The following is a 54551-nucleotide window of genomic DNA, read 5'->3' as shown; positions in this document are numbered from 1 at the left end:
TTTGTCGTAGCCGTGTGGATCGATGATGTCGTTGCTGGCGCAACCGGCCAACAGAGAGAGCAGGGCGCAAAGGCCGAGTAGACGCTTCATTCAAGGTTTCCCGAAAACAAATGTGGGAGCCAGCCTGCTGGCGATTGCGGAGTGTCAGACACGGATAGGGTGAATGTCAGACCGCTATCGCCAGCAGGCGGGCTCCCACAAGGAGTCGAGCCAGATTTGAAGGCTGGCTCCATTCTCATCAGCCTTCGAGCTTGCTTTTCAGCAGTTCGTTGACCTGTTGCGGGTTGGCCTTGCCTTTGGAGGCTTTCATGGCCTGGCCGACGAAGAAGCCGAACATCTTGCCGCGTTTGGCTTCGTCTGCCGCGCGGTATTGTTCGACCTGCTCGGCGTTGGCCGCGAGCATCTCGTCCAGCACCGCCGCGATCGCACCGGTGTCGGTCACTTGCTTGAGGCCGCGCTTGTCGATGATCTCGTCAGCGCTGCCTTCACCGTTGGCCATGGCTTCAAAGACCACCTTGGCGATCTTGCCGGAGATGGTGTTGTCCTTGATGCGCAGCAGCATCCCGCCCAGTTGCTCGGCCGAGACCGGCGACTGGTCAATGTCCACGCCCTGCTTGTTCAACAGGCTGCCCAGCTCAACCATCACCCAGTTGGCCGCCAGCTTGGCGTCGCCGCTGATGCTCACGACTTTCTCGAAGTAATCGGCTTGTTCGCGACTGGTGGCCAGGACGCTGGCGTCGTAGACCGACAGACCGAACTGCTCCTGGAAACGCTCGCGCTTCTGCGGCGGCAATTCCGGCAGGGTCGTGCGCACGTCGTCGAGGAACGAGTCCTCGATGACCACTGGCAGCAGGTCCGGATCCGGGAAGTAACGGTAGTCGTTGGCTTCCTCCTTGCTGCGCATCGGACGGGTTTCGTCCTTGTTAGGATCGTACAGGCGGGTCTGCTGGATCACTTTGCCGCCGTCTTCGATCAGCTCGATCTGACGCTGCACTTCGGTGTTGATCGCCTTCTCGATGAAACGGAACGAGTTGACGTTCTTGATTTCGCAGCGCGTGCCGAACTCGGCCTGGCCCTTCGGACGGATCGACACGTTGCAGTCGCAACGCAGCGAACCTTCGGCCATGTTGCCATCGCAGATGCCCAGGTAACGCACCAGTGCGTGGACAGCCTTGACGTAAGCCACGGCTTCCTTGGCACTGCGCATGTCCGGCTCGGAAACGATTTCCAGCAGCGGCGTGCCGGCGCGGTTCAGGTCGATACCGGTGGCGCCATTGAACTCTTCGTGCAGGCTTTTACCGGCGTCTTCTTCCAGGTGCGCCCGGGTGATGCCGACGCGCTTGACCGTGCCGTCTTCCAGGGCGATGTCCAGGTGGCCCTTGCCGACAATCGGCAGTTCCATCTGGCTGATCTGGTAGCCCTTGGGCAGGTCCGGATAGAAGTAGTTTTTACGGGCGAACACGTTGTGCTGGCCGATTTCGGCATCGATGGCCAGGCCAAACATCACCGCCATGCGCACCGCTTCCTGGTTCAGTACCGGCAGGACGCCAGGCATGCCGAGGTCAACCAGGCTGGCCTGGGTGTTCGGCTCGGAACCGAAAGTGGTGGAGCTACCGGAAAAAATTTTCGACCGGGTGGTGAGCTGGGTATGAATCTCCAGCCCGATCACGACTTCCCATTGCATGTGTTTCTCCTCAGAAGCCGGTTGGGGTGCGGGTGTGCCAGTCAGTGTTCAGCTGATACTGGTGCGCAACGTTGAGCAAGCGGCCTTCCTGGAAATACGGGGCAAGCAGTTGCACGCCCACCGGCAGGCCATCGACGAAACCGGCCGGCATGGACAAGCCCGGCAAGCCGGCGAGGTTGGCGGTGATGGTGTAGACGTCTTCCAGGTAGGCAGCGACCGGGTCACTGTTCTTGGCGCCGAGCTTCCAGGCCGGGTTCGGGGTGGTTGGACCGAGGATGATGTCGACCTCGTTGAAGGCGGCCATGAAGTCGTTTTTCACCAGGCGGCGGATCTTCTGCGCCTTCAGGTAATAGGCGTCGTAGTAGCCGGCCGACAGCGCGTAGGCGCCGACCATGATGCGGCGCTGCACTTCCGGGCCGAAACCTTCACCGCGGGAACGCTTGTACAGGTCGATCAGGTTTTTCGGTTCTTCGCAGCGATAGCCGAAACGTACCCCGTCGAAACGCGACAGGTTGGAGGAGGCTTCTGCCGGGGCGATCACGTAGTACGCAGGAATCGCGTGCTGCATGTTCGGCAGGCTGATTTCCTTGATCACGGCACCGAGCTTTTCCAGCGCCTTGATGCTGTTGTGGATCAGCTCGGCGATCCGCGGGTCCAGACCGGCGCTGAAGTATTCCTTCGGCACGCCGATGCGCAGCCCTTGCAGCGAGCTGTTGAGGCTGGCGCTGTAATCCGGCACGGGCTCGTCGATGCTGGTGGAGTCATTGGCATCGAAACCGGCCATGCCTTGCAGCAGGATCGCGCAGTCTTCGGCGGTGCGCGCCAGCGGACCGCCCTGATCGAGACTGGAGGCGTAAGCGATCATGCCCCAGCGCGAAACACGACCGTACGTCGGTTTAAGGCCTGTGAGGTTGGTAAACGCGGCCGGCTGACGAATGGAGCCGCCGGTGTCGGTCGCGGTGGCGGCCGGCAGCAGGCGTGCGGCAACAGCCGCAGCTGAACCACCGGACGAACCGCCCGGTACGTGTTCCAGGTTCCACGGGTTTTTCACCGCGCCGTAGTAGCTCGACTCGTTGGCCGACCCCATGGCGAATTCGTCCATGTTGGTCTTGCCCAGGGTCACGGCCCCGGCAGCGGCCAGCTTGGCAACCACGGTGGCATCGTACGGCGCCTTGAAGTTGTCGAGCATCTTCGAGCCGCAGCTGGTGCGGATGCCCTGGGTGCAGAACAGGTCCTTGTGGGCGATCGGCGCGCCGAGCAGGGCGCCGCTCTCACCATTGGCCCGGCGGGCGTCAGCGGCTTTGGCCTGCTGCAGCGCGAGGTCCTCGGTGAGGCTGATGAAGCTGTTGAGCTGTGGATCGAGCTGGGCGATACGCGCCAGCAGGACCTTGGTCAGCTCTTCGGAAGAAAACTTTTTGTCGGCGAGTCCGCGGGCGATCTCGGCCAGAGTCATTTGATGCATTGCAGGCTCTTTCCCTTTAGTCGATGACTTTCGGAACCAGGTACAGGCCGTTTTCGACCGCTGGTGCGATGGACTGGTAGGCCTCGCGATGATCGGTCTCGGTCACGACGTCCGCGCGCAGGCGCTGGCTGGCTTCCAGTGGGTGGGCGAGCGGCTCGATACCGTCGGTATTGACCGCCTGCATTTCGTCGACCAGCCCGAGAATGCTGTTCAGGGCCGAAGTGATGTGTGGAAGATCGGCATCATTGAGGCCAAGGCAGGCCAGATGAGCGATTTTTTCCACGTCGGAGCGTTCAAGCGCCATGGGAATCTCCAGTGGAAAACAGAACGGACGGCGTCCGTGTGTTAGATTGTCGGAACACTACCGCATTTCTACGGTCATAAGGCCGCGATTGTGGGGGTTGGTGCACAGAAAAGCGGCCAATTTAACATATTGGCGCCTTGCCCAAAATCCCTGTCGTTGTTAGAGTTTGCCGCACTTTTTTACCCACGCGTTGCCTAGGGTCCTTTCCCCATGTTCAAGAAACTGCGTGGCATGTTTTCCAGCGATCTTTCCATTGACCTGGGCACTGCCAACACCCTTATTTACGTGCGCGAGCGCGGAATCGTTCTGAATGAGCCATCGGTTGTGGCCATTCGGACACACGGTAACCAGAAAAGTGTCGTGGCCGTCGGCACCGAGGCCAAGCGTATGCTCGGCCGTACTCCAGGAAATATTGCTGCCATTCGTCCGATGAAAGACGGCGTAATCGCCGACTTCAGCGTCTGCGAAAAGATGCTGCAGTACTTCATCAACAAGGTTCATGAAAACAGCTTTCTGCAGCCTAGCCCGCGAGTGCTGATCTGCGTTCCATGCAAATCCACCCAGGTTGAGCGTCGTGCCATCCGTGAATCGGCCCTGGGTGCCGGTGCCCGTGAAGTGTTCCTGATCGAAGAGCCGATGGCTGCTGCGATCGGCGCCGGCCTGCCGGTAGAGGAAGCTCGCGGTTCGATGGTGGTCGACATCGGTGGCGGTACCACTGAAATCGCGCTGATCTCCCTGAACGGTGTGGTCTATGCCGAATCCGTACGGGTTGGCGGCGACCGCTTCGACGAAGCGATCATCACCTACGTGCGTCGCAACTACGGCAGCCTGATCGGCGAATCCACCGCCGAGCGCATCAAGCAGGAAATCGGTACGGCCTACCCGGGCGGCGAAGTTCGCGAAGTCGATGTTCGCGGTCGCAACCTGGCTGAAGGCGTGCCACGTGCTTTCACCCTGAACTCCAACGAAGTGCTGGAAGCTCTGCAAGAGTCCTTGGCTACCATCGTTCAGGCAGTGAAAAGCGCACTGGAGCAATCGCCTCCGGAACTGGCTTCCGACATCGCCGAGCGTGGCCTGGTGCTGACCGGTGGTGGCGCCCTGCTGCGTGACCTCGACAAGTTGCTGGCTCAGGAAACCGGCCTGCCGGTGATCGTTGCCGAAGACCCGTTGACCTGCGTTGCTCGCGGCGGTGGCCGTGCATTGGAAATGATGGATAAACACACCATGGACCTGCTCTCCAGCGAATAAGTCGCGGGGTTGCATCTATGCTGTTGAGCGCACAGGCAGCACTTTGCAGTGCTGCCTGTTGGCGTTTATCTTCTGTCAGTCTGCATCCAGGCCGGTCTGCCGTATGAATAAACAAAACATTTGCCTGGGAGGAGCGGCTTATTAAACCGCTTTTCACCAAAGGGCCTTCACTGGGCGTGCGCTTGTTGGTGCTGGTCGTGCTATCGGTCGCACTGATGGTGGTCGATGCCCGCTTCACACTGCTCAAGCCAGTGCGTAGCCAAATGTCGCTGGTGCTGATGCAGTCCTACTGGATCACCGACCTGCCGCAGCGGTTATGGCAGGGTGTGGCCAGTCAGTTTGGCAGCCGCACCGAACTGGTCGCCGAAAACGAAAAACTCAAGACCGAAAACCTGCTGCTGCAGGGGCGCATGCAAAAGCTTGCCGCCCTGACCGAGCAGAACGTTCGGCTGCGCGAGTTGCTTAACTCCTCGGCCCTGGTCAACGAAAAAGTCGAAGTGGCCGAGTTGATCGGCATGGACCCCAATCCCTTCACCCATCGCATCATCATCAACAAGGGTGAGCGCGATGGCGTGGTCCTCGGCCAGCCGGTACTTGATGCCCGTGGCCTGATGGGGCAGGTCGTCGAGTTGATGCCCTATACCTCCCGCGTGTTGCTGCTGACCGATACCACCCACAGCATTCCGGTGCAGGTCAATCGCAACGGCCTGCGCGCAATCGCCAGCGGCACCGGTAACCCGGAACGCCTGGAACTGCGCCATGTAGCCGATACGGCCGACATCAAGGAAGGCGACCTGCTGGTCAGTTCCGGCTTGGGTCAGCGGTTCCCGGCCGGTTACCCGGTGGCGACGGTCAAGGAAGTAATCCATGACTCCGGCCAGCCATTTGCCATCGTTCGCGCCGTGCCCACCGCCGCATTGAACCGCAGCCGTTACCTGCTGCTGGTGTTCAGCGACGGGCGCACGGCCGAAGAGCGTGCCAATGAAGCGGCCCAGGCCCAGGAAACCCTGGACCAGTACGGTGGCGGCCCGATGATTCCTGCCACGGTGCCCAAACCCGCCATAGTCCCGGCAGCAGCAGCAGCAGCAGCAGCAGCAGCTGCGCCTGCGGCTCCCGCTGTGCCGGCGGTCGTCGCGCCGGTGGCGCCTGCCGCCACGACCCCGGTCAAGCCTGTGGTGACAAAGCCGCCGGTCACCAGGCCTGCTGCCAAACCGCCTGTCTCTGCACCGGCTAACACTGGGGGACGAGAATAATGGTCGGTACGACTGCATCCCGAAACGGCTGGATCGTCTGGCTGACCTTCGCCATCGGCATGCTGCTCAGCGTCTCACCGCTGCCGCAGTTCATGGAAATCCTGCGCCCATTGTGGCTGGCATTGCTGCTGGCCTTCTGGGCACTGGCGATGCCGCAGAAAGTCGGCATGGTCACCGCATGGTGCCTGGGTCTGGCCGAGGACGTGCTCTATGGCACGCTGCTGGGCCAGAACGCCTTGATTCTCACGCTCATCACCTTCCTGGTGCTGTCGCTGCAACAACGCCTGCGGATGTTCCCTATGTGGCAGCAGAGCCTGGTGATCCTGGTGATCTTCGGCCTGGCCCAACTGGTTCAGCTATGGCTCAGCGCCCTCACCGGTAATCGCCAGCCGACACTGGCGCTGGTATTGCCCGCTCTGGTCAGTGCCCTGCTGTGGCCGTGGATCAGCTACGGTTTGCGCGGGCTGCGTCGACGCTACAAGATCAACTAAATCGGTCAGGCATTTGCCCGCACGGGTGTACTGGACAGGGAGATGTCGTGATGAAACAGCTATTTCTCGCCTCAGGCTCGCCACGTCGGCGTGAGTTGCTCACGCAGATTGGCGTGCCGTTTTCCGCCATCAGTGCGGACATCGATGAAACCCCCTTGAATGACGAATCCCCTTCGGCCTACGTCGAGCGCCTGGCGCGAGGCAAGGCCGAGGCCGGGCGTGATGCTGTCGTGTGCGCCGCAGATTATTGCGTGCTGGGTGCCGACACCGCCGTAGTGCTGGACGGGAAAATTCTTGGCAAGCCGGTGGACGAAGCTGACGCATGCGCCATGCTTATGATGTTGTCCGGTCGCGAGCATGAAGTTCTGACAGGTATCGCCGTGCTGGATGGCGCGCGTTGCGAATCCCGGGTGATCCGTAGCCTGGTACGTTTTCGCCGCATTGAAGCGCCAGAAGCGGCGGCCTACTGGGCCAGCGGCGAACCCCGTGACAAGGCCGGCGGTTATGGCATCCAGGGGCTCGGCGCGGTGTTCGTGGCGGGGCTGGATGGCAGCTACTCGGCGGTGGTTGGCTTGCCACTGTGCGAAACCGCAGAACTGCTGGGCCATTTCGGCATACCCTGTTGGCAAACCCTTAACGCGCTCTGAGCGTCGTACTGACAAGATGCGGCCATTATCGTGAAAATGCCTGAACGAGACCCTGCCATGAGTGAAGAGATCCTGATCAACATCACGCCGATGGAATCGCGCGTGGCGGTGGTTGAAAACGGTGTTCTGCAAGAGGTTCACGTCGAGCGCACGCAGAAGCGCGGGATTGTCGGCAACATCTACAAGGGCAAGGTCGTTCGGGTATTGCCGGGGATGCAGGCGGCTTTTGTCGACATCGGCCTTGATCGGGCAGCGTTCATCCATGCCTCGGAGATTTCCCTGCGCGAAGGGCCTGCGGTTGAGAGCATCAGCGCACTGGTTCACGAAGGCCAAAGCCTGGTGGTGCAGGTCACCAAGGACCCGATCGGCTCCAAAGGCGCACGCCTGACCACCCAGCTGTCGATTCCGTCGCGATACCTGGTGTACATGCCGCGTACGGCACATGTCGGCATCTCCCTGAAAATCGAAGACGAAGGCGAGCGTGAACGGCTCAAGCAGGTAGTCACCGACTGCGTGGCCAGGGAAGGGATCAAGGAAGCGGGCGGCTTCATTCTGCGCACGGCTGCAGAAGGTGCCGGTGCCGATGAAATCCTCATGGACATCCGTTACCTGCGCAGGCTCTGGGATCAGATCAACGAGCAGATCAAGACCATCGGCGCGCCGAGCGTGATCTACGAAGACCTCGGCCTGGCGCTGCGCACCTTGCGCGACCTGGTCAGCCCGAAGATCGAAAAAATCCGCATCGACTCTCGGGAAACTTTCCAGAAAACCACGCAGTTCGTCGCTGAATTGATGCCGGAAATTGCTGATCGCCTGGAGCACTACCCGGGTGAACGGCCGATTTTCGACCTGTACGGCGTCGAAGATGAAATCCAGAAGGCCCTCGAGCGCAAGGTCCCGCTAAAATCCGGTGGTTACCTGGTGGTCGATCCGGCGGAAGCCATGAGCACCATCGACGTCAACACCGGGGCTTTTGTCGGGCATCGCAACCTCGAAGAAACCATCTTCAAGACCAACCTGGAAGCGGCCACCGCTATCGCTCGTCAACTGCGCCTGCGCAACCTGGGCGGGATTATCATCATCGACTTCATCGACATGGAAGACGAAGAGCACCAGCGCCAGGTCCTGCGTACCCTCGAAAAACAGCTGGAGCGCGACCACGCCAAGACCAACATCATCGGCATCACCGAGCTGGGCCTGGTGCAGATGACCCGCAAGCGTACCCGTGAAAGTCTCGAACAGGTGCTGTGCGAACCTTGCAGCAGCTGCCAGGGCCGGGGCAAGCTGAAGACGCCGGAAACCGTCTGCTATGAAATTTTCCGGGAAATCCTGCGGGAGGCTCGCGCCTATCAGGCCGAAGGCTATCGTGTATTGGCGAACCAGAAAGTTGTCGACCGCCTGCTGGATGAGGAGTCCGGCAATGTCGCCGAACTCGAAGGATTTATCGGCCGCACCATCCGGTTTCAGGTGGAAACCATGTATTCACAGGAACAATACGACGTGGTGCTGCTCTGAACCCTTACGTCGTCAATCACCTGGAACAGCTGGCCTCAGCTTTCTGCAGTTTTAACGCCATGGGAGCCAACTGACATGGACCGTCTGACACGCATTTTGGCCGCACTGACCCGCTGGGGTCTGGGCCTGTGCGCGTTGGCTTTGGTGCTGATGGCGCTCTACGTCAGCCTTGGGCGGGAACTGACGCCGCTGGTGGCCGAATACCGGGCCGAGGTCGAGGCCAAGGCCAGCACTGCGTTGGGTATGCCGCTGCACATCGGTGAACTGGAAGGTAACTGGAGCGGTTTTGCGCCGATCCTGCTGGCCCATGACGTGATGCTCGGCGAAGGGGCAAACGCTCTGCGCCTGGACCAGGTGCGCGCGGTGCCGGATATCTGGGCCAGCCTGCTGGCCCGCGAAGTACGCCTGGCCCATCTCGAACTCAACGGCCTGAAGATCAGCCTCAAGGAAGGCGAGGATGGCCATTGGGCTCTGGAAGGATTGCCCGTCCAGCAGGATCAGCCGCTGGACCCTGAACAACTGCTCAACCGCATGCAGATGGTCCAGCAGCTTTCGGTCCTTGATAGCCAGGTGACCTTGCAGCCGCTGGATCATGTGCCGCTCACCCTGACGTATGTCGGCATGAGCCTCAAGACCGGCAGCACCCGACAGCGGCTCGATGCCCGGCTGACATTGCCGGATGGCCAGCCATTGGCCCTGAGTCTGCGCACTCGGCTGCAGGCCAGCGACTGGAAGAACGGTGCAGCGGACGCCTATCTCAGCCTGCCGCAAAGTGACTGGTCGAAGTGGCTGCCGGAGCGTCTGACCCAGCACTGGAATTTCACCGAGATCAAGGCCGGCGGCGAGCTGTGGGTAAACTGGAGCAAGGGCGCGCTGCAGAGCGCGGCCGTGCGTCTGAATGCGCCGCAAATCAAAGGTGCCTACGCCGAGCGCAAGCCGATCCAGATCAGCAACCTGGCACTCAACGCCTATTTCCAGCGTGACGCCGCGGGTGCGCTGGTCACACTCGACTCCTTGGCCATGAACTTCGGCGAAACCCGTTGGGAATCGCGCCTGCAACTCAAGCAGAGCGGGGCCAGTGATAACACCCCGGAACTGTGGCACCTGCAGGCCGATCGCCTCGACCTTACGCCGCTCACGCCGCTGTTGAATGCGCTGGGCCCCTTGCCTGAAGGGGTCGCCACGGCGGTCGAGCGACTTAAAGTGACGGGTAGCCTGCGTAATGTACTGCTCGACTTCCGGCCAGCGGCCACGGACGACAGCAAAATCAGCTTTGCCGCCAACCTCGACCGGGTAGGCTTCAATGCCTATCACGGTGCACCGGCGGCGCGAAATGTCAGTGGCAGTATCAGTGGCGACCTGGGGCAGGGCGAGTTGCGCATGGACAGCAAGGACTTTTCCCTGCACCTGGACCCGATCTTCGCCAAGCCCTGGCAGTACCTCCAGGCCAACGCCAAGCTGACCTGGAAAATTGATAAAGAAGCCTTCACCCTGACCGCGCCCTACCTGAAGGTGTTGGGCGAGGAGGGCAAGATTGCCGGCGACTTCCTGATCCGCCTGCATTTCGATCATTCCCAGGAAGACTACATGGACCTGCGGGTCGGCCTGGTGGACGGTGATGGTAAATACACTGCCAAGTACCTGCCGACGGTATTGAGCCCGGCGCTGGACGAATGGCTGCGCACCGCGATTCTCAGGGGCGCGGTAGACGAAGGTTTCTTCCAGTACCAGGGCTCGCTGGCCCACGGCGCTGCAGAAGCCGATCGCAGCATCAGCCTGTTCTTCAAGGTTCATGACGCAGAACTGGCCTTCCAGCCAGGCTGGCCGCATGTCAGCAAGGTCAGTGGCGATGTGTTCATCGAGGACAGCGGGGTGCGGATTCTTGCCAGCAAAGGGCAGTTGCTCGACACCCAGGTTCGCGATATCTACGTCGAAATTCCCCATGCGGCTGCCGGCAAAAGCAGTCACTTGCTGCTCGACGGCGCTTTTGCCGGGGGGCTGGGCGATGGCCTGAAAATTCTCCAGACCGCGCCGATCGGTACCGCGCAGACCTTTGCCGGCTGGGAAGGCGAGGGCGACCTGCAGGGCAAGCTGAAGCTGGATATTCCGCTGGCCAAGGGCGAGCTGCCGAAAATCCTGGTCGACTTCAAGACCGCCAAGGCGCGCCTGAAATTGAGCGAGCCGGCGCTGGAATTGACCCAGCTCAAGGGTGATTTCCGTTTCGACAGCACCAAGGGCCTTAGCGGTCAGAATATCACGGCACGGGCCTTTGATAAGCCGGTCTCCGCGCAGATCTTTGCCGATGGCAGTGCCGGCAATCTCAAAACCCGGGTGATGGCGGCGGGCCAGGTCGAGGTGAAAAAACTCACTGACTGGTTGAGCGTGACCCAGCCGTTGCCGGTCACCGGTGTGATTCCCTATCAACTGCAACTCAACCTTGGCGGAGCCGACAGCCAGTTACTGGTCAGCTCCAACCTCAAGGGCGTTGCCATCGATCTGCCTGCGCCGTTTGGCATGGCGGCGAATGTGGGGCGCGACACCACGTTCCGCATGACCCTGCAGGGTGAGGATCGGCGTTACTGGGTCAATTACGGCGAGCTGGCGAACTTCACCTATGAAGCGCCCGTCAGCAATTTCGCCGAAGGTCGTGGCGAACTGCTGCTGGGTGGCGGTCAGGCCGTCGTGCCGGGTGCCAAGGGCCTGCGAGTGCGCGGTTCGCTATCGGAACTGGACGTCGGGCCCTGGAAGGACCTGGCAGACAAATATGCCGGCAAGGATCCTGGCGGCAGTGCCAAGCAGTTGCTCAGCAGCGCCGACCTGAAGATCGGCAAACTCACCGCCATGGGCACGACGCTGGATCAGGCATCGGTGCAGTTGAACCGCAGGCCGGCCTCGTGGGCTTTGCAGCTCGACAGCCAGCAGGTCAAGGGCACGGTCGCGATCCCTGACGCCAAAGGTGCGCCGATTGCCATCAACCTGCAGTACGTGAAGTTGCCAGCGCCCGATCCGACGGTCCTCGCCGATGAGAACTCGCCGGACCCGCTGGCCACCGTGGACCCGACAAAGATTCCGGCGCTGGATGTCACGATCAACCAGCTGTTCCAGGGCAAGGACCTGGTTGGCGCCTGGTCGCTGAAGGTCCGCCCCACAGCCAAAGGCATTGCCCTCAACACCCTGGACCTGGGCCTCAAGGGCATCCTGCTGCAGGGCAGCGGTGGCTGGGAAGGCACACCGGGCGCATCGAGCAGCTGGTACAAGGGTCGGATCAGCGGCAAGAATCTCGCCGACGTACTGAAGGGTTGGGGATTCGCGCCGAGTGTCACCAGTGAAAACTTTCACATGGACGTCGACGGTCGCTGGCCTGGTTCGCCAGCCTGGCTGGCCACCAAGCGCTTCTCCGGCACCCTCGATGCGTCGCTGAACAAAGGCCAGTTCGTCGAAGTTGATGGCGGCGCCCAGGCGTTGCGGGTATTTGGCCTGCTGAACTTCAACTCCATCGGCCGTCGCCTGCGCCTGGACTTTTCCGACCTGTTCGGCAAAGGCTTGAGCTACGATCGGGTCAAGGGACTGCTGGTCGCAAGTGACGGGGTCTTCGTCACCCGCGAGCCGATCCTGATGACTGGCCCATCGAGCAACATCGAGTTGAACGGCACCCTGGACCTGGTGGGCGACAAGGTTGATGCCAAGTTGCTGGTGACCTTGCCGGTGACCAATAACCTGCCAATTGCCGCGCTGATTGTCGGCGCACCGGCCATCGGCGGCGCGCTGTTCCTGATTGACAAGTTGATCGGCGACCGCGTGGCGCGTTTCGCCAGCGTCAAGTACACCGTCAAGGGGCCGTGGAAAGAACCGAAAATCACTTTCGACAAGCCTTTTTGAAATCATCAGCCAGGCTCGATGGAGTAGCATGGCCCCTGTAGGAGCTGCCGCAGGCAGCGATCTTTTGACCTTGGCGATTTTAAAATCAACATCAAAAGATCGCAGCCTGCGGCAGCTCCTACGGGGTATGTTTCGATTTCACGATAGGAATACGTCATGTCATTTGCGGTGATTCAAATGGTCAGCCAAAGCGATGTGCTGGCCAATCTGGCCCAGGCCCGCCGCTTGCTCGAAGAGGCCGCCGCAGCTGGCGCGCGCCTCGCCGTGCTGCCAGAAAACTTCGCCGCCATGGGCCGCCGTGATATCGCTGACATCGGGCGCGCCGAGGCGTTGGGCGAAGGTCCGATCCTGCCATGGTTGAAACAGACCGCCCTCGACCTCAAGTTATGGATAGTGGCCGGCACATTGCCGCTGCCGCCGGTGGATCAGCCAACGGCCAAAGTGCACGCCTGCTCGTTGCTGGTCAATGACCAGGGCGAGACGGTGGCGCGCTACGACAAGCTGCACCTGTTCGATGTGGATGTGGCAGACAACCGCGGGCGTTATCGCGAATCCGATGACTATGCTTATGGCAGTGGTGTCGTGGTAGCGGATACGCCAGTCGGCCGGGTCGGCCTGACGGTGTGTTATGACCTGCGTTTTCCAGAGCTGTACAGCGAATTGCGGGCTGCCGGCGCGGAGTTGATTACCGCACCTTCAGCCTTCACTGCGGTGACGGGCGCGGCGCACTGGGAGGTGCTGATTCGCGCACGGGCCATCGAGACACAGTGTTACGTGCTCGCGGCAGCCCAGGGTGGAACTCATCCGGGACCGCGCGAAACCTGGGGGCACGCCGCCATCATCGATCCTTGGGGGCGTGTGCTGGCCCAGCAGGATCAAGGCGAGGCCGTGCTGCTGGCCGAGCGCGATAGTAGCGAACAGGCGTCCATCAGGGCGCGGATGCCGGTGTCCAGCCACCGGCGCTTTTTCTCGCAGGGCGCACAGCGACCTGCCTCGCAATGAACGAATTTAAGGCGTAAAGCATATGAGCGAGTTGTTGTCCTCAGTCAGTGAACACCTCCTGGCACCTGGCGGCGTAACCATCGAGAGCCTGCAAGGTGTGCTCGGCGATCTCGCCGGCCCGGGCATCGATGCCGCCGACCTGTACTTCCAGGGACAGATCTCCGAGTCCTGGGCGCTGGAAGACGGCATCGTCAAGGAAGGCAGCTTCAACCTCGACCAGGGCGTCGGCGTGCGCGCGCAGTCCGGTGAAAAAACCGGCTTTGCCTACAGCAACGCCATCACCCTCGAAGCCCTGGGCGCAGCGGCCCGTGCCGCGCGTTCGATCTCCCGTGCCGGCCAGAATGGCAGCGTGCAGGCTTTTACTACCCAGGACGTCGCCCAGTTGTACGGGCCGGATAACCCGCTGGAAGTGATGAGCCGTGCCGAGAAAGTCGAGTTGCTCAAGCGCATCGACGTCGCAACCCGTGCTCTCGATCCGCGCATCCAGCAAGTCACTGTGAGCATGGCCGGTGTGTGGGAGCGCATTCTGGTGGCTTCCACCGACGGCGGCCTGGCAGCGGATGTACGTCCACTGGTGCGCTTCAACGTCAGCGTGATCGTCGAGCAGAACGGTCGCCGCGAGCGCGGTGGCCATGGCGGCGGCGGTCGTACCGACTACCGTTATTTCCTCAGTGATGACCGCGCCATGGGCTACGCCCGCGAAGCGCTGCGTCAGGCGCTGGTGAACCTGGAAGCCATTCCGGCACCGGCCGGCACCTTGCCGGTCGTACTGGGCTCGGGCTGGTCCGGTGTGTTGCTGCACGAGGCGGTTGGTCACGGCCTGGAAGGCGACTTCAATCGCAAGGGCAGCTCCGCCTATAGCGGACGCATGGGCGAGATGGTTGCCTCCAAGCTGTGCACCATCGTCGATGATGGCACCCTGGCCGGTCGTCGCGGCTCGCTGAGCGTCGACGATGAAGGCACTCCGACCGAGTGCACCACGTTGATTGAAAACGGCGTGCTCAAGGGCTACATGCAGGACAAGCTCAACGCGCGCCTGATGGGCGTGGCCCGCACTGGCAACGGTCGACGTGAATCCTACGCGCACCTGCCGATGCCGCGCATGACCAATACCTACATGCTGGCAGGCGAGAGTGATCCGCAGGAGATCATTGCCTCGGTGAAACGCGGCATCTACTGCGCCAACCTCGGCGGTGGCCAGGTCGACATCACCAGTGGCAAGTTTGTGTTCTCCACCAGCGAGGCGTACCTGATCGAGGACGGCAAGATTACCGCGCCGGTCAAAGGCGCAACCCTGATCGGTAACGGGCCGGAGGCGATGAGCAAGGTGTCGATGGTCGGCAACGACCTGTCGCTGGACAGCGGCGTCGGAACCTGTGGCAAGGATGGGCAGTCGGTGCCGGTCGGTGTCGGCCAGCCAACGCTGAAGATTGATGCAATCACTGTGGGTGGCACAGGATCGTAAGGAACACGTGTTCCGTGCAGGAGCTGCCGCAGGCTGCGATCTTTTGCTTTTACAAGATCAAAAGATCGCCGCCTTTGGCAGCTCCTACCTCGGATGGGTTGTGCGCTACTTAACGCAAACCGCGTTGAGTCTCGTCCAGCTCACGGATGTACTTGAAGATTTTACGGCTCGATGCCGGCGGCTTGTTGGTCGCCAGTTCGTGCTGGGCCTGACGGATCAGGGAGCGCAACTGCTGGCGATCAGCCTCCGGGTAGTCGAGCACGAACTTCTCCAGGACCGCATCGTCGCCCGCGATCAAGCGATCGCGCCAGCGTTCCAGGCCATGGAAACGTTCGTTGTACTGCCGGGTGGAGGCATCGAGTTGATCGAGCAGAACAAGAATGGCGTCAGTGTCCTGGTCGCGCATCAGTTTGCCGATGAACATCAGGTGCCGTTTACGCGCGATATTCGCGGTGTGCTTGGGCGCATCGGCCAATGCCCGGCGCATGGCGTCGGTCAACGGCAGTTTTGCCAGCAAGTCAGGCTTGAGTGTTGTAAGGCGCTCGCCAAGGTCAACCAGAGCATGCAGCTCGCGTTTAACCTGGGATTTGCTTTTTTCTCCCGTATCGAGGGAGTCGTCGTAAGAATCAACCATGGTGGCCGTCCGCAAAGAAACGCCGCCATGATAACCAGTCGGGGGCCGCTTGTCCGGCCCGGTCGCTCGATGACCCTCGCCGAAAGCAGAATTTGAGTGGAGAACAGCATGAGTGCAGTTGAAAGCGTCGGCCCGCAAGCGTTGCCGGCACTGCAGGAACAAGTCGAGCAGATCATTGCTGAAGCCAAGCGCCAGGGCGCCAGTGCCTGTGAAGTAGCAGTATCCCTGGAGCAGGGCCTGTCGACTTCGGTGCGCCAGCGTGAGGTCGAGACTGTTGAGTTCAACCGCGACCAGGGCTTTGGCATCACTTTGTACGTCGGTCAGCGCAAAGGCTCGGCCAGCACATCGGCCAGTGGGCCAGAGGCGATCCGGGAAACCGTGGCCGCCGCACTGGCAATTGCCAAGCACACCTCCGAAGACGAAGCCTCGGGCCTGGCAGATGCTGCGCTGATGGCCAAGGACCTGAAGGATTTCGACCTGTTCCACCAGTGGGACATTACCCCGGAGCAGGCCATCGAGATGGCCCTTAGCTGTGAAGCGGCGGCGTTTGCAACCGACAGCCGGATCAAGAACGCCGACGGTACCACCCTCAGCACGCATCAGGGCTGCCGAGTCTATGGCAACAGCCACGGGTTCATTGGCGGTTATGCATCGACCCGCCACAGCCTGAGCTGCGTGATGATCGCCGAGGCCGATGGCCAGATGCAGCGCGATTACTGGTATGACGTCAGCCGCCAGGGCAATTTGCTGGCCGATCCGGTGAGCATTGGCCAGCGTGCCGCGCAGCGGGCTGCCAGCCGGTTGGGCGCGCGCCCGGTGCCAACCTGTGAAGTGCCGGTACTGTTCTCCGCCGAACTTGCCGGTGGCTTGTTCGGCAGTTTCCTTTCGGCGATCTCCGGCGGCAGCCTGTATCGCAAATCTTCATTTTTGGAAGGCACCTTGGGGCAGCAACTGTTCCCGCAATGGCTGACCATCGACGAGCGTCCACACCTGATGCGCGCCATGGGCAGTTCGGCGTTCGACGGCGATGGCCTCGCGACCTATGCCAAGCCGTTCGTCGAGAAGGGCGAGCTGGTGTCGTACATCCTTGGCACCTATTCCGGTCGCAAGCTGGGGATGCCGAGCACCGCCAACGCCGGCGGCGTGCACAACCTGTTCGTCACCCATGGCGACGAAGACCAGGCAGCCTTGTTGCGCCGCATGGGCCGCGGCCTGCTGGTAACCGAGTTGATGGGGCAGGGCCTGAACATGGTCACTGGCGACTATTCCCGCGGTGCTGCCGGCTACTGGGTTGAAAACGGCGAAATCCAGTTTGCGGTCCAGGAAGTGACCATCGCCGGCAACATGCGCGACATGTTCAAGCAGATCGTTGCCGTGGGTAATGACCTGGAACTGCGCAGCAATATTCGCACGGGGTCGGTGCTGATCGAGCGGATGACCGTCGCAGGCAGCTGATATTTTTGCTGCAACACTAAAGGCACGCCACCCAACCGGATGGCGTGCTTTTTTTTCGCCTGCATATCACGGCAGGTAAAGCACGCCTGTTGGAGCAAGCTTTGCTCCCCAGAGGGATATCCGGGATCTCGGGGTTGTTTTGGTTATCATTATCATATAATAATAAATCTCATTACCGAATGAGCCCGGATCATGAGTTCTGCCTTGCACGAGCAGCCCTATCAAGAAAGCTGGCGCTGGATGAGTCGCCAGATCCGTTGCGCAATGGACCCTGACGAGCCGCGCCTGATTGAGCACTACCTGGCCGAAGGCCGGTACCTGGCGTGTTGCACGGCCACTTCTCCCTGGACCATAGCCGAAACCTCTTTCCGTTTGCTGCTTGATACCGCCGCCGACGTCGCACTGCCCTGGCACTGGCGCAGCTTGTGCCTTGACCAGGCCTGGCGTCCTCTGCGCGACCTGGAACGCCTCTCCTTGTGTAAATGCCGCCTCAAGCGCTGGCAACGCTACACCTGGCAACTGGCCACCTGCGAGTTGCAGCCCTCCATTCCTCTAGACGAACTGGTGCAAGGATTTTCTGATGAACAAGACACGTATTGAGCGCGACAGCATGGGCGAATTGAACGTCCCGGTAGACGCCCTGTACGGCGCGCAAACCCAGCGCGCAGTGGATAACTTCCCCATCAGCGGCAAGCCGATGCCGGTGCAGTTCATCCGTGCATTGATCCTCGCTAAAGCTGCAGCGGCCCGCGCCAATGTCGAGCTCAAGCAGATCAGCGAGTCCCAGGGCAAAGCCATTGTCGATGCGGCGCAAGGCTTGCTCGAGGGCGACTTCATGCAGCACTTCCCGGTGGATATCTTCCAGACCGGCTCGGGCACCAGTTCCAACATGAACGCGAACGAGGTGCTCGCCACCCTGGCCAGCCGTCTGCTCGGTGAGCCGGTCAATCCCAACGACCATGTCAACTGCGGCCAGAGCAGCAATGACATCATCCCGACTACCATCCATGTCAGCGCTGCCCTGGCCCTGCATGAGCAACTGTTGCCGGCATTGACCCGCCTGGTGCAGGTGATCGAGCGCAAGGCCGAAGAGGTGCATCACCACGTCAAGACCGGTCGCACGCACCTGATGGATGCCATGCCGGTGCGCATGAGCCAGGTGCTCAACGGTTGGGCCCAGCAACTCAAGGCCAACGTCGGGCACCTGCAGGATTTGCTGCCGAGCCTGCAATCCGTGGCTCAAGGCGGCACGGCGGTGGGCACCGGGGTCAACGCCCATCCCGAATTCGCGGTACGTTTCAGCGAACAGTTGAGCAAGTTGACCCTGGTGGAGTTCACCCCGGGCCAGGATCTGTTTGCGCTTATTGGCTCGCAAGATACGGCCGTCAGTGTTTCCGGCCAGTTGAAAGCCACCGCCGTGACCTTGATGAAGATCGCCAACGACCTGCGCTGGATGAACTCCGGCCCTTTGGCCGGTCTCGGTGAAATCGAACTCGAGGCGCTGCAGCCGGGCTCCTCGATCATGCCTGGCAAGGTCAATCCGGTCATACCGGAAGCCACCGCCATGGTTGCCGCCCAAGTGATCGGCAACGACACGGTCATCACCATCGCCGGTCAGTCGGGCAATTTCGAGCTCAACGTGATGTTGCCGATCATCGCCCAGAACCTGCTGAGCAGCATCGAATTGCTGGCCAATTCCAGCCATCTGCTGGGTGAAAAAGCCATTGCCAGCTTCAAGGTCAACGAAGCCAGGCTCAAGGAAGCGCTGTCGCGCAACCCGATCCTGGTCACGGCCCTGAACCCGATCATTGGCTACCAGAAGGCCGCTGAAATCGCCAAGAAGGCCTATCAGCAAGGCCGCCCGGTGATTGATGTCGCCCTTGAACACACTGACCTGACGCGCAGCCAGCTCGAGCTTTTGCTTGACCCGGTAAAGCTCACTGCAGGCGGCGTGTAACCACCGCTACCGTTTTGGAGGCTCACCATGGAGCACTGGAAACGCACGATCGAAAGAGCAAATCGCTGTTTCATGCAGGGCGAACTGGTCGATGCGCGCGAGGCTTACTTGCAGGCATTGGCACTGGCCCAGGTGTTGTTCGAGCGCTGGGCGGATGCCGACGAAGCGGTGGCAGCCTGCGTCATCTCCCATCACAACCTGGCAGACCTGCACCTGCGGCTCAATCAGCCGGAGGAGAGCGCCGAATACCTGTGTGCCATCCACCAGCGGTTGCTGCAGGCCATGCAGGACACGCGACTGGCGCCAGCGTTGCGCGAAGCGGCGCTGCGCCAGAGCAGCAAGACCTATGTCGAGCTGCTGAATTTCATCAGCGAACACGGTGAATACCCACGGACCCACCGCCTGCTGCACATCGACGTTCCAACTGCCTACCGTCCTGCGCCTCTTCATCATGGAGTTCACTGAACATGGCTTTTACCCTGCCTGACTTGCCCTACGCCTACGATGCCCTGGAACCGCACATTGATGCCAAGACCATGGAGATCCACTACACCAAGCACCACCAGACCTACATCAATAATCTGAACGCGGCCGTCGAAGGCACCGAATTCGCCGAATGGACCGTGGAAAAGCTGGTGGCGGCCGTCCAGCAGCTGCCGGAAAAACTGCGTGCCGCCGTTATCAACCAGGGCGGTGGTCATGCCAACCATTCGCTGTTTTGGGAAGTCATGGCCCCGCACGGTGGCGGCGCCCCTGACGGCGCGCTGGCCCAGGCAATCGACGAGCAACTGGGCGGGCTCGACAGTTTCAAGGAGGCGTTCACCAAGGCTGCGCTGACCCGTTTTGGCAGTGGCTGGGCATGGCTGAGTGTGACCCCGCAGAAAAAACTGGTGGTGGAAAGCAGCGGCAATCAGGACAGTCCGCTCATGAATGGCAACACGCCTATCCTTGGCCTGGACGTGTGGGAGCACGCCTACTACCTGCAGTACCAGAACCGTCGCCCGGAATACATCAACGCGTTCTACAACGTGATCAATTGGCCTGAAGTGGCGGCGCGCTACAAGGCGGCCCAGGGTTGAATCTCCAATGAAAAACCACCAAGGCTGATTATGGGCACTGAAACGCTGGCGATCGGAAGTGGGCGGATGTTTCGTTACGCATTCGGATCGCTGTTATTGCTGGCGGGTATGTCCTTGCTGGTCGCCCAAGGGCTGGCGTGGCTGGATCTTGAACCGAAACTGCTGCGTGCATTGCAGGGTGGGGCGATCTGCGCACTGGGTACGGCGCTGGGCGCGGTGCCGGTGCTGGTGATTCGCCGCATGCCGCAAGCCGTCAGCGATACGCTGTTAGGTTTCGGCGCGGGGGTCATGTTGGCGGCGACGGCGTTTTCGCTGATCGTGCCTGGGATCTCCGCCGCGCAGAGCCTCGGGCTTAAGCCTTGGGCCGCCAGTGGCCTGATCAGCCTTGGTATCATGCTTGGCGCTTTGGGTTTGTATCTGGTGGACCGCAAGGTCTCCGGGGCCTGCCCGGAAATGCTGGCAGGCGCGCAGGAGGGGCCGGCGATTGCGCCGAGGATCTGGCTGTTCGTGTTTGCCATCATTGCCCATAACATTCCCGAAGGCATGGCGGTCGGGGTGTCAGCCGGGGGCGGCATGCCTGATGCCGATAGCCTGGCGATGGGTATTGCGCTGCAGGATGTGCCGGAAGGGCTGGTGATTGCGCTGGTGTTGGCGGGGGCGGGGATGTCGAGGGTCAGGGCATTCCTGATCGGTGCCGCTTCAGGGTTGGTTGAGCCGGTTTTTGCGCTGCTGTGTGCGTGGCTGGTGAGCCTGGCCGAACTGCTATTGCCGCTTGGGCTGGCACTGGCGGCCGGGGCCATGTTGCTGGTGGTTACGCACGAAGTGATCCCCGAGTCGCGACGTCATGGTCACGACAAGCTGGCGAGCCTGGGGTTGCTGATTGGGTTTTGCTTGATGATGGTGATGGATACGGCGCTGGCTTGAAAATCAAAAGATCGCACAGGGTTCGTGTACCCGTGCAGGCTGCGATCTTTTAATCTTGACCTTGTTCTTTACTCGCCTTCGTCGAAGTAGTTGTTGATCAACGCTACCAGCGCATCCAGCGCTTCGTCCGCCTCTTCGCCTTCGGTACTCAAATGGATCCTGGTGCCCTTGCCAGCCGCCAGCATCATCATTGCCATGATGCTCTTGCCGTCCACCGTGGTTTCCGGCGTGCGTCCTACCCTGATGGTGCAATCCTTGAACTTTCCTGCGACCCCGACAAATTTCGCCGACGCGCGGGCATGCAGGCCCAGCTTGTTGATGATTTCAATTTCCAGAGCAGGCATTGCGATGTGAATCCTTTAGCTGAGGTCGCGGTGGCGGACCTGGACGTTCTTCAGGGATTGTTGCAGAACCTGGCCCAGACGTTCGGTCAGGTAGACGGAGCGGTGATGCCCGCCGGTGCAGCCAATGGCTATGGTGACATACGCGCGGTTGCTGGCAGCAAAGCGTGGAAGCCATTTGAGCAGGTAGGTGGAGATGTCCTGGAACATTTCCTCGACGTCCGGTTGCGCGGCCAGGTAGTCGGCTACCGGTTGATCGAGCCCAGATTGCTCGCGCAACTCTGGTTTCCAATAAGGGTTGGGCAGGCAGCGCACGTCGAACACCAGGTCGGCATCCACAGGCATGCCACGCTTGAAGCCGAAAGACTCCACCAGGAACGCGGTGCCAGGCTCAGGCTGGTTCAACAGCCGCAGCTTGATGGTATCGCGCAACTGGTACAGGTTCAGGTTGGTGGTGTTGACCTTGAGGTCAGCCAGGTCGGCAATCGGACCCAGCAGATTGGACTCGTCCTGAATTGCCTCGGCGAGCGAGCGATTGGCATTGCTCAGCGGATGGCGGCGACGGGTTTCGGAAAACCGCTTGAGCAGGGTTTCTTCGTCGGCGTCCAGGTACAGCACGTCACACTTGATGTGACGGCTGCGCACTTCCTCCAGCAATTCCGGAAAACGGGACAGGTGGCTTGGCAGGTTGCGCGCGTCAATCGACACGGCCACCAGCGGTTGCGCGAGCTCGGTGTGGATCAGTGCTCGTTCGGCCAGCTCGGGCAACAGCCCGGCGGGCAAGTTGTCGATGCAGTAGTACCCGCTGTCTTCAAGGACATCGAGCGCGGTACTTTTACCTGAGCCGGAGCGGCCGCTGACAATGATCAAGCGCATGATTAATGACCGTTCTGCTCGTCCAGGACAACCTGGTACAAGGCTTCATTGCTCGGGGCGCTGCGCAATTTTTCGCGCACTTCCTTGCGATCAAGCATGCTGGCAATCTGGCGCAAAAGCTCCAGGTGCGCATCGGTGGCGGCTTCCGGGACCAGCAACACGAACAGCAGGTCAACCGGAGCACCGTCGATGGCGTCGAAATCAATAGGGGCGTCGAGGTGCATCAGGGCGCTGACCGGGGAGGTACAGCCCTTGAGGCGACAGTGGGGGATGGCGATGCCGTTGCCAAAACCGGTCGAGCCGAGTTTTTCACGGGCGATCAGGGCCTCAAAGACATCTTGCATCTCCATATCCGGCACTTCGCGATGGATTAGGTTGGCAATTTGTTCGAGGGCTTTCTTTTTACTGCCGCCCGGCACGTTCACGAGGGAACGGCCGGGGGTCAGGATGCTTTCAAGTCGGATCATGGATTGGGAGTGTTAACGACCGGTTGCGCCCTGGAGGAGGCTCTGGGTCTTTTCCTTATGCTTTTTGAGTTGGCGATCCAGCTTGTCGGTCAGCAGGTCGATGGCGGCATACATGTCCGTATGCTCGGCATTGGCGACCACTTCTCCGCCGGGTATATGCAGCGTGGCTTCGATTTTCTGCAGCAGCTTCTCGACGGTCATCGTGACTTGCACGTTGGTTATCTTGTCGAAATGCCTTTCCAATCGGGCGAGTTTTTCGCCGATGTAGGTGCGCAGGGGTTCGGTCACTTCCAGTTGGTGTCCACTGATGTTGACTTGCATACAGCTTCTCCTTCGTTGCCAGTGCATAAAGCGGTAGACCCGATGATCTACCACTGGAACGCTGTGGCGTGGCTTTACATCAACCGCTTGCGTTCGCTCGAAGGCGCGATCCCAAGGGATTCGCGGTACTTGGCGACGGTGCGGCGAGCCACCTGAATGCCTTGTGCCTCCAGTAAACCAGCGATCTTGCTGTCACTCAACGGCTTTTTCTGATTTTCCGCTGCAACCAGTTTTTTGATGATCGCGCGGATCGCCGTGGACGAGCATTCACCGCCTTCCGAGGTGCTGACGTGACTGGAGAAAAAGTATTTCAGTTCATAAATACCCCGTGGGGTATGCATGAATTTTTGCGTGGTCACCCGGGAAATCGTCGATTCGTGCATGCCGACGGCTTCGGCGATGTCATGCAGTACCAGCGGCTTCATGGCTTCGTCGCCGTACTCCAGAAAACCCCGTTGATGCTCGACGATCTGGGTGGCAACTTTCATCAGGGTTTCGTTGCGGCTCTGCAGGCTCTTGATGAACCAGCGGGCTTCCTGCAACTGATTGCGCATGAAGGTGTTGTCCGCGCTGGTGTCAGCGCGACGCACAAACCCGGCGTACTGGGCGTTGACCCGCAATTTGGGCACCGACTCCTGGTTGAGTTCCACCAGCCAGCGCTCGTTGTCCTTGCGCACGATCACGTCCGGGACCACGTATTCGGCCTCGCTGGACTCGATCTGCGAGCCGGGTCGCGGGTTGAGGCTCTGCACCAGTTCGATCACCTGGCGCAGTTCATCTTCCTTGAGCTTCATGCGGCGCATCAGCTGGCTGTAGTCGCGGCTGCCCAGCAGGTCGATGTAGTCCGTGACCAGGCGCTTGGCTTCTGCGAGCCAGAGGGTCTTGGCGGGCAACTGGCGCAATTGCAGCAGCAGGCATTCGCCGAGGTTTCGGGCAGCGATACCGGCCGGTTCGAATTGCTGGATGCGGTGCAGGACGGCTTCGATTTCGTCCAGCTCGATGTCCAGCTCCGGGTCGAAGGCTTCGAGGATTTCCTCGAGGGTTTCGTCCAGGTAGCCCTGATTGTTGATGCAGTCGATCAGGGTGACGGCGATCAGGCGGTCCGTGTCGGACATCGGGGCGAGGTTGAGCTGCCACAGCAGGTGGCTTTGCAGGCTTTCACCGGCCGACGTGCGGGTGGTGAAGTCCCACTCGTCATCATCGTTGCTGGGCAGGCTGCTGGCGCTGGTCTGGTAGACGTCTTCCCATGCAGTATCGACCGGCAGCTCGTTGGGAATGCGCTCGTTCCAGTCGCCTTCCTCAAGGTTGTCGACCGTTGGCGCGGTCTCCTGATAGGAGGGCTCCGAAACATCGGCGTTGGGTTGCTGCTCGGCTTTGTCGGCCAAGGGATCGGCATTGTCGAAGTCGTCGCCGTCTTCCTGGCGTTCGAGCATCGGGTTGGACTCCAGCGCCTCCTGGATTTCCTGCTGCAGGTCCAGGGTCGACAATTGGAGCAGGCGGATGGCCTGTTGCAGCTGAGGTGTCATCGTCAGCTGCTGGCCCATTCTCAAGACTAGCGATGGTTTCATGGCAGGGGCTTAAACCTTATTCGCCGGCGCGCATGCGCCATCCACTACAGGGCGCCGAAGCGCCAAACTTAAGCAAATTATATGCCCGATTTTGCAGTGTTTGCCTAGAGCGCTGTAACAATAAAAAAGTATTGATTTTTCAAAGTGACAAGCGCTCGCGCGACTGGGCAGGCACCTCAGCGCTTACAGGCGGAACTCATGGCCCAGATACACTTCCTTGACCAGGTCGTTGGCCAGGATGGTCGCGGAGTCGCCCTCGGCAATCAGCTGGCCATCGTTGACGATGTAGGCTGTTTCGCAGATATCCAGGGTTTCGCGGACGTTGTGGTCGGTGATGAGTACACCAATGCCCTTGGCCTTCAGGTGATGGATAATCTGCTTGATATCGCCAACCGAGATCGGGTCCACGCCGGCGAAAGGTTCATCGAGGAGGATGAACTTCGGGTTGGTGGCCAGCGCCCGGGCAATTTCCACACGGCGTCGCTCGCCGCCCGACAGGCTCATGCCGAGGTTGTCGCGGATGTGGCTGATGTGGAATTCCTGCAGCAGGCTCTCCAGCTCCTTGCGGCGCCCGGCCTTGTCGAGTTCCTTGCGGGTCTCGAGGATGGCCATGATGTTATCGGCCACCGACAGTTTGCGGAAGATCGACGCTTCTTGCGGAAGATAGCCAATACCTGCCTTGGCGCGGCCGTGCATGGGCTGGTGACTGACATCCAGGTCGTCGATCAGCACGCGGCCCTGATCAGCCTGCACCAGGCCGACGATCATGTAGAAGCAAGTGGTCTTGCCGGCGCCGTTGGGGCCAAGAAGCCCGACGATCTGACCGCTGTCGATGGACAGGCTTACGTCACGCACGACCTGGCGGCTCTTGTAACTCTTGGCCAGATGCTGAGCTTTCAGAGTTGCCATTACTGGGCCTTCTGCTCGTCGGTTTTCTTTTTAGGCTGGATAACCATGTCGATTCGCGGGCGCGACTCGGTCACCTTGTTGCCCGTGGCGCGACCGGCGCTTGCCAGCTTCTTCACGGTGTCGTAGACGATTTTCTCGCCCTGGGTGACGTTGTTGTCCTTGTCGATGACCTTGGCTCGATCGATCAGCACGACGCGGTTCTGCGAGGCGTGATACTGGATCGTGACGCCGTAGCCCTGGACAGGCTTGGCGTCGCCCTGGGTCTGCAATTGCTCGAAGTAAGCCAGGTTGCCCACGGAAGTCACCACGTCGATGTCGCCTGCCGGGGTGCGAGTGATGGTCACGGTGTTACCGGTCACCTTCATGGAGCCCTGGGTGATGATGACGTCGCCTTTGTAGGTGGCGATGCCGTTCTTGTCGTCCAGTTGGGCGTCGTCGGCCTGAATGCGGATAGGCTGCTCTTGATCGTTCGGCAGAGCCCAGGCGCTCACGCTTCCCAGTGCTGCGCCCAGGCTGAGCAAAATAGGGAGGGTTTTAACGAGCCTCATACTGTCCTCTTACGTTCGATAGCAGGTGTATCCTGCTTTCTTTCAAATACGCTTTCATTCCCGTGCCAGTCGACACGCCACCGGCGCCGTCGATTCTAACGGGTTGCTCCGTCTGCGCATATTGCTGCTTCGGGAACACGGTCATACGGGTGGTGGTAATCAGCGTCTTGCGGTTTTTCTCGTCGAAACGTGTGATACGCACCGAGTCGATCAGTTCCACTTCCGTACCATCCGGATTCACTTCACCGCGTTCGCTCTGTACATGCCAGGGAAACTCGGTGCCGCGGAACATGTTCAGGTCCGGGTTGGTCAGCAGCGTCACTTCAGTGGCTTTAAGGTGTTCGACCTTGTCCGACGTCATCTCGTACTGCAGCTTGCCATCGGGCAGGAACTGCACGCTGTGGGCGTTCAGGGCGTAATAGTCGATCGCCGTCTCATCGACGGCCACGGTCGGCTTGTCGAGAAAGCGTTCAGGGCTGATGTTCCAGTAGCCGACCGCAGCAAAAATCGCGGCGATGCAACCGAACAGCAGTATGTTGCGAAACTTTTTGCTCAGCATAGTTGGCTCACAGGTACGCGGCGTTTGCCGCATCGAGGCGGCCCTGGGCGCGCAGGATCAATTCGCAGAACTCGCGGGCAGCACCTTCGCCTCCGCGGGCCTGGGTGATGCCGTCGGCATGTTCACGCACGAAGCTGGCCGCATTGGCCACCGCCATGCCCAGGCCAACGCGGCGTATCACCGGCAGGTCAGGCAAGTCGTCGCCGAGGTAGGCGACTTGCTCATAGCTTAGGCCTAGTTCGCCAAGAAGTTCGTCCAGCACCACCAGTTTGTCTTCGCGCCCCTGGTACAGATGGGGAATGCCGAGGTTTTTTGCCCGACGCTCAACCACCGGGGTCTTGCGACCGCTGATGATAGCGGTCTGAACGCCGGCTGCCATCAACATCTTGATGCCCTGGCCGTCGAGGGTGTTAAAAGTCTTGAATTCACTGCCGTCTTCGAGAAAGTACAGGCGCCCATCAGTGAGCACTCCGTCGACATCAAAGATTGCCAGCTTGATATTCTTGCCACGTTGCAGCAGATCGTTGCTCATTACATGACTCCTGCGCGCAGCAGGTCGGAGAGGTTGAAGGCGCCGATCGGGCGATCCTCATCGTCCACCACTACGAGAGCGTTAATTCGGTTGTCTTCCATGATCTTCAAGGCTTCGGCGGCGAGCATCTCGGCCCGCGCGGTCTTGCCGTGAAGGGTCATGACCTGGTCGATGGTGGCGTGATGAATGTCGATGGCGCGGTCCAGGGTGCGGCGCAAGTCACCGTCGGTGAAGATCCCGGCGAGTTTGCCGTCGGCCTCCAGTATCGCGGTCATGCCCAGGCCCTTGCGAGTCATTTCCATCAGCGCGTCCTTGAGCAGGGTGCCACGCTGGACCCGGGGCAGGGCGTCGCCGGCATGCATGACGTTCTCGACCTTGAGCAGCAGGCGACGACCAAGTGCACCACCCGGGTGGGAAAAAGCGAAATCTTCCGCCGTGAAGCCACGCGCTTCCAGCAGCGCGACGGCCAGTGCGTCGCCCATGACCAGTGCCGCAGTGGTGGACGAGGTGGGCGCCAGGTTCAGCGGGCAGGCTTCATGCTCGACTTGCACGTCGAGATTGACTTCGGCGGCCTTGGCCAGGGTCGAGTCAGGGTTGCCGGTCATGCTGATCAACTGGATGCCCAGGCGCTTGATCAGCGGCAGCAGGGTTACGATTTCAGTGGTCGAGCCGGAGTTGGACAGGGCCAGGATGATGTCGTCCCGGGTAATCATGCCCATGTCGCCGTGGCTGGCTTCGGCCGGGTGGACGAAAAACGCCGTGGTCCCGGTGCTGGCCAGGGTGGCGGCGATCTTGGTGCCGATATGCCCCGATTTTCCCATGCCGACCACGACCACGCGGCCCTTGCTTGCCAGAATCATCTCGCACGCGCGTACGAAATCTGCGTCGATGCGTGGAAGCAAGCCTTGTACGGCTTCCAGTTCGAGACGGATGGTGCGTTGTGCCGATTGAATCAGGTCGCTGGATTGGCTCATGTCGGAAATCGTATAGCCTGATGAAAAGGCGGCGATTATAGCGGTTATGATCGAAACCCTCACGCTAGTTCGTCGTGCTTTGTCATTCCCTGTTACGTAATCCTCTCGCTGGGAGTCTTTTGACCTGTCGTGCAGCTGAACATCGCCCGGCTTTAGCCTTGGGCGCCAAGCCCTTGCAGTGATATAGTTCGCCGCCAGTTCGGCCTGCCCACGGTGAATGTGCTTTCGTCAGAAAGACAGGCGTCCGAGTGTGAGGCTGCATCGCAAGGAGTTTAGATGAGTGCCGATAACGCCTACGCGGTCGAGCTGAAGGGACTGACCTTCAAGCGCGGTGCGCGCAGCATTTTCAATAACGTCGATATCCGTATTCCACGGGGCAAGGTCACCGGCATCATGGGGCCTTCAGGGTGCGGCAAGACCACGCTGTTGCGCCTGATGGGCGCACAGTTGCGGCCGACTGCCGGCGAAGTCTGGGTTAACGGCCAGAACCTGCCGAAGCTGTCTCGAAGCGATCTGTTCGACGCTCGCAAGCATATGGGCGTGCTGTTCCAGAGCGGTGCGCTGTTCACCGACCTCGACGTGTTCGAGAACGTGGCTTTCCCATTGCGTGTGCACACCCAGCTTCCGGAGGAAATGATCCGGGATATCGTCCTGCTCAAGTTGCAGGCCGTAGGCTTGCGCGGCGCGATCGACCTGATGCCCGACGAACTGTCCGGTGGCATGAAGCGGCGTGTCGCGCTCGCGCGGGCCATTGCCCTCGATCCGCAGATCCTCATGTACGACGAGCCCTTTGTCGGGCAGGACCCGATCGCCATGGGCGTGCTGGTGCGCCTGATCCGCCTGCTCAACGATGCGCTGGGTATCACCAGTATTGTGGTTTCCCACGACCTGGCAGAGACCGCGAGCATCGCCGACTACATCTATGTAGTGGGTGAGGCGCAGGTTTTGGGGCAGGGCACGCCGGACGAGCTGATGAACTCGGACGATCCGCGGATCCGCCAGTTCATGACGGGCGAACCTGATGGCCCGGTCGCGTACCACTTTCCAGCGACGGATTACCGCGCAGATCTTCTGGGGAAGCCTTGATGCGCAAGATTTCACTGATAGAACGTGTACGCCGGTTCGGCGCGGCGGCAATCGATGCCGTCGCGGTGTTCGGGCGGGCGACCTTGTTCCTGTTTCATGCCTTGCTCGGCCGTGGCGGCATCGGTGGTGGCTTCGGCCTGCTGATCCGGCAATTGCATTCGGTGGGCGTCATGTCCCTGGTGATCATCGTCGTCTCCGGGGTGTTCATCGGCATGGTGCTGGCGCTGCAGGGTTTCAACATCCTGTCCAGCTACGGCTCGGAGCAGGCGGTCGGGCAGATGGTTGCGCTGACCCTGCTGCGTGAACTGGGGCCGGTAGTCACCGCCTTGCTGTTCGCCGGGCGCGCAGGCTCTGCCCTGACGGCCGAGATTGGCAACATGAAATCCACCGAGCAGTTGTCCAGCCTGGAAATGATTGGTGTCGACCCGCTCAAGTACATCATTGCCCCGCGCCTGTGGGCCGGCTTCATATCCCTGCCAGTGCTGGCGATGATTTTCAGCGTGGTGGGTATCTGGGGCGGTTCATGGGTGGCCGTCGACTGGCTGGGAGTCTATGAAGGTTCCTACTGGTCGAACATGCAGAACAGCGTGACGTTCTCTGAAGATGTGCTCAATGGCATCATCAAGAGTGTCGTCTTCGCTTTCGTCGTGACCTGGATTGCCGTATTCCAAGGCTATGACTGCGAGCCCACTTCCGAGGGTATCAGTCGTGCCACTACCAAGACCGTCGTATACGCCTCGTTGGCGGTGCTCGGCCTGGACTTTATTCTGACCGCCTTGATGTTTGGAGATTTCTGATGCAAAACCGCACCCTGGAAATCGGTGTCGGCCTTTTCTTGCTGGCTGGCATCCTGGCTTTGCTGTTGCTTGCGTTGCGGGTCAGTGGCCTGTCCCCGAGCGCAACAACCGATTCTTATAAACTTTACGCATATTTTGACAATATCGCCGGTTTGACGGTCAGAGCTAAAGTGACCATGGCCGGTGTGACTATCGGCAAGGTCACTGCGATCGATCTGGACCGCGACAGTTTCACCGGCCGGGTGACCATGCAGCTGGACAAGAGCGTCGATAACCTGCCGACGGACTCCACTGCATCTATCCTGACCGCTGGGCTGTTGGGCGAGAAGTACATCGGCGTCAGCGTTGGTGGTGAAGAAACGCTGCTCAAGGATGGCGGGACCATCCACGATACGCAGTCGTCGCTGGTGCTCGAAGACCTGATCGGTAAATTCCTGCTCAACACCGTTAGCAAAGAAGCCAAATGAGGAGTTTTTGAATGATCTCTACCTTGCGACGTGGCCTGTTGGTATTACTCGCGGCTGTGCCGCTGATGGCTAACGCCGTGGCGGCGCCGTCGGCGCACGATCTGGTGCAGGACACCACTACCCGGTTGCTGGCCGATCTGGCTGCCAACAAGGCAAAGTACAAGCAGGACCCTAACGAGTTCTACAACGCCCTGAACGGCATTGTCGGACCGGTGGTCGATGCCGAAGGCATCTCCCGCAGCATCATGACCGTGAAGTATTCGCGCAAGGCCTCGCCTGAGCAGATGCAGCGCTTCCAGGAAAACTTCAAGCGCAGCCTGATGCAGTTTTATGGCAATGCGTTGCTCGAATATAATAACCAGGGCATCACCGTTTCCCCTGCCAAGGATGAAAGCGGTAACCGGACCAGCGTTGACATGCAGGTCAAGGGCAGCAGTGGCTCCATCTATCCTGTGTCCTACACGCTGGAGAAAATCAACGGCGAGTGGAAAGTCCGCAACGTCATCATCAACGGCATCAACATCGGCAAGCTGTTCCGCGATCAGTTCCAGGACTCGATGCAGCGCAATGGCAACGATCTCGACAAGGTGATCAACAACTGGGCCGGCGAAGTTGCCAAGGCCAAGGAAACCACCGAGCAAGCTGCCGAGAAGCAAACCCAATGAGTGAGTCGGCCGTCCAGATGAATGAATCCGGCGAACTGCACCTCAGTGGTACGCTGGATTACCGCAGCGGCCCGGTTCTGCGCAAGCAGGGCCAGGCGCTGATCAAGGCCAGCAAGGCTGCGGCGCTGGTGGTTGACTGTTCGCAGGTGGTTAAGTCCAGCAGTGTCGGCTTGTCGTTGCTGCTGTGCTTCATGCGAGATGCCCAGGCCGCCGGCAAGGCCCTGAGCATCCGCGCGATGCCCGAAGATATGCGCGAAATCGCTCAGGTCAGTGAATTGACCGAGTTATTGGCGCATCCCTAACCGCATCTACAGGGAAGCCCCCCGTCAGAGTCCTGCTTAGCGGGGTTCGCAGGCGCGGGGCTTTTTTGTATGATGTCCGACCCGCGCGCACAAGGCGCCGATTGAGGTTGAGCATGCAGGCCGTAGAAGTGAAGAGCTTCCTTGAAGGAAAGCTGCCAGACACGAAGGTGGAAGTTGAAGGCGAAGGCTGCAATTTCCAGCTGAACCTGATTAGCGATGAACTGGCGGCGTTGAGCCCGGTGAAGCGTCAGCAGCAGGTCTATGCCCATTTGAACCCATGGATCACCGATGGCAGCATCCATGCGGTCACTATGAAATTTTTCAGCAGCGCGGCCTGGGCCGAGCGCACCTGAGCCCAAGGGCGTCGAGATTCTTATGGATAAACTGATTATTACTGGTGGCGTTCGTCTTGATGGCGAAATCCGCATCTCCGGGGCAAAGAACTCCGCCCTGCCGATCCTGGCCGCAACCTTGCTGTGCGATGGCCCGGTTACCGTTGCCAACCTGCCGCACCTGCACGACATCACCACCATGATCGAGCTGTTCGGCCGCATGGGCATCGAGCCGGTGATCGACGAGAAGCTCAGCGTCGAAATCGACCCGCGCACCATCAAGACCCTGATCGCCCCGTACGAACTGGTGAAAACCATGCGTGCGTCGATCCTGGTACTGGGCCCGATGGTTGCCCGTTTCGGCGAAGCCGAAGTTGCGCTGCCTGGCGGTTGCGCCATCGGCTCGCGTCCGGTTGACCTGCACATCCGCGGTCTCGAAGCCATGGGCGCGGTGATCGACGTGGAAGGTGGCTACATCAAGGCCAAGGCGCCTGAAGGTGGCCTGCGCGGCGCGCACTTCTTCTTCGACACCGTCAGTGTGACCGGTACCGAGAACATCATGATGGCCGCTGCGCTGGCCAAGGGTCGCAGCGTCCTGCAGAACGCCGCTCGCGAACCTGAAGTCATCGACCTGGCGAACTTCCTGATCGCCATGGGCGCCAAGATTACCGGCGCCGGCACCGACACCATCACCATTGATGGCGTCGACCGCCTGCACCCGGCTACTTACAAGGTAATGCCGGACCGTATCGAAACCGGTACCTACCTGGTTGCTGCTGCTGTTACCGGCGGTCGCGTGAAGGTCAAGGATACCGATCCGACCATCCTTGAAGCGGTGCTTGAGAAACTCAAGGAAGCGGGCGCGGAAATTACCTGCGGCGAAGACTGGATCGAGCTGAACATGCACGGCAAGCGGCCTAAAGCCGTCAACGTGCGTACGGCTCCGTACCCGGCATTCCCGACTGACATGCAGGCGCAGTTCATTTCGCTCAACGCCATTGCCGAAGGCACCGGTGCCGTGATCGAGACGATCTTCGAGAACCGTTTCATGCACGTCTACGAGCTGCACCGCATGGGCGCCAAGATCCAGGTCGAAGGCAACACTGCCATCGTTACTGGCACCGAGAAGCTCAAGGGCGCGCCAGTCATGGCCACCGACCTGCGTGCTTCGGCCAGCCTGGTGATCTCCGCGCTGATTGCTGAAGGCGACACCCTGATCGATCGCATCTACCACATAGACCGTGGTTACGAGTGCATCGAAGAGAAACTGCAGATGCTCGGCGCCAAGATCCGCCGCGTACCGGGCTAGTCCCTGCTGCAGCTGTGGTGAGGGAGCAAACTCCCTCGCCACGGTTTGCTGTTAACTGATTTGTTTCAAATCGAGGCTGATTCTTCGTTATCGGGAATGCCTCGATGTGTGTCCGGCGCCGATTGCGACCGGGCATGAGTACCTTTATTAAGGACTGACGTTTCCCATGTTGACCATTGCATTGTCCAAGGGCCGCATTCTTGATGACACCCTGCCGCTTCTGGCTGAAGCGGGCATCGTGCCGACCGAGAATCCGGACAAGAGCCGCAAGCTGATCATCCCCACGACCCAGCCCGACGTACGTTTGCTGATCGTGCGTGCTACCGATGTGCCGACTTACGTCGAGCATGGTGCCGCTGACCTGGGCGTTGCCGGTAAAGATGTGTTGATGGAATACGGCGGCCAGGGCTTGTACGAGCCACTGGACCTGCGGATTGCACTGTGCAAGCTGATGACTGCTGGCCGTGTTGGTGATGTCGAGCCCAAGGGCCGTCTGCGCGTGGCAACCAAGTTCGTCAACGTTGCCAAGCGTTATTACGCCGAGCAGGGCCGTCAGGTCGATATCATCAAGCTCTACGGCTCGATGGAACTGGCCCCGCTGATCGGTCTGGCGGACAAGATCATCGACGTGGTCGACACCGGCAATACGCTGCGCGCCAATGGCCTGGAACCTCAGGATTTCATTGCCGACATCAGCTCCCGGCTGATCGTCAACAAAGCTTCGATGAAAATGCAGCACGCCCGTATCCAGGCGTTGATCGACACCCTGCGCAAGGCAGTGGAGTCTCGACACCGCGGCTGATTCACCTGCGCGACCTTGAGTCGCGCCCGTCTATCCGCCTCATAGCCAGAATCTCAGGTGCCCAAGCGGAAACGGCTGCTAAGTTAGGGCGCCTGAGTTTTTGCCATTCCTATGAGGCTCTCGCTATGACCGCACCGACTGCAATTCGCCGACTCAACGCTGCTGACCCGGATTTTGCGCATCATCTGGATCATCTGCTGAGCTGGGAAAGTGTGTCTGACGACTCGGTCAATCAGCGGGTGCTGGACATCATCAAAGCCGTGCGCGAGCGTGGCGACGCCGCCCTGGTGGAGTTCACCCAGAAGTTCGACGGCCTGGAAGTGGCCTCGATGGACGACTTGATCCTGCCGCGCGAGCGCCTGGAACTGGCGCTCACGCGTATCACCATCGCTCAGCGCGAAGCCCTGGAAAAAGCAGCCACCCGGGTGCGCAGCTACCACGAGAAACAGAAGCAGGACTCCTGGAGCTATACCGAGGCCGATGGCACCGTGTTGGGCCAGAAGGTTACTCCGCTGGACCGCGCTGGCCTGTACGTGCCGGGCGGCAAGGCGTCGTATCCGTCTTCGGTACTGATGAATGCCATTCCCGCCAAGGTGGCTGGCGTGACCGAAGTGGTCATGGTAGTACCCACCCCGCGTGGCGAGCTCAATGAGCTGGTGCTGGCGGCGGCGTGCATCGCCGGCGTGGACCGGGTGTTCACCATTGGCGGCGCCCAGGCCGTCGCCGCCCTGGCTTACGGCACCGAGAGCGTGCCGAAGGTCGACAAGGTCGTCGGCCCTGGCAACATCTATGTCGCCACCGCCAAGCGCCACGTGTTCGGCCAGGTCGGTATCGACATGATTGCCGGCCCTTCGGAGATCCTCGTGGTGTGCGACGGCCAGACCGATCCGGACTGGATCGCCATGGACCTGTTTTCCCAGGCCGAGCACGACGAAGACGCCCAGGCGATTCTGGTCAGCCCTGACGCCGAATTCCTCGACAAGGTGGCCGCGAGCATTAACAAACTGATGCCGACCATGGAGCGTGCCGAGATCATCGAAACCTCGATCAATGGCCGTGGCGCCCTGATTCTGGTCGAGGACATGAACCAGGCCATCGAAGTGGCCAACCGCATCGCCCCGGAACACCTGGAGCTATCGGTGGCTGATCCACAGGCCTGGCTGCCATTGATTCGTCACGCGGGTGCGATCTTCATGGGTCGTCACACCTCCGAGGCCCTGGGCGATTACTGCGCAGGCCCCAACCACGTGTTGCCGACTTCCGGCACCGCGCGGTTCTCCTCGCCGTTGGGTGTGTACGATTTCCAGAAACGCTCCTCGATCATCTTCTGCTCCGAGCAGGGTGCTTCCGAACTGGGCAAAACGGCCTCCGTGCTGGCCCGTGGCGAGTCGCTGACCGCCCACGCGCGCAGTGCCGAATACCGCATCGTCGACGATCAGAAGGGGAAATGAACATGAGTAAATTCTGGAGCCCCTTCGTCAAGGACCTGGTGCCTTACGTGCCGGGCGAGCAGCCCAAGCTGACCAAGCTGGTGAAACTCAACACCAATGAAAACCCGTACGGTCCTTCGCCCAAGGCCCTGGCGGCGATGCAAACCGAATTGAATGACAACCTGCGTCTGTACCCGGACCCGAACAGCGATGTGCTCAAGCAAGCCGTTGCCCGTTACTACGCAGTGCAGGCTAACCAGGTGTTCCTGGGCAACGGTTCCGATGAAGTCCTGGCGCACATTTTCCATGGCTTGCTGCAGCACGATAAGCCGCTGCTGTTCCCGGACATCAGCTACAGCTTCTATCCGGTGTATTGCGGGCTATACGGCATCAAGTTCGATGCGGTGCCGCTGGATGAACAGTTTCAGATCAATCCGGCGGACTATGCCAGGCCGAACGGCGGGGTCATCTTTCCGAACCCGAACGCGCCCACCGGTTGCCTGCTGGCACTGGATGCAGTGGAGCAAATTCTCAAGGCCAGTCCGGATTCGGTGGTGGTGGTGGATGAGGCGTACATCGACTTCGGCGGTGAGACCGCGATCACTTTGGTGGATCGTTATCCGAACCTGCTGGTGACCCAGACCCTGTCCAAATCCCGGTCGCTGGCAGGCTTGCGGGTAGGTTTGGCGGTAGGCCATCCGGACCTGATCGAGGCACTGGAGCGAATCAAAAACAGCTTCAACTCCTATCCGCTGGATCGCCTGGCGAATGTCGGGGGGGCGGCGGCGTTCGAGGATCGCGATTACTTCGACAAGACTTGCCGGTTGGTCATCGAGCACCGTGAGTGGGTCGTCGCGCAATTGGAAGGCAAGGGGTTTGAAGTGTTGCCGTCGGCAGCCAACTTCATTTTCGCCCGTCATCCGCAGCACGACGCAGCGGGCCTGGCAGCCAAGTTACGCGAACAAGGCGTGATCGTCCGGCACTTCAAGCAGGAGCGCATTGCGCAGTTCCTGCGGATCTCCATCGGTACGCCGGAGCAGAACCAGGCGCTGATCGACGGCCTCGGCAACCTTTAAGCCATCCCCCGATCCTGTGGGAGCGAGCCTGCTCGCGATAGCGGCTTGACAGTCAACGATGATGTTGAACGTTATGCCCTCATCGCGAGCAGGCTCGCTCCCACAGTGTTGTGTGCTGCTGCTTACTCTTCTTCTTTCTCTTTGACCGGGGCCGGTGCCGGTGGTGGACGCAGACCGATTTCGGCGGTGAGCTTGATCTCTTTGCCGTTGCGCATCACCTGAATGGTCACCTTGTCCGTCGGCTTGATCCGCGCCACCTGGTTCATGGAGCGACGGCCGTCGCCGGCTGGTTCGCCGTCGATCGCGAGAATTACGTCGCCCAGTTGCAGGCCGGCTTTCTGCGCCGGGCCATCGCGGAAAATCCCTGCTACCACGATACCCGGGCGCCCCGACAGGCCAAATGACTCGGCCAGTTCCTGGGTCAGGGGCTGTACTTCGATGCCGAGCCAGCCGCGAATTACCTGGCCGTGTTCGATGATCGACTTCATCACTTCCATCGCCAGTTTGACCGGGATGGCGAAGCCGATGCCCTGGGAGCCGCCGGACTTGGAGAAGATCGCCGTGTTGATTCCGGTCAGGTTGCCGTTGGCATCGACCAGCGCGCCGCCGGAGTTGCCGGGGTTGATCGCGGCGTCGGTCTGAATGAAATCTTCGTAGTTGTTCAGGCCCAGCTGGTTACGGCCAGTGGCGCTGATGATGCCCATGGTCACGGTCTGGCCGACACCGAATGGGTTGCCGATGGCCAGGGCGACGTCGCCGATGCGGATATTGTCAGAGCGCCCGACGGTGATCGACGGGAGGTTCTTGAGGTCGATCTTCAATACCGCGAGATCGGTTTCCGGATCGCTGCCAATCACCCGGGCCAGGGTTTCCCGGCCATCCTTCAGGGCCACGACAATCTGGTCGGCACCGCTGGTGACGTGGTTGTTGGTCAGCAGATAGCCTTCGGGACTCATGATCACGCCCGAACCCAGGCTCGATTCCATGCGTTTCTGCTTGGGCGAGTTGTCGCCGAAGAACCGGCGGAACTGCGGGTCCTCGAACAGTGGGTGGTTCGGTTTGTTGATGACTTTGGTGGTGTAGAGGTTGACCACCGATGGCGCGGCCGTGGTCACCGCGTCGGCATAGGACACCGGACCTTGCTGCACGCTGGTGGTTTGCGGGGCTTGCTGCAGATTCACATCGAGGCTTGGAAGCCCGACCCATTGCGGGTAGCGCTGGATGATCAACAGAGCGATAAGCACGCCGGCCAACAGCGGCCAGCCGGAAAAACGCAGCGCCTTGAGCATTAAGCACGTCCTGAAAGGTTGCAGGCGGTATGAGACCGCCCATAATGACGCGCATTATACGAGGCCGCGCGCGCCTCTGAACGGGATATTTAGGAGTCTTTTATGGCCGTCGCCCTGAGCACCCTGGTCGAAGAAGCTGACCGTTACCTGAACAGCGCCAGGATTGCCGATTATTGCCCCAATGGGTTGCAGGTCGAAGGTCGACCGCAGGTGATGCGTATCGTCAGTGGCGTCACCGCGAGCCAGGCGCTGCTGGACGCGGCGGTCGAAGCCCAGGCCGACCTGGTGCTGGTGCATCACGGTTATTTCTGGAAGGGCGAGAACCCCTGCGTCACCGGCATGAAGCAGCGTCGGCTGAAAACCCTGCTCAAGCACGACATCAGCCTGTTGGCGTATCACCTGCCACTGGACCTGCACCCGGATGTTGGCAACAACGTCCAGCTTGCCCGTCAGCTGGACATCACCGTGGAAGGCCCGCTGGATCCGGACAACCTGAAGATCGTCGGCCTGGTCGGCTCCCTCAGCGAGCCGATGACACCCCGGGATTTCGCCCGTCGAGTGCAGGAAGTCATGGGGCGCGAGCCGTTGCTGATCGAAGGCAGCGAGATGATCCGCCGTGTCGGCTGGTGCACCGGCGGCGGCCAGGGCTACATCGACCAGGCGGTGCTGGCCGGCGTTGACCTGTACCTCAGTGGCGAAGCGTCCGAGCAGACCTTCCACAGCGCCCGGGAAAACGACATCAGCTTTATCGCCGCCGGCCACCATGCCACCGAGCGTTACGGCGTGCAGGCCCTGGGCGACTACCTGGCGCGACGCTTTGCGCTGGAACACATCTTCATCGATTGCCCCAACCCGATCTGATTGAATCGCAATTCCTTGCGTAGGAGCTGCCGAAGGCTGCGATCTTTTGATCTTAAAAAAACAACGTCAAAAGATCGCAGCCTTGGGCAGCTCCTACAGGGGTGGTGTGCCAATCAGCCAGGCGTGGTGGTGGCCAAACGCGGGGGTATATTCATATACCCTTTCGATCTAGCCAGCGTCCTGATTAGAAGAGGTCGCTGTGCTAGGATTCCCCGCTCGAACACGGCCCGCTGGCCGTCCATAAGATCGTTTTCGTGAGTAGCCATGGTCGACAAACTGACGCATCTGAAACAGCTGGAGGCCGAAAGCATCCACATCATCCGCGAGGTCGCCGCCGAGTTCGATAACCCGGTGATGCTGTACTCCGTCGGTAAAGACTCCGCCGTGATGCTGCACCTTGCGCGCAAGGCATTCTTCCCGGGCAAGCTGCCGTTCCCGGTCATGCACGTGGACACCCGGTGGAAGTTCAAGGAGATGTACGCGTTCCGCGACCGCATGGTCGAAGAACTCGGCCTCGACCTGCTGGTGCACGTGAACCCCGATGGCGTCGCGCAGGGCATCAACCCGCTGACCCACGGCAGCGCCAAGCACACCGACATCATGAAGACCGAAGGCCTCAAGCAGGCCCTCGACAAATACGGCTTCGACGCCGCCTTCGGTGGTGCCCGTCGCGATGAAGAAAAATCCCGCGCCAAAGAGCGCGTGTATTCCTTCCGCGATACCAAGCACCGTTGGGACCCGAAAAACCAGCGCCCGGAGCTGTGGAACGTCTATAACGGCAACGTCAACAAAGGCGAATCCATTCGTGTGTTCCCGTTGTCGAACTGGACCGAACTGGACATCTGGCAGTACATCTACCTCGAAGGCATCCCGATTGTGCCGCTGTATTTCGCCGCCGAGCGCGACGTCATCGAGATGAATGGCACCTGGATCATGATCGACGACGAACGCCTGCTCAATCACCTGAGCGACGAAGACAAGGCGCGCATCGTCAAGAAGAAAGTCCGTTTCCGCACACTGGGTGACTACCCGCTGACCGGCGCGGTCGAGTCCGAGGCCACCAGCCTGACCGACATCATTCAGGAAATGCTCCTGACGCGAACTTCCGAACGCCAGGGCCGGGTCATCGACCACGATGGCGCAGGCTCGATGGAAGAAAAGAAACGTCAGGGTTATTTCTAAGGGGTTGTCATGTCGCACGTATCTGATTTGATCAGCGAGGACATCCTCGCCTACCTGGGCCAGCACGAACGCAAGGAAATGCTGCGCTTCCTGACCTGTGGCAACGTCGACGACGGCAAGAGCACCCTGATCGGGCGCCTGCTGCACGACTCCAAGATGATCTACGAAGATCACCTGGAAGCCATCACCCGCGACTCGAAAAAAGTTGGCACCACCGGCGAAGACATCGACCTGGCGTTGCTGGTCGACGGCCTGCAGGCCGAGCGTGAGCAAGGCATCACCATCGATGTCGCCTACCGCTATTTCTCTACCGCCAAGCGCAAATTCATCATCGCCGATACCCCGGGCCATGAGCAGTACACGCGCAACATGGCCACCGGTGCGTCCACCTGTGACCTGGCGATCATCCTGGTTGATGCCCGTTACGGCGTGCAGACCCAGACCCGTCGCCACAGCTTCATCGCCTCGTTACTGGGCATCAAGCACATCGTGGTTGCCATCAACAAGATGGACCTCAATGGCTTCGACGAAAGCGTGTTCGAGTCGATCAAGGCCGATTACCTGAAGTTTGCCGAAGGTATCGCCTTCAAACCGACCACCATGGCCTTCGTGCCGATGTCCGCTCTCAAGGGCGACAACGTGGTGAACAAATCCGAGCGCTCGCCGTGGTACACCGGCCAGTCGCTGATGGAAATTCTTGAAACCGTCGAAATCGCCAACGACCGCAACTACACCGACCTGCGTTTCCCGGTGCAGTACGTCAACCGTCCGAACCTGAACTTCCGTGGTTTCGCCGGCACCCTGGCCAGCGGCGTCGTGCACAAGGGCGATGAAGTCGTTGTGCTGCCGTCGGGCAAGAGCAGCCGTGTGAAATCCATCGTCACCTTCGAGGGTGAACTGGAGCACGCCGGTCCTGGTCAGGCGGTAACGCTGACCATGGAAGACGAGATCGACATCTCCCGCGGCGACCTGCTGGTGCACGCCGACAACCTGCCGCAAGTCACTGACGCGTTCGACGCCATGCTGGTGTGGATGGCGGAAGAGCCGATGCTGCCGGGCAAGAAATACGACATCAAGCGCGCCACCACTTACGTGCCGGGTTCGATCACCAGCATCGTTAACCGTGTTGACGTGAACACCCTGGAAGAAGGACCTGCCAGCTCGTTGCAACTGAACGAGATCGGTCGGGTCAAGGTGAGCCTCGACGCGGAGATCGCGCTGGACGGTTACGCCAGCAACCGCACCACGGGTTCGTTCATCGTCATCGACCGCCTGACCAATGGCACTGTCGCCGCCGGCATGATCATCGCCCAGCCGTTGGCTCATGGCAGCAGCACGCACCACGGCAAACTGGCTCACGTGGCCACCGAAGAACGCGCCCAGCGCTTCGGCCAGCAACCGGCAACCGTGTTGTTCAGCGGGCTGTCGGGCGCGGGCAAAAGCACCCTGGCCTACGCGGTTGAACGCAAGTTGTTCGACATGGGCCGTGCGGTGTTCGTACTGGATGGCCAGAACCTGCGTCACGACCTGAACAAGGGTCTGCCACAGGATCGCGCCGGACGCACCGAGAACTGGCGCCGTGCCGCACACGTTGCGCGTCAGTTCAACGAAGCCGGCCTGCTGACCCTCGCCGCATTCGTCGCACCGAGCGCCGAAGGCCGCGAACAGGCCAAGGACCTGATCGGCAAGGAGCGCCTGCTGACGGTCTACGTCCAGGCCTCGCCAGCGGTCTGTGCCGAGCGTGACCCGCAAGGCCTGTACGCCGCGGCAGGTGACAACATCCCGGGTGAATCCTTCCCGTACGACGTGCCGCTGGATGCCGACCTGGTAGTCGATACCCAGTCCCTGTCGCTGGAAGAAAGCGTCAAGCAGGTGCTGGATCTGCTGCGTCAGCGTGGCGCGATCTAAGCGTTAGCCGTTAATAAAAAACCCGCCGATGAGTGATCATCCGGCGGGTTTTTTGTTTCGGGTCAACTCGGTCAACTGTGGGAGCCAGCCCGCTGGCGATTGCGGTGTTTCAGTCAACCCATCTGCTGAATGTGAATCCGCTATCGCCAGCAGGCTGGCTCCCACAGGAGATCAGTGTTTGGCTGGATATTTGCGATACATCTGCTCCAACAGTGCATCCTTGTCTTCCCATAGCTGATTGATCCAGCCCTGGAACTGCAACCGGTACTCCCCATCCTGCTCATAATTCTTGCCGATGAACTCCGGTGGAATTTTCAACTCCTGGAAGTGCACCACCACATCCTGCACGTTCCCGCACAACAGATCCCAATACCCCGGACGCCCGCCCGGATAGTGAATGGTCACGTTGACGATCGACTCCAGCTGCTCACCCATCGCATCCAGCACAAACGCAATGCCGCCGGCCTTGGGTTTGAGCAGGTATTTGAAGGGTGATTTCTGCTGTGCGTGTTTACCTTCGGTGAAGCGCGTGCCTTCGGCGAAGTTGAACATGCCTACCGGGTAGTTGCGAAATTTCGCGCAGGTCTTGCGAGTGGTTTCCAGGTCTTTGCCTTTCTTCTCCGGGTGCTTTTCCAGGTAGGCCTTGGAGTAGCGCTTCATGAACGGGAAGCCCAGGGCCCACCATGCCAGGCCGATCACCGGGACCCAGATCAGCTCCTGCTTGAGAAAGAACTTCAGCGGCTGGATCCGGCGGTTGAGCACGTACTGCAGCACCATGATGTCGACCCAGCTCTGGTGGTTGCTGGTGATCAGGTAGGAGTGCTGATAGTCCAGGCCTTCCAGGCCGCTGAGGTGCCAGCGGGTGCGGCAGACGAGGTTCATCCAGGCCTTGTTGTTGCTGATCCAGGCTTCATGGGTATGGCTCATCAGCCAGCGCGTGAAGCGCTGGGTGATGGCGAAGGGCAGCACCTTGAAGATCGCCACGCAGAACAGGAACGAGCACAGCAGGATGGTATTGAGCGCCAGCAATAGCGATGCGATCACGCCGCGCACGGCGGCAGGCAGGAAACCCAGCATTTAAAGATCCATAGGTCGGTTGGCGGCTTGGATCGCGGTCAACGCGATGGTGTAGACGATGTCGTCGACCTGCGCGCCGCGCGGCAGGTCGTTCACCGGTTTGCGCAGGCCTTGCAGCATCGGCCCGAGGCTGACGCAGTCGGCGCTGCGCTGCACGGCTTTGTGTGTGGTGTTGCCGGTGTTCAGGTCGGGAAACACGAACACCGTGGCGCGACCGGCAACCTGGCTGTTCGGCGCCAGTTGCCGGGCCACGGTTTCGTTGGCGGCAGCGTCGTACTGCAGGGGGCCGTCGATCAGCAGCGAGTTCTGCTGTTCGTGGGCGAGCAATGTCGCTTCGCGGACTTTCTCGACTTCTTCACCGCTGGCGGATTCGCCGCTGGAATAGCTGATCATCGCCACCCGCGGAGTGATGCCGAAAGCCGCCGCCGAGTCGGCACTTTGCAGAGCGATCTCGGCCAGTTCGCTGGCGCTCGGGTGCGGGTTCATCACGCAGTCGCCGTAGACCAGCACCTCTTCCGGAAACAACATGAAGAACACCGATGACACCAGGGTGCAGCCCGGCGCGGTCTTGATCAGCTGCAGGGCCGGGCGGATGGTGTTGGCGGTGGAGTGGATGACCCCGGACACCAGGCCGTCGACCTCGTCCAGCGCCAGCATCATGGTGCCGATCACCACGGTGTCTTCCAGTTGCTGCTCGGCCATCGGCGCGTTGAGGCTTTTGCTTTTACGCAGCGCGACCATCGGCTCGACATAGCGCTCGCGGATCAGGTCCGGGTCGAGAATTTCCAGTCCCGGCGGCAGCTCGATATCGTGCGCACGGGCCACGGCTTCGACGTCTGCGGGCTTGGCCAGGAGCACGCAACGGGCGATGCCGCGGGCCTGGCAGATGGCCGCCGCCTGTACGGTCAACGGCTCGCTGCCCTCAGGCAATACGATGCGCTTGTTGGCGGCCTGGGCGCGCTGGATCAGTTGATAGCGGAACACTGCCGGCGACAGGCGCATTTCCCGCGGAGTACCGCAGCGCTGGTGCAGCCAGTTGGCGTCGAGGTGGCTGGCGACGAAGTCGGTGATGATCTCCGCGCGCTCGCGGTCGTCGATCGGGATCTCCTTGTTCAGCCCGTTCAACTGGTTGGCAGTGTCGTATGAACCGGTGCTCACCGACAGCACGGGCAGGCCGGCCTGCAAGGCGCCGCGGCACAAGTCCATGATGCGCGGGTCGGGCAGGGTGTCGCTGGTCAGCAGCAGGCCGGCCAGCGGTACGCCGTTCATGGCGGCGAGGCTGACGGCGAGGATGATGTCATCGCGGTCGCCCGGGGTGACCACCAGCACGCCGGGCTTGAGCAGCTCGACAGTGTTGCGCATGGTACGCGCGCAGATGATGATTTTGCTCATGCGCCGGGTTTCGTAATCCCCGGCGTTGAGAATCTGCGCGCCCATCAGGTCGGCGACGTCGCGGGTGCGGGGGGCGTTGAGTTCCGGCTGGAACGGGATGCACCCGAGCAGTTTGAAATCACCGCTGCGCAGCAATGGCGAGTGTTCCTTCAGGCGTGAGGCGAAGACTTCCATGCTTTCATCGGTCTTGACCTTGTTGAGGATCACGCCGAGGACTTTCGGGTCCTTGGGGCCACCAAACAACTGCGCCTGCAATTCCACACGGCCGGACAGTTCGGTGAGCACTTCGTTTTCCGGCGCCGAGACCAGGATCACGTCGGCGTCCAGGCTCTTGGCCAGGTGCAGATTGACTCGCGCAGCGTAGCTGGCACTGCGGGTCGGGACCATGCCTTCGACGATCAGCACGTCCTTGCCGATCGCTGCCTGTTGATAGAGCGTGATGATTTCTTCGAGCAGCTCATCGAGCTGACCGTCGCCCAGCATGCGTTCGACGTGGGCCAGGCCCAGCGGCTGGGGCGGTTTGAGGCCATGGGTGCGCGCCACCAGTTCGGTGGAGCGTTCAGGCCCGGTGTCGCCCGGGTGCGGTTGGGCGATCGGTTTGAAAAAGCCGACTTTGAGACCGGCTCGCTCAAGGGTACGCACCAGCCCGAGGCTGATGGAGGTCAGACCCACACCAAAATCGGTGGGCGCGATAAAAAAAGTTTGCATGCGGATTCTCTAAGGGAGCGCAGGGGTGACCTTCTATTTTTGGAGGTCTACCGACATTCAGTCGCCAAGGTTATCGCTAACCGGGCCTTGTGCGCACCAACCGCAAGCAAAGGGCTGGCCTATTTTTTCAATGCGCTGCGCCGGGTCCATGACCCAGGCCCGGGATTGCCATGGCGGCTGGTGGCGCAGGTGCTGGGTATGGCCGCAGGAAAGCTCGGCAACCCAGTGCCCGTCCTCGTCCTGATGGAAACCTGTAACCCTGGAGTCCTGCATCGTCATCCGTCTGTCCGGGTTGTGTTCGCTTTCGGGCGATTGCTTCGCTAAACTTGGCCTTTCTATATTCTTCTGCAAAAGGTCTCGCCCCATGCTGATCGCCGCCAATAAGGCTGTCTCCATCGACTATACCCTGACCAACGACGCTGGTGAGGTCATCGACAGCTCCGCCGGCGGCGCGCCGCTGGTTTACCTGCAAGGCGCAGGCAATATCATTCCAGGCCTGGAAAAAGCCCTGGAAGGCAAGGCAGTTGGTGATGAACTGACCGTTGCTGTTGAACCTGAAGACGCTTACGGCGAGTACGCTGCCGAACTGGTCAGCACCCTGAGCCGCAGCATGTTCGAAGGCGTCGACGAACTGGAAGTGGGCATGCAGTTCCACGCTTCCGCTCCGGACGGCCAGATGCAGATCGTCACCATTCGCGATCTGGACGGCGACGACGTGACTGTCGACGGCAACCACCCGTTGGCCGGTCAGCGCCTGAATTTCCAGGTCAAGATCATCGACATCCGTGACGCCAGCCAGGAAGAAGTTGCCCATGGTCACGTCCATGGCGAAGGTGGTCATCACCACTGATTTTCTGCGCTAAGCTCAGAGAACTGGAGAGGCGCCCGAGGGCGCCTTTTTTAGTCCGCGGTTGTCCATGGCAGCGCCGCCAGGTAGCTGTTTCGAGAAGAACACGGGAATTTGGAGTTCGTCATGAGCGCTTTTCACGACCTTAAATTGACAGCCCTGGATGGTCAGGAGCTACCGCTGGCGCCTTTCAAAGGGCGCGTCGTGCTGGTGGTGAACGTTGCCTCCAAATGTGGCCTGACTCCGCAATACGCGGCGCTGGAAAACCTTTACCAGCAGTACAAGGACAAAGGTTTCAGTGTGCTCGGGCTGCCGTGCAACCAGTTTGCCGGGCAGGAACCGGGGACTGAGCAGGAGATCCAGGAATTCTGCAGCCTTAACTATGGCGTGACGTTTCCGTTGTCCAGCAAGCTGGAAGTGAACGGGCACGATCGTCATCAATTGTATCGCCTGCTGGCGGGCGAGGGGGCTGAGTTTCCAGGGGACATCACCTGGAACTTCGAGAAATTCCTGCTGGGCAAGGACGGCCGCGTGCTGGCGCGGTTCTCGCCGCGCACGGCGCCGGATGATGCTTCTGTGATCCAGGCGATCGAGAAAGCGCTGAGCTGAAATATCAAAAGATCAAAAGATCGCAGCCTTCGGCAGCTCCTACAGATAAATGCGTACAACCTGTAGGAGCTGCCGAAGGCTGCGATCTTTTCGTTTCTGATCCTAAATCACTTAAATCAATAATGCTGTTCAGCCCTCGATGTTCTCCATATTATGGCTGTCATAAAGCCTGTCCCCCGTGGAGCGTCCTCATGCCCGTCAAAGCCCTGTTCAAACCGTTCCACCTCGGCACTCTCCAATTGCCGACCCGCGTCGTCATGGCGCCGATGACTCGTTCGTTCTCCCCAGGTGGCGTGCCCAATTCCAAGGTGATCGAGTACTACCGTCGACGTGCTGCCGCCGGCGTTGGCCTGATCATTACCGAAGGCACCACGGTCGATCATAAGGCCTCCAATGGCTACCCGAACGTGCCGCACTTCTATGGTGAGGCTGCATTGGCCGGCTGGAAGAAAGTGGTCGATGCGGTGCACGCCGAAGGCGGCAAGATCGTGCCTCAGCTGTGGCATGTCGGCAGTGTGCGGCGCACCGGCACCGAGCCGGACGCCAGCGTGCCGGGCTACGGTCCCTCGGAAAAGCTGAAGGACGGTCAGGTCGTGGTTCACGGCATGAGCAAACAGGACATCCAGGAAGTCATCGCCGCATTTGCCCAGGCGGCCAAGGATGCACAAAGCATTGGCATGGACGGCGTGGAAATCCACGGGGCCCACGGCTATCTGGTCGATCAGTTCTTCTGGGAAGGCAGCAACCAGCGCACCGACGAGTACGGTGGCAGCCTGGCCAATCGTTCGCGCTTTGCCATCGAATTGATTCAAGCGGTGCGTGCCGCGGTCGGTGAAGGCTTCCCGATCATCTTCCGCTTCTCCCAGTGGAAGCAGCAGGACTACACCGCCCGCCTGGTGCAGACCCCGCAAGCGCTGGGTGAATTCCTCCAGCCGCTGTCCGACGCCGGCGTGGATATTTTCCACTGCTCGACGCGCCGTTTCTGGGAGCCGGAGTTCGACGGTTCCGAACTGAACCTGGCAGGCTGGGCTCGCAAACTCACTGGCAAACCGACCATCACCGTGGGCAGCGTGGGCCTGGATGGCGAGTTCCTGCAATTCATGGTCAACACCGACAAGATCGCCCAGCCTGCCAGCCTGGAAAAACTGCTGGAACGCTTGAACAACGATGAGTTCGACCTGGTGGCGGTGGGGCGCGCGTTGCTGGTGGATCCGGACTGGGCGCAGAAAGTGCGCGATGGGCGTGAGGAAGATATCTTGCCGTTCAGCCGTGAGGCGTTGATGACGCTGGTTTAAGCGTCAACTGGGAAGGCCCCATCGCCAGCAGGCTGGCTCCCACAGGTTTTGTGTACACCGCAGACCCCTGTGAACCAGAAGGCTGGCTTTAACAGGTTTTGTGTACACCGCAGATCCCTGTGAACCAGCAGGCTGGCTTTAACAGGTTTTGAGTACACCGCAGACCCCTTGTGGGAGCCAGCCTGCTGGCGATGACTGACTCAATGTCACCCTGGGTTCAGGGTGAGGTTGGTGCATTTGGCACCACGTGCTCCCCCACACAAGCCCCCCGCAACTGCCCCTCAAACTGCTCGATAATCGCCGGCCAGCCCTGGCGACTGGCATGCTGCCTGGCGTTCAGACGCACGCAGCGCAATGTCTCGCGCTCCTCCAGCAACCATGCCGCCGCATCGCAAAACGCATCTTCATCCCCAGGCATCGCCAGCACCCCGTTGTAGCCATGGCGAATATGCTGGGCCGCTGCAGCTTGATCGTACGCCACCACGCCCAGGCCCGAAGCCAGCGCCTCAAGCACTACATTGCCGAAGGTCTCGGTCATGCTCGGAAACAGAAACACATCCCCCGATGCATAGTGACTGGCCAGGACTTCCCCTCGCTGGGCACCGCAGAAGATCGCATGTGGAAGTTCCTTTTCGAGCGCAGCCCGTTGCGGGCCGTCACCAATCACGATCAGTTTCAGATTCTTCTGTGGATAACTCGCCTTCAACGTGTCGAAACACCGCTTGAGCAGGCCCAGGTTTTTCTCCGGCGCCAGGCGACCGACATGGATCACCGCGATGTCGCGCTCGGCCAGGCCCCACTGTTCACGCAGCGCCGGCAAACGCCGGGTCGGATGAAACAACTGGCTGTCGACCCCGCGGGACAGCAACGCCAACCGCTCGAAATGCCGACGCTCCAGCTCCATGCGCTGACTCACACTGGGCACCAGCGTCAGGCTCGAACGGTTGTGAAACCAGCGCAGGTAGTGAGTCAGCAGGCGGGTCAGCAGGCCGAAGCCATACTGGCTGGAGTACTGCTGGAAATTGGTGTGAAACCCGCTGACCACCGCAATGCCCAGGCGGCGTGCAGCGCGCAGCGCGGACAACCCCAGCGGTCCTTCCGTCGCGATGTAGAGCACATCCGGGCGATGGTGCTGCCAGCGCCGCAGCAACTTGTGCATCGACGACTGCCCCCACTGCAACCCTGGATAACCCGGTAGCGGCCAGCCCCGGCACAGCAGCAACTCATCGTCGCCAACCATTTGCTGGTCGCCATTCTGGCGCGGCCGCACCAGCTCCACGCGATGCCCGCGCGCGCGCAAGCCGTCGCACAAACGGCCAAGGGTGTTGGCCACGCCGTTGATTTCGGGAGGGAAGGTTTCGGTGATCAGGGTGATATGCAGAGCTGTCGTCATGACCCCAGTGTCGGCTGGGGCCATGTCGTCGGTGTGACGGAGAAATGATGGATTTGTGAACAGTCAGCGCTGGGTCACCAGGTTTTCCGCGCCACGTTCACGCACCCAGAACAACGTTGCGCCCGCGACGGCCGCCGGCATCATCAGGATATTGACGACCGGAATCAGCAGCACCAGGTAAACGCTCCCGCCAAAACTCATGCTCTGCCAGCGCTTTTCGCGCAGCCAGGCAAGCATCTCGTTCCAGCCCAGCTTGTGGTTATCCGCCGGGTAGTCGATGTACTGGATCGCCATCATCCACACCCCGAACAGCAGCCACAGCGGCGCGGCGATGATGTTGACCACCGGGATGAACGACAGGATGAACAGCCCAAGCGCCCGGGGAAGAAAGTAGCCGAGCTTGCGCATTTCCCGGGCCAGGGTGCGCGGGATCATCGCGATCAGCTCACCCCAGCTGAAAGCGGGGAAGTCGTCGGTGCCGCGCACCACCACTTCAACTTTTTCCGCGAGGAAGCCATTGAAGGGGGCCGCGATGATATTGGCCAGCATGGTGAAGGTGAAAAACACCATTAACACCACCAGCACGACAAAAATCGGCCACAGGATGTAACTGAGAAAACTCAGCCACTCGGGTAGGGACGGCATCAGCGTATCAACCCACAGGCTGAACTGATGGCTGGCCAGGTAGATCAATCCGACGAACAGTATCAAGTTGATCATCAGCGGCAACAGCACGAACAAACGCAGGCCGGGGCTCAGGACCAGCTTGAGGCCTTCACGCAGGTATTGCGGGCCAGAGAGAACGGGGGCGGGCATAAGGGGCTCCGAGCTAGGGGAAACGCGCCGACCTTACCGGCTTTGCCCGGGTGGCGAAAGCGCCGTGTCAGCGTCGACATCAGCTTTAACAAATTAGTCTATACAGTCGCGGTACCGGATAGAGACCACCTATGAGCTGGATTGTTATTGCGTATTTCCTTAATCTTCGCCCCCTCGATAAGCTGCACCCATTCTTTTTACAGGACTGTCGAGCCCAAGCCTTCCCCAAGTGCTTTCAACGGTCCTTTTTAATTCCCGCCGGCAACCCGGCGTTCCGCGCCAGTTGTTTGGGCCGGTCAACAGGAGCAGGTCATGTCTGAAGTCCGTCATTCGCGAGTGATTATTCTTGGTTCCGGCCCTGCCGGTTACAGCGCAGCGGTCTATGCCGCACGTGCCAACCTCAAGCCACTGCTGATCACCGGCATGCAGGCTGGCGGTCAGCTGACCACCACCACCGAAGTCGACAACTGGCCGGGCGATGTCCACGGCCTGACCGGCCCGGCGCTGATGGAGCGGATGAAAGAACACGCCGAGCGCTTCGAGACCGAGATCGTCTTCGATCACATCAATGCCGTGGACTTTGCTTCCAAGCCTTACAGCCTGACCGGCGACAGCGGGACTTACACCTGCGACGCCCTGATCATTGCCACTGGCGCCAGCGCTCGTTACCTGGGCCTGCCATCGGAAGAAGCGTTCATGGGCAAGGGCGTTTCAGCCTGCGCTACCTGCGACGGTTTCTTCTACCGCAACAAGCCAGTGGCGGTAGTGGGCGGTGGCAACACTGCGGTGGAAGAAGCGCTGTACCTGGCCAACATCGCCAGCACCGTGACCCTGGTCCACCGTCGCGAAACCTTCCGCGCCGAGAAGATCCTGATCGACAAGCTGAACGCTCGCGTTGCCGAAGGCAAGATCGTGCTGAAGCTGAACTCGACGCTCGACGAAGTGCTGGGCGACAACATGGGGGTGACCGGTGCGCGCCTGAAGAACAACGACGGCAGCTTCGACGAACTGAAAGTCGACGGCGTGTTCATCGCTATCGGCCATACGCCGAACACTTCGCTGTTCGAAGGCCAGTTGACCATGAAAGATGGTTACCTGGTTGTGCAGGGCGGCCGTGAAGGCAACGCTACCGCGACCAACCTCGAAGGTATCTTCGCGGCTGGCGACGTGGCCGACCACGTCTACCGCCAGGCCATCACCTCCGCCGGTGCCGGCTGCATGGCTGCACTGGATGCCGAGCGCTACCTGGACGACCTGCAGAACGCCAAGTTCTGAGAGCGTTGAAATGAAAAAACCGGCTTCGGCCGGTTTTTTTGTGGGCATTCTGACTGGCGCCGCAACTTATGTGTGGGAGCGGGCTTCCCCGCGAAAGCGGTGTACCGGTCGACACATTCAGTCCTCGATTCGAACTTGAGGCATCTGAGGATGTGGAAGTTCAGCGTCGAAATCGTGTGTATTCAATGAGTATTGCGACGCACATTCAGGGGCTGCAAGCGACCATAACTTGCTACGTCAGTCCCTGAGTTAATTTTGCCATCAGGTCAGTTGTGCCAGGCAGGACTCGAGGATGTCCAGGCCTTCCTCCAGCACGGCGGCCTCTGTAGTCAATGGCGCCAGCAGCCTGATGATGTGGCGCGACTTGCCACTGGGCATCAGCAACAAGCCGGCATCACGCGCCAGGGCCAGCAATTGGGTGAGCTGCGCTGCAGCCGGACTGCCGTCAGGATGAGTCAGCTCGATGCCGCGCATGGCGCCGACACCGGTCAGGCGCCCGAGGAAGGGCGACAGCTGGCGGGTGTGCCAGGACTGATAGCGGCTGACGATGGCTTCTTCCTGCTGCGCCCCCCAGCTGTGCAGCCGGGCGTCGGTCATTTCGTCAAGGGTCGCCAGCGCAGCCGCGCAGGCAATTGGGTTGCCGGAATAGGTGCCACCCAGCCCGCCCTTGGGCAGCACGTCCAGCAGCGCTTTGCGCCCGACCACCGCTCCCAGTGGCACTCCGCCGGCGATGCTTTTGCCCAGCAGAATCAGATCCGGCTCGATGCCAAGGCGCGAAAACCCGAAGCGCTGGCCGGTACGGCCAAAGCCCGACTGGATTTCGTCGGCGATCAGCACAATACCCTTGTCATCGCACAAACGCCGCAGCGCCTGGGCAAACGCCGGGTCCATCGCGAGAAAGCCCGCTTCGCCCTGCACCGGTTCGAAGATGAAACAGGCGACGTCCGCAATGTCGATTTCCACGCTGAACAGACGGTCCATGGCTTTGAGGGCTTCAGCGCAGGTCACGCCATTGTCGTGGCTCGGATAGGGCAAGTGGTAAACAGGCCCGGGCAGCACGCCAACTTTTTGCTTGTAGGGCGCAACTTTACCGTTGAGGTTGAGGGTGGCCAGGGTACGGCCGTGAAACGCGCCGTCGAAAGCAATCACGGCGCTACGCCCGGTGGCGCCGCGGACGATCTTCAAGGCGTTTTCTGCGGCTTCTGCGCCACTGTTGGTGAGCATTCCGCTGACGGGGTAGTCGACGGGGATGAAGGCGCTGAGGCGCTCCATCAAATCGATGTAGGGCTGGTGTGGGGCGGCGTTGAATGCGTAATGGGTCAGCCGTGTGGCCTGATCGCGAATGGCTTCGACGATGCGCGGGTGGCAATGACCGAGGTTGAGCACGCCGATACCACCGATGAAGTCGATGTAGCGCTTGCCCTCGGTGTCCCAGACCTCGGCATTTTTGCCATGGCTGAGGGTGACGGGATGAACCACGTTGATCGAACGGCTGATGCTTTCGCTGCTCATGGGTGACCGACTCTGAAGAAGGGATGCTTCTTTTTATCTAAGCCGTGAGCGGTGGTGGCGGGCAAACGAAATAAAGTCGCCGGGTCAATCTTAAAAGTCGGGATGTTTTTTAAGATCAAAAGATCGTCCGAACGCGGCCCGAGCCTCCGGACGATCTTTTGATTTTGATTTCAGGTCAGCGACGAGTCAGAGGCTGCGCACTGAACTTCACACCCGCCAGCCCGTGGGCAATCAACGCCCGGATATTGCCATGATCGCTGCCCTCGGGCGTCGCTAGCACCGAACGGTAATGTTCACCGAACGCCAGCAGAGCCTCTTCATCGCTCAGGCCTTCCAGCAGCGCCAGGCCCAGGGTCTTGCACGAGCCTTCGTTCTGGCCGGCATCGTTGTCCACGCCGCCGTTGCTGAAGGCCTGGGGTTGGTAGTCGTAGCCCGCTGCGATAAAGGCCAGGGTGTCGGCAAAAACGTGTTCGCCGCTCTGCAGGCTGGCGCGCAGGGTGTTCAAGTCACTCATTGGGTTTTCCTTTGGCGAACGCCGCCTGTTGCTCGGCGCTGGCTTCTTGCTGGTATTGGCCTTTCCACTCGGCGTACGGCATGCCGTACACGACTTCGCGGGCGTCATCGAGGCTGACGTCGATCTGGCGTTCATCGGCGGCGGCTTTGTACCACTTGGACAGGCAGTTTCGGCAGAACCCGGAGAGGTTCATCAGGTCGATGTTTTGCACATCCTTGCGGCTATCGAGATGCGCCACCAGCCGGCGGAAAGCGGCGGCTTCGAGTTCGAGGCGTTGTTGATCGGTCATAGGAATCTCTGAGGCAGCTCCAGGCGGCACGCTTCAAGCTGTAAAAAGTGGATGGCGTTGGCTCGCAGTTTACCGCTTCAAGCCTGCAACTTGCAGCTAGCGGCTGGCTGCAAGCGTTATCGATACTGACTCGGCGAAGCGCAGTGCGTGGGGCTTGTCCACTTCGACCTCGGCGTACAGCACCGATTCGTTGAGCATCACCAGATCGAGGATTTCCTGGGTCAGGCGTTCGAGCAGGGCAAAGCGATTACCCTCCACGTGAGCGATGATCGCCTTGGTGATGGTGCGGTAGTTCAGCGCGTGATCGATGTCGTTGTCGCGCACCGCCTCCTGGGCCGCGTACAGGATCGTCAGGTTGATCAGCACGTCCTGCTTGTTGAGGATCTCATCCTCGTTGATTCCGATGAAGGTGCGCAAACACAGGTCCTTGACCCGGATGCGTGCCATTCCTGGCTGAAGTTGTGGCATTGCTACTTGCTCCGTCCAATCAATTGCAGGAACTCCTGGCGGGTATTGCTCGACTCGCGAAAGGCGCCGAGCATCACCGAAGTGTTCATGGTCGAATTCTGTTTCTCGACGCCGCGCATCATCATGCACATGTGCCGTGCTTCGATAACGACTGCGACGCCGGCGGCATCGGTCACAGATTGCACCGCATCGGCGATTTGCCGGGTGAGGTTTTCCTGGATCTGCAGGCGGCGGGCGAACATGTCCACCAGCCGCGCGATCTTCGACAGGCCCAGCACCTTGCCAGTCGGAATATAAGCCACATGGGCCTTGCCGATGAAGGGCAGCAGGTGATGTTCGCACAACGAGTACAGCTCGATGTCGGCAACGATGATCATCTCGTCGGTATCCGAGGAAAACAGCGCGCCGTTGACGATGTCCTCGACACTCTGTTCATAGCCATGGCAGAGGTACTGCATGGCCTTGGCCGCTCGCGTAGGAGTATCGATCAGGCCTTCACGGTCGGGGTTTTCACCAATGCCGATGAGGATCTCGCGATAGCTCTGGGACAGGGCGTTGCGGGGTAGCGTTAGAGTCATGGAACATCCTCGCGGGGCCGTCTACTTGACGTGCCGTCCGCCGTTGACGGTCAGGGTCGTGCCGGTGACATAAGGGTTGTCGAGCAGGTAGCGCAGGCTTTGATAGACCACTTCGCTACCGGGTTCAATCCCCAGCGCGGACTTGGCCAGGGCCTTGGCGCGGTACGCTGCGTCGTCT

The 54551-nt window shown here is 60.5% G+C and carries 58 protein-coding genes (2 of these 58 running past the window's edge); 31 read left to right on the top strand and 27 right to left on the bottom strand.

The annotated features are described in order from the left end of the window. From AAEZ09_RS08695 to gatC, 4 genes are all read right to left on the bottom strand, one after another. Positions 1-90: the start of a septal ring lytic transglycosylase RlpA family protein gene (locus AAEZ09_RS08695; protein WP_045061476.1), read on the bottom strand. It extends 285 nt beyond the left edge of the window; the window shows 90 of its 375 coding nt (coding positions 1-90); its start codon is at positions 88-90; its stop codon lies off the left edge, out of view. Between the two features lie 148 nt (positions 91-238). Further along, the gene (gene gatB / locus AAEZ09_RS08690; protein ID WP_350599054.1) at positions 239-1684 is read right to left on the bottom strand and encodes an Asp-tRNA(Asn)/Glu-tRNA(Gln) amidotransferase subunit GatB; all 1446 of its coding nucleotides are present in this window, start codon (positions 1682-1684) and stop codon (positions 239-241) included. 10 nt (positions 1685-1694) lie between these two features. Continuing rightward, positions 1695-3146 carry an Asp-tRNA(Asn)/Glu-tRNA(Gln) amidotransferase subunit GatA gene (gene gatA / locus AAEZ09_RS08685; protein WP_350599051.1) on the bottom strand — a complete coding sequence of 484 codons (1452 nt, stop codon included), beginning with the start codon at positions 3144-3146 and terminating at the stop codon, positions 1695-1697. 16 nt (positions 3147-3162) lie between these two features. Further along, complete coding sequence (gene gatC, locus AAEZ09_RS08680; protein ID WP_045061473.1) at positions 3163-3450, bottom strand: Asp-tRNA(Asn)/Glu-tRNA(Gln) amidotransferase subunit GatC; 288 nt, start codon at positions 3448-3450, stop codon at positions 3163-3165. A 210-nt stretch (positions 3451-3660) separates the two neighbouring features. Between gatC and mreB the strand changes: the two genes are divergently transcribed. From mreB to tldD, 8 genes are all read left to right on the top strand, one after another. Next, entirely contained in the window at positions 3661-4698 is a 1038-nt protein-coding gene (gene mreB, locus AAEZ09_RS08675; RefSeq protein WP_002555108.1) for a rod shape-determining protein MreB, read from the top strand. 140 nt (positions 4699-4838) lie between these two features. After that, positions 4839-5951, top strand: coding sequence for a rod shape-determining protein MreC (gene mreC / locus AAEZ09_RS08670; protein WP_350599257.1), 1113 nt, complete (start codon positions 4839-4841; stop codon positions 5949-5951). Next, positions 5951-6442, top strand: a complete 492-nt coding sequence (mreD, locus tag AAEZ09_RS08665; RefSeq protein WP_045061471.1) for a rod shape-determining protein MreD — start codon at positions 5951-5953, stop codon at positions 6440-6442. Before mreC ends, mreD begins: the two co-directional genes overlap by 1 nt. A 50-nt stretch (positions 6443-6492) precedes the next feature. Next, entirely contained in the window at positions 6493-7089 is a 597-nt protein-coding gene (locus AAEZ09_RS08660) for a Maf family protein (RefSeq protein ID WP_045061470.1), read from the top strand. 57 nt (positions 7090-7146) lie between these two features. Beyond that, a complete protein-coding gene (rng, locus tag AAEZ09_RS08655) occupies positions 7147-8604 on the top strand; it encodes a ribonuclease G (RefSeq protein ID WP_045061469.1) in 1458 nt (485 codons plus the stop codon). 75 nt (positions 8605-8679) lie between these two features. Continuing rightward, entirely contained in the window at positions 8680-12483 is a 3804-nt protein-coding gene (locus AAEZ09_RS08650) for a YhdP family protein (protein WP_350599048.1), read from the top strand. Between the two features lie 156 nt (positions 12484-12639). Beyond that, positions 12640-13485 (top strand): carbon-nitrogen hydrolase family protein, encoded by an 846-nt coding sequence (locus tag AAEZ09_RS08645; protein WP_045061467.1) that lies wholly within the window; start codon positions 12640-12642, stop codon positions 13483-13485. A 22-nt stretch (positions 13486-13507) separates the two neighbouring features. Further along, positions 13508-14950 carry a metalloprotease TldD gene (tldD, locus tag AAEZ09_RS08640; protein ID WP_045061466.1) on the top strand — a complete coding sequence of 481 codons (1443 nt, stop codon included), beginning with the start codon at positions 13508-13510 and terminating at the stop codon, positions 14948-14950. A 109-nt stretch (positions 14951-15059) separates the two neighbouring features. Here the strand turns inward: tldD and yjgA are convergent, their stop codons facing one another. Then, positions 15060-15584 (bottom strand): ribosome biogenesis factor YjgA, encoded by a 525-nt coding sequence (yjgA, locus tag AAEZ09_RS08635; protein ID WP_045061465.1) that lies wholly within the window; start codon positions 15582-15584, stop codon positions 15060-15062. Positions 15585-15692: 108 nt separating this feature from the next. Here yjgA and pmbA point away from each other — a divergent pair, with 108 nt between their 5' ends. The 6 genes from pmbA (at position 15693) to AAEZ09_RS08605 (ending at position 20999) form a co-directional block, all read left to right on the top strand. Further along, positions 15693-17039 carry a metalloprotease PmbA gene (pmbA, locus tag AAEZ09_RS08630; protein ID WP_350599045.1) on the top strand — a complete coding sequence of 449 codons (1347 nt, stop codon included), beginning with the start codon at positions 15693-15695 and terminating at the stop codon, positions 17037-17039. Between the two features lie 192 nt (positions 17040-17231). Further along, on the top strand, positions 17232-17639 hold the full coding sequence (locus AAEZ09_RS08625; RefSeq protein ID WP_045061463.1) for a hypothetical protein: 408 nt from the start codon (positions 17232-17234) through the stop codon (positions 17637-17639). Then, positions 17620-18996 (top strand): class II fumarate hydratase, encoded by a 1377-nt coding sequence (locus AAEZ09_RS08620; protein WP_350599041.1) that lies wholly within the window; start codon positions 17620-17622, stop codon positions 18994-18996. Before AAEZ09_RS08625 ends, AAEZ09_RS08620 begins: the two co-directional genes overlap by 20 nt. A gap of 27 nt (positions 18997-19023) precedes the next feature. Continuing rightward, positions 19024-19461: a DUF2753 family protein gene (locus AAEZ09_RS08615; protein WP_350599040.1), complete on the top strand. Its 438-nt coding sequence runs from the start codon at positions 19024-19026 to the stop codon at positions 19459-19461. A gap of 2 nt (positions 19462-19463) precedes the next feature. Next, entirely contained in the window at positions 19464-20075 is a 612-nt protein-coding gene (locus AAEZ09_RS08610; protein ID WP_045061460.1) for a superoxide dismutase, read from the top strand. A 30-nt stretch (positions 20076-20105) separates the two neighbouring features. Beyond that, positions 20106-20999 (top strand): ZIP family metal transporter, encoded by an 894-nt coding sequence (locus AAEZ09_RS08605; protein WP_045061459.1) that lies wholly within the window; start codon positions 20106-20108, stop codon positions 20997-20999. A 68-nt stretch (positions 21000-21067) separates the two neighbouring features. Here AAEZ09_RS08605 and AAEZ09_RS08600 read toward each other — a convergent pair whose 3' ends face one another. The 10 genes from AAEZ09_RS08600 to AAEZ09_RS08555 all read right to left on the bottom strand — a co-directional run bounded on the left by AAEZ09_RS08600 (position 21068) and on the right by AAEZ09_RS08555 (position 28094). Beyond that, complete coding sequence (locus AAEZ09_RS08600; RefSeq protein ID WP_205893558.1) at positions 21068-21343, bottom strand: HPr family phosphocarrier protein; 276 nt, start codon at positions 21341-21343, stop codon at positions 21068-21070. A 15-nt stretch (positions 21344-21358) separates the two neighbouring features. Beyond that, positions 21359-22216, bottom strand: a complete 858-nt coding sequence (gene rapZ, locus AAEZ09_RS08595) for an RNase adapter RapZ (RefSeq protein WP_122837511.1) — start codon at positions 22214-22216, stop codon at positions 21359-21361. 2 nt (positions 22217-22218) lie between these two features. Further along, positions 22219-22683, bottom strand: a complete 465-nt coding sequence (gene ptsN / locus AAEZ09_RS08590) for a PTS IIA-like nitrogen regulatory protein PtsN (RefSeq protein ID WP_045061456.1) — start codon at positions 22681-22683, stop codon at positions 22219-22221. A 12-nt stretch (positions 22684-22695) separates the two neighbouring features. Continuing rightward, positions 22696-23004 (bottom strand): ribosome hibernation-promoting factor, HPF/YfiA family, encoded by a 309-nt coding sequence (hpf, locus tag AAEZ09_RS08585; RefSeq protein ID WP_045061455.1) that lies wholly within the window; start codon positions 23002-23004, stop codon positions 22696-22698. A 74-nt stretch (positions 23005-23078) separates the two neighbouring features. After that, positions 23079-24572: an RNA polymerase factor sigma-54 gene (locus AAEZ09_RS08580; RefSeq protein ID WP_045061454.1), complete on the bottom strand. Its 1494-nt coding sequence runs from the start codon at positions 24570-24572 to the stop codon at positions 23079-23081. A gap of 183 nt (positions 24573-24755) precedes the next feature. After that, positions 24756-25481, bottom strand: a complete 726-nt coding sequence (lptB, locus tag AAEZ09_RS08575; RefSeq protein ID WP_045061453.1) for an LPS export ABC transporter ATP-binding protein — start codon at positions 25479-25481, stop codon at positions 24756-24758. Further along, a complete protein-coding gene (gene lptA, locus AAEZ09_RS08570) occupies positions 25481-26029 on the bottom strand; it encodes a lipopolysaccharide transport periplasmic protein LptA (protein WP_045061452.1) in 549 nt (182 codons plus the stop codon). The genes lptB and lptA overlap by 1 nt, the downstream gene beginning before the upstream one ends. Continuing rightward, positions 26016-26588, bottom strand: a complete 573-nt coding sequence (gene lptC, locus AAEZ09_RS08565) for an LPS export ABC transporter periplasmic protein LptC (RefSeq protein ID WP_045061451.1) — start codon at positions 26586-26588, stop codon at positions 26016-26018. Before lptC ends, lptA begins: the two co-directional genes overlap by 14 nt. Positions 26589-26595: 7 nt before the next feature. Then, positions 26596-27120 carry a KdsC family phosphatase gene (locus tag AAEZ09_RS08560; protein ID WP_045061450.1) on the bottom strand — a complete coding sequence of 175 codons (525 nt, stop codon included), beginning with the start codon at positions 27118-27120 and terminating at the stop codon, positions 26596-26598. Then, on the bottom strand, positions 27120-28094 hold the full coding sequence (locus AAEZ09_RS08555; protein ID WP_045061449.1) for a KpsF/GutQ family sugar-phosphate isomerase: 975 nt from the start codon (positions 28092-28094) through the stop codon (positions 27120-27122). Before AAEZ09_RS08555 ends, AAEZ09_RS08560 begins: the two co-directional genes overlap by 1 nt. 276 nt (positions 28095-28370) lie before the next feature. Here AAEZ09_RS08555 and AAEZ09_RS08550 point away from each other — a divergent pair, with 276 nt between their 5' ends. The 10 genes from AAEZ09_RS08550 (at position 28371) to hisC (ending at position 36360) form a co-directional block, all read left to right on the top strand. Beyond that, positions 28371-29180 (top strand): ATP-binding cassette domain-containing protein, encoded by an 810-nt coding sequence (locus AAEZ09_RS08550; protein ID WP_045061448.1) that lies wholly within the window; start codon positions 28371-28373, stop codon positions 29178-29180. Further along, positions 29180-29977, top strand: coding sequence for a lipid asymmetry maintenance ABC transporter permease subunit MlaE (gene mlaE / locus AAEZ09_RS08545; protein ID WP_045061447.1), 798 nt, complete (start codon positions 29180-29182; stop codon positions 29975-29977). Before AAEZ09_RS08550 ends, mlaE begins: the two co-directional genes overlap by 1 nt. Further along, a complete protein-coding gene (gene mlaD / locus AAEZ09_RS08540; RefSeq protein ID WP_045061446.1) occupies positions 29977-30444 on the top strand; it encodes an outer membrane lipid asymmetry maintenance protein MlaD in 468 nt (155 codons plus the stop codon). The genes mlaE and mlaD overlap by 1 nt, the downstream gene beginning before the upstream one ends. 11 nt (positions 30445-30455) lie before the next feature. Next, complete coding sequence (locus AAEZ09_RS08535) at positions 30456-31109, top strand: MlaC/ttg2D family ABC transporter substrate-binding protein (protein WP_045061445.1); 654 nt, start codon at positions 30456-30458, stop codon at positions 31107-31109. Beyond that, on the top strand, positions 31106-31411 hold the full coding sequence (locus AAEZ09_RS08530) for an STAS domain-containing protein (RefSeq protein WP_045061444.1): 306 nt from the start codon (positions 31106-31108) through the stop codon (positions 31409-31411). The genes AAEZ09_RS08535 and AAEZ09_RS08530 overlap by 4 nt, the downstream gene beginning before the upstream one ends. Before the next feature lie 113 nt (positions 31412-31524). Further along, positions 31525-31764: a BolA family protein gene (locus tag AAEZ09_RS08525; RefSeq protein ID WP_045061443.1), complete on the top strand. Its 240-nt coding sequence runs from the start codon at positions 31525-31527 to the stop codon at positions 31762-31764. A gap of 22 nt (positions 31765-31786) precedes the next feature. Continuing rightward, a complete protein-coding gene (gene murA, locus AAEZ09_RS08520) occupies positions 31787-33052 on the top strand; it encodes a UDP-N-acetylglucosamine 1-carboxyvinyltransferase (protein ID WP_205893559.1) in 1266 nt (421 codons plus the stop codon). 166 nt (positions 33053-33218) lie between these two features. Further along, positions 33219-33854 (top strand): ATP phosphoribosyltransferase, encoded by a 636-nt coding sequence (hisG, locus tag AAEZ09_RS08515; protein WP_007942738.1) that lies wholly within the window; start codon positions 33219-33221, stop codon positions 33852-33854. A gap of 125 nt (positions 33855-33979) precedes the next feature. Then, positions 33980-35305: a histidinol dehydrogenase gene (gene hisD, locus AAEZ09_RS08510; RefSeq protein WP_350599032.1), complete on the top strand. Its 1326-nt coding sequence runs from the start codon at positions 33980-33982 to the stop codon at positions 35303-35305. A gap of 2 nt (positions 35306-35307) precedes the next feature. Further along, positions 35308-36360, top strand: a complete 1053-nt coding sequence (gene hisC, locus AAEZ09_RS08505; RefSeq protein ID WP_045061440.1) for a histidinol-phosphate transaminase — start codon at positions 35308-35310, stop codon at positions 36358-36360. Positions 36361-36482: 122 nt separating this feature from the next. Here the strand turns inward: hisC and algW are convergent, their stop codons facing one another. Next, complete coding sequence (gene algW, locus AAEZ09_RS08500) at positions 36483-37649, bottom strand: Do family serine endopeptidase AlgW (RefSeq protein WP_045061439.1); 1167 nt, start codon at positions 37647-37649, stop codon at positions 36483-36485. A gap of 102 nt (positions 37650-37751) precedes the next feature. On the opposite strand from algW, the gene AAEZ09_RS08495 reads away from it, so the two are divergent. The 3 genes from AAEZ09_RS08495 (at position 37752) to cysN (ending at position 41600) form a co-directional block, all read left to right on the top strand. After that, entirely contained in the window at positions 37752-38510 is a 759-nt protein-coding gene (locus AAEZ09_RS08495; RefSeq protein ID WP_045061438.1) for a Nif3-like dinuclear metal center hexameric protein, read from the top strand. Between the two features lie 264 nt (positions 38511-38774). Next, positions 38775-39692, top strand: coding sequence for a sulfate adenylyltransferase subunit CysD (gene cysD / locus AAEZ09_RS08490; protein ID WP_010463281.1), 918 nt, complete (start codon positions 38775-38777; stop codon positions 39690-39692). Between the two features lie 9 nt (positions 39693-39701). Beyond that, entirely contained in the window at positions 39702-41600 is a 1899-nt protein-coding gene (gene cysN, locus AAEZ09_RS08485) for a sulfate adenylyltransferase subunit CysN (RefSeq protein WP_045061437.1), read from the top strand. 171 nt (positions 41601-41771) lie between these two features. On the opposite strand, the gene yihG is transcribed toward cysN, so the two are convergent. From yihG to AAEZ09_RS08470, 3 genes are read right to left on the bottom strand one after another with little or no spacing between them, the layout of a single operon-like run. Beyond that, entirely contained in the window at positions 41772-42677 is a 906-nt protein-coding gene (yihG, locus tag AAEZ09_RS08480; protein ID WP_350599026.1) for a 1-acylglycerol-3-phosphate O-acyltransferase, YihG family, read from the bottom strand. After that, the gene (pta, locus tag AAEZ09_RS08475) at positions 42678-44777 is read right to left on the bottom strand and encodes a phosphate acetyltransferase (protein WP_045061435.1); all 2100 of its coding nucleotides are present in this window, start codon (positions 44775-44777) and stop codon (positions 42678-42680) included. Positions 44778-44834: 57 nt separating this feature from the next. After that, a complete protein-coding gene (locus AAEZ09_RS08470; protein WP_045061498.1) occupies positions 44835-45173 on the bottom strand; it encodes a DUF3565 domain-containing protein in 339 nt (112 codons plus the stop codon). Between AAEZ09_RS08470 and AAEZ09_RS08465 the strand changes: the two genes are divergently transcribed. From AAEZ09_RS08465 to AAEZ09_RS08455, 3 genes are all read left to right on the top strand, one after another. Then, a complete protein-coding gene (locus AAEZ09_RS08465; RefSeq protein ID WP_045061434.1) occupies positions 45142-45627 on the top strand; it encodes an FKBP-type peptidyl-prolyl cis-trans isomerase in 486 nt (161 codons plus the stop codon). The genes AAEZ09_RS08470 and AAEZ09_RS08465 overlap by 32 nt on opposite strands. A gap of 123 nt (positions 45628-45750) precedes the next feature. Continuing rightward, positions 45751-46233: a glutathione peroxidase gene (locus AAEZ09_RS08460; protein WP_045061433.1), complete on the top strand. Its 483-nt coding sequence runs from the start codon at positions 45751-45753 to the stop codon at positions 46231-46233. Positions 46234-46424: 191 nt separating this feature from the next. Further along, positions 46425-47528 (top strand): NADH:flavin oxidoreductase, encoded by a 1104-nt coding sequence (locus AAEZ09_RS08455; RefSeq protein WP_205893562.1) that lies wholly within the window; start codon positions 46425-46427, stop codon positions 47526-47528. Between the two features lie 217 nt (positions 47529-47745). On the opposite strand, the gene AAEZ09_RS08450 is transcribed toward AAEZ09_RS08455, so the two are convergent. Both AAEZ09_RS08450 and cysZ read right to left on the bottom strand, forming a co-directional pair. Continuing rightward, positions 47746-48945: a glycosyltransferase family 4 protein gene (locus AAEZ09_RS08450; RefSeq protein WP_350599022.1), complete on the bottom strand. Its 1200-nt coding sequence runs from the start codon at positions 48943-48945 to the stop codon at positions 47746-47748. Between the two features lie 39 nt (positions 48946-48984). Continuing rightward, a complete protein-coding gene (gene cysZ, locus AAEZ09_RS08445) occupies positions 48985-49737 on the bottom strand; it encodes a sulfate transporter CysZ (protein ID WP_045061430.1) in 753 nt (250 codons plus the stop codon). Positions 49738-50049: 312 nt separating this feature from the next. On the opposite strand from cysZ, the gene trxB reads away from it, so the two are divergent. Continuing rightward, complete coding sequence (gene trxB, locus AAEZ09_RS08440; protein ID WP_122837533.1) at positions 50050-51012, top strand: thioredoxin-disulfide reductase; 963 nt, start codon at positions 50050-50052, stop codon at positions 51010-51012. A 261-nt stretch (positions 51013-51273) separates the two neighbouring features. Here trxB and AAEZ09_RS08435 read toward each other — a convergent pair whose 3' ends face one another. From AAEZ09_RS08435 to folM, 6 genes are all read right to left on the bottom strand, one after another. After that, entirely contained in the window at positions 51274-52524 is a 1251-nt protein-coding gene (locus AAEZ09_RS08435) for a 2-aminoadipate transaminase (protein WP_350599019.1), read from the bottom strand. Positions 52525-52699: 175 nt separating this feature from the next. Then, positions 52700-53038, bottom strand: coding sequence for a HopJ type III effector protein (locus tag AAEZ09_RS08430; RefSeq protein ID WP_350599017.1), 339 nt, complete (start codon positions 53036-53038; stop codon positions 52700-52702). Beyond that, positions 53031-53327 (bottom strand): DUF1244 domain-containing protein, encoded by a 297-nt coding sequence (locus AAEZ09_RS08425; RefSeq protein WP_045061422.1) that lies wholly within the window; start codon positions 53325-53327, stop codon positions 53031-53033. The genes AAEZ09_RS08430 and AAEZ09_RS08425 overlap by 8 nt, the downstream gene beginning before the upstream one ends. 96 nt (positions 53328-53423) lie before the next feature. Further along, positions 53424-53795, bottom strand: coding sequence for a dihydroneopterin triphosphate 2'-epimerase (gene folX / locus AAEZ09_RS08420; RefSeq protein ID WP_045061421.1), 372 nt, complete (start codon positions 53793-53795; stop codon positions 53424-53426). Between the two features lie 2 nt (positions 53796-53797). Next, positions 53798-54373, bottom strand: a complete 576-nt coding sequence (folE, locus tag AAEZ09_RS08415; RefSeq protein ID WP_045061420.1) for a GTP cyclohydrolase I FolE — start codon at positions 54371-54373, stop codon at positions 53798-53800. A 21-nt stretch (positions 54374-54394) separates the two neighbouring features. Beyond that, positions 54395-54551, bottom strand: partial view of a dihydromonapterin reductase gene (gene folM / locus AAEZ09_RS08410; protein ID WP_350599015.1) — the end only. 554 nt of this gene lie beyond the right edge of the window; the window shows 157 of its 711 coding nt (coding positions 555-711); its start codon lies beyond the right edge, outside the window; it ends in the stop codon at positions 54395-54397.

The sequence above is a fragment of the Pseudomonas sp. 65/3-MNA-CIBAN-0223 genome (assembly GCF_040310425.1).
Taxonomy (GTDB): domain Bacteria; phylum Pseudomonadota; class Gammaproteobacteria; order Pseudomonadales; family Pseudomonadaceae; genus Aquipseudomonas; species Aquipseudomonas gregormendelii.
The sequence above is the reverse complement of the archived record's forward strand: the minus strand, read 5'-3'. Positions and strand labels throughout refer to the sequence as shown.

What these genes read in the sequence shown, in the direction of transcription:
- cysN (WP_045061437.1), top strand. Translation starts at nt 39,702, where the DNA reads ATGTCGCACGTATCTGATTTGATCAGCGAGGACATCCTCGCCTACCTG.
- mreB (WP_002555108.1), top strand. Translation starts at nt 3,661, where the DNA reads ATGTTCAAGAAACTGCGTGGCATGTTTTCCAGCGATCTTTCCATTGAC.
- folE (WP_045061420.1), bottom strand. Translation starts at nt 54,373, where the DNA reads ATGACTCTAACGCTACCCCGCAACGCCCTGTCCCAGAGCTATCGCGAG.
- AAEZ09_RS08450 (WP_350599022.1), bottom strand. Translation starts at nt 48,945, where the DNA reads ATGGCCCCAGCCGACACTGGGGTCATGACGACAGCTCTGCATATCACC.
- AAEZ09_RS08430 (WP_350599017.1), bottom strand. Translation starts at nt 53,038, where the DNA reads ATGAGTGACTTGAACACCCTGCGCGCCAGCCTGCAGAGCGGCGAACAC.
- AAEZ09_RS08470 (WP_045061498.1), bottom strand. Translation starts at nt 45,173, where the DNA reads ATGGAGACAGCCTTATTGGCGGCGATCAGCATGGGGCGAGACCTTTTG.
- hisC (WP_045061440.1), top strand. Translation starts at nt 35,308, where the DNA reads ATGAGTAAATTCTGGAGCCCCTTCGTCAAGGACCTGGTGCCTTACGTG.
- hpf (WP_045061455.1), bottom strand. Translation starts at nt 23,004, where the DNA reads ATGCAAGTCAACATCAGTGGACACCAACTGGAAGTGACCGAACCCCTG.
- AAEZ09_RS08425 (WP_045061422.1), bottom strand. Translation starts at nt 53,327, where the DNA reads ATGACCGATCAACAACGCCTCGAACTCGAAGCCGCCGCTTTCCGCCGG.
- AAEZ09_RS08605 (WP_045061459.1), top strand. Translation starts at nt 20,106, where the DNA reads ATGGGCACTGAAACGCTGGCGATCGGAAGTGGGCGGATGTTTCGTTAC.
- AAEZ09_RS08435 (WP_350599019.1), bottom strand. Translation starts at nt 52,524, where the DNA reads ATGAGCAGCGAAAGCATCAGCCGTTCGATCAACGTGGTTCATCCCGTC.
- hisD (WP_350599032.1), top strand. Translation starts at nt 33,980, where the DNA reads ATGACCGCACCGACTGCAATTCGCCGACTCAACGCTGCTGACCCGGAT.
- lptA (WP_045061452.1), bottom strand. Translation starts at nt 26,029, where the DNA reads ATGAGGCTCGTTAAAACCCTCCCTATTTTGCTCAGCCTGGGCGCAGCA.
- AAEZ09_RS08465 (WP_045061434.1), top strand. Translation starts at nt 45,142, where the DNA reads ATGCTGATCGCCGCCAATAAGGCTGTCTCCATCGACTATACCCTGACC.
- AAEZ09_RS08460 (WP_045061433.1), top strand. Translation starts at nt 45,751, where the DNA reads ATGAGCGCTTTTCACGACCTTAAATTGACAGCCCTGGATGGTCAGGAG.
- AAEZ09_RS08625 (WP_045061463.1), top strand. Translation starts at nt 17,232, where the DNA reads ATGAGTTCTGCCTTGCACGAGCAGCCCTATCAAGAAAGCTGGCGCTGG.
- AAEZ09_RS08580 (WP_045061454.1), bottom strand. Translation starts at nt 24,572, where the DNA reads ATGAAACCATCGCTAGTCTTGAGAATGGGCCAGCAGCTGACGATGACA.
- AAEZ09_RS08620 (WP_350599041.1), top strand. Translation starts at nt 17,620, where the DNA reads ATGAACAAGACACGTATTGAGCGCGACAGCATGGGCGAATTGAACGTC.
- AAEZ09_RS08660 (WP_045061470.1), top strand. Translation starts at nt 6,493, where the DNA reads ATGAAACAGCTATTTCTCGCCTCAGGCTCGCCACGTCGGCGTGAGTTG.
- mreD (WP_045061471.1), top strand. Translation starts at nt 5,951, where the DNA reads ATGGTCGGTACGACTGCATCCCGAAACGGCTGGATCGTCTGGCTGACC.
- cysZ (WP_045061430.1), bottom strand. Translation starts at nt 49,737, where the DNA reads ATGCCCGCCCCCGTTCTCTCTGGCCCGCAATACCTGCGTGAAGGCCTC.
- hisG (WP_007942738.1), top strand. Translation starts at nt 33,219, where the DNA reads ATGTTGACCATTGCATTGTCCAAGGGCCGCATTCTTGATGACACCCTG.
- tldD (WP_045061466.1), top strand. Translation starts at nt 13,508, where the DNA reads ATGAGCGAGTTGTTGTCCTCAGTCAGTGAACACCTCCTGGCACCTGGC.
- rapZ (WP_122837511.1), bottom strand. Translation starts at nt 22,216, where the DNA reads ATGCGCTTGATCATTGTCAGCGGCCGCTCCGGCTCAGGTAAAAGTACC.
- mlaE (WP_045061447.1), top strand. Translation starts at nt 29,180, where the DNA reads ATGCGCAAGATTTCACTGATAGAACGTGTACGCCGGTTCGGCGCGGCG.
- trxB (WP_122837533.1), top strand. Translation starts at nt 50,050, where the DNA reads ATGTCTGAAGTCCGTCATTCGCGAGTGATTATTCTTGGTTCCGGCCCT.
- AAEZ09_RS08455 (WP_205893562.1), top strand. Translation starts at nt 46,425, where the DNA reads ATGCCCGTCAAAGCCCTGTTCAAACCGTTCCACCTCGGCACTCTCCAA.
- gatB (WP_350599054.1), bottom strand. Translation starts at nt 1,684, where the DNA reads ATGCAATGGGAAGTCGTGATCGGGCTGGAGATTCATACCCAGCTCACC.
- AAEZ09_RS08525 (WP_045061443.1), top strand. Translation starts at nt 31,525, where the DNA reads ATGCAGGCCGTAGAAGTGAAGAGCTTCCTTGAAGGAAAGCTGCCAGAC.
- AAEZ09_RS08600 (WP_205893558.1), bottom strand. Translation starts at nt 21,343, where the DNA reads ATGCCTGCTCTGGAAATTGAAATCATCAACAAGCTGGGCCTGCATGCC.
- AAEZ09_RS08495 (WP_045061438.1), top strand. Translation starts at nt 37,752, where the DNA reads ATGGCCGTCGCCCTGAGCACCCTGGTCGAAGAAGCTGACCGTTACCTG.
- AAEZ09_RS08650 (WP_350599048.1), top strand. Translation starts at nt 8,680, where the DNA reads ATGGACCGTCTGACACGCATTTTGGCCGCACTGACCCGCTGGGGTCTG.
- gatA (WP_350599051.1), bottom strand. Translation starts at nt 3,146, where the DNA reads ATGCATCAAATGACTCTGGCCGAGATCGCCCGCGGACTCGCCGACAAA.
- AAEZ09_RS08645 (WP_045061467.1), top strand. Translation starts at nt 12,640, where the DNA reads ATGTCATTTGCGGTGATTCAAATGGTCAGCCAAAGCGATGTGCTGGCC.
- AAEZ09_RS08615 (WP_350599040.1), top strand. Translation starts at nt 19,024, where the DNA reads ATGGAGCACTGGAAACGCACGATCGAAAGAGCAAATCGCTGTTTCATG.
- yjgA (WP_045061465.1), bottom strand. Translation starts at nt 15,584, where the DNA reads ATGGTTGATTCTTACGACGACTCCCTCGATACGGGAGAAAAAAGCAAA.
- yihG (WP_350599026.1), bottom strand. Translation starts at nt 42,677, where the DNA reads ATGCTGGGTTTCCTGCCTGCCGCCGTGCGCGGCGTGATCGCATCGCTA.
- lptC (WP_045061451.1), bottom strand. Translation starts at nt 26,588, where the DNA reads ATGCTGAGCAAAAAGTTTCGCAACATACTGCTGTTCGGTTGCATCGCC.
- lptB (WP_045061453.1), bottom strand. Translation starts at nt 25,481, where the DNA reads ATGGCAACTCTGAAAGCTCAGCATCTGGCCAAGAGTTACAAGAGCCGC.
- pmbA (WP_350599045.1), top strand. Translation starts at nt 15,693, where the DNA reads ATGAGTGCAGTTGAAAGCGTCGGCCCGCAAGCGTTGCCGGCACTGCAG.
- ptsN (WP_045061456.1), bottom strand. Translation starts at nt 22,683, where the DNA reads ATGATCCGACTTGAAAGCATCCTGACCCCCGGCCGTTCCCTCGTGAAC.
- folX (WP_045061421.1), bottom strand. Translation starts at nt 53,795, where the DNA reads ATGCCACAACTTCAGCCAGGAATGGCACGCATCCGGGTCAAGGACCTG.
- AAEZ09_RS08555 (WP_045061449.1), bottom strand. Translation starts at nt 28,094, where the DNA reads ATGAGCCAATCCAGCGACCTGATTCAATCGGCACAACGCACCATCCGT.
- cysD (WP_010463281.1), top strand. Translation starts at nt 38,775, where the DNA reads ATGGTCGACAAACTGACGCATCTGAAACAGCTGGAGGCCGAAAGCATC.
- rng (WP_045061469.1), top strand. Translation starts at nt 7,147, where the DNA reads ATGAGTGAAGAGATCCTGATCAACATCACGCCGATGGAATCGCGCGTG.
- AAEZ09_RS08550 (WP_045061448.1), top strand. Translation starts at nt 28,371, where the DNA reads ATGAGTGCCGATAACGCCTACGCGGTCGAGCTGAAGGGACTGACCTTC.
- gatC (WP_045061473.1), bottom strand. Translation starts at nt 3,450, where the DNA reads ATGGCGCTTGAACGCTCCGACGTGGAAAAAATCGCTCATCTGGCCTGC.
- AAEZ09_RS08560 (WP_045061450.1), bottom strand. Translation starts at nt 27,120, where the DNA reads ATGAGCAACGATCTGCTGCAACGTGGCAAGAATATCAAGCTGGCAATC.
- AAEZ09_RS08530 (WP_045061444.1), top strand. Translation starts at nt 31,106, where the DNA reads ATGAGTGAGTCGGCCGTCCAGATGAATGAATCCGGCGAACTGCACCTC.
- pta (WP_045061435.1), bottom strand. Translation starts at nt 44,777, where the DNA reads ATGCAAACTTTTTTTATCGCGCCCACCGATTTTGGTGTGGGTCTGACC.
- murA (WP_205893559.1), top strand. Translation starts at nt 31,787, where the DNA reads ATGGATAAACTGATTATTACTGGTGGCGTTCGTCTTGATGGCGAAATC.
- AAEZ09_RS08610 (WP_045061460.1), top strand. Translation starts at nt 19,464, where the DNA reads ATGGCTTTTACCCTGCCTGACTTGCCCTACGCCTACGATGCCCTGGAA.
- mlaD (WP_045061446.1), top strand. Translation starts at nt 29,977, where the DNA reads ATGCAAAACCGCACCCTGGAAATCGGTGTCGGCCTTTTCTTGCTGGCT.
- algW (WP_045061439.1), bottom strand. Translation starts at nt 37,649, where the DNA reads ATGCTCAAGGCGCTGCGTTTTTCCGGCTGGCCGCTGTTGGCCGGCGTG.
- AAEZ09_RS08535 (WP_045061445.1), top strand. Translation starts at nt 30,456, where the DNA reads ATGATCTCTACCTTGCGACGTGGCCTGTTGGTATTACTCGCGGCTGTG.